Source organism: Pseudovibrio sp. WM33 (genome assembly GCF_001623165.1).
Taxonomy (GTDB): Bacteria; Pseudomonadota; Alphaproteobacteria; order Rhizobiales; family Stappiaceae; genus Pseudovibrio.
Map to the genome: position 1 here is coordinate 1 of NZ_LMCK01000077.1, position 50978 is coordinate 50978.

A 50978-nucleotide genomic window follows, 5' to 3' on the forward strand; every position below is an offset into this window, starting at 1 on the left:
CTGGATAAGCCACTTTCTTTCCGGGAAACCGGCTATCGTGCCTTATAGGCAAAAGAGGCGACGTTGTTCATTAAAAGAAAGCCTGGGCAAGGCGTGTAGCTGATGCCGAAGAAACATTACTAATAAATAGCGCAGGTATTGCCTGCCGCCTTGCTCATCCCGAATATCGGGTTTCACATGAAAACACCGCCGGAAATCTCCAGCGGTGTTAAAACTGTTTGCGCTTTCAGTACTCAACTCAGTTTGAGCTGAGCTCTTTGTGCTTTTGCTTGAGAGCATAGAGCGCTTCCTGAGCCTGACGAGGTGTCATATCATCAGGATCAAAGGTCTCCAGAAGTTCAACAAGCTCATTGGAAACAAAGACTTCCTCTTGCTCTTCCGGCTCCGGAATGGTTTCCAGTGGTTGCGAGAAGGATGCAAAGAGCGGCAGATCATCCAAAAGCGTCTCAGTAGGCTTTTTGGTGTCTTGCTCTTCCAGCTGAGTCAGGATCTTTTGCGCGCGGCTGACAACAGTCTTCGGCAGACCAGCAAGTTTTGCAACCTGAATACCATAGGAACGATCAGCAGCGCCTTCGACGATTTCGTGAAGGAATACAACATCGCCTTTCCACTCTTTCACACGCACAGTCGCGTTGTTGAGACGCTCCAAGCGCTGCGAAAGTGCTGTGATTTCATGGTAATGCGTCGCAAACAGCGAGCGAGAGCGGTTGGTTTCGTGCAGATGCTCAATGGCAGCCCATGCGATGGAAAGACCGTCAAAAGTCGCCGTTCCGCGTCCGATTTCATCAAGAATAACCAGAGAGCGGGCCGTTGCCTGATTGAGAATAGCAGCCGTTTCCACCATCTCAACCATGAAGGTTGAACGGCCTCTGGCGAGGTCATCAGCCGCACCAACACGGGAGAACAAGCGATCCACGATGCCAATGTGGGCAGTCGTTGCAGGAACGAAACTACCCATTTGAGCGAGCACAGCGATCAATGCATTTTGGCGCAGGAAGGTTGATTTACCGGCCATGTTAGGACCAGTGATCAGCCAGATCTGGCCGTTTTCATAGCTTTCCTGCGGGCCGAGGTTGGCGTTGTTTGCCACAAATGGTTCGCCAGATTTGCGAAGAGCTTGCTCCACCACCGGGTGACGGCCACCTTCAATTGTGAAGGCGAGCGAACCATCAACGATTGGACGGATGTAGTTTTCCGCTTCCGCCAAAACCGCGAGAGAGGTTGAAACATCCAAAATTGCGAGAGCTTCAGCTGCTGCTTTGATCTGGCCACCGGCTTCAACAACAGCTTTGGTCAGCTCGCTGAAAATTTCCAGCTCAATCGCAAGGGCACGTTCACCTGCACTTGCGATTTTGCTTTCCAGATCAGCTAGTTCAGTGGTCGTGAAGCGCATGGCGCCAGCCATGGACTGACGATGGATAAAGCGGGCAGGATCATCCTTCATCGGATCACACTGCGCGGTCGGCGCTTCCATGAACCAGCCAAGCACATTGTTGTGCTTGATCTTCAGTGAGCGAATGCCAAGCTCTTCAGCCAGATCCGCCTGCATCTGTGCGATGACTTTTCGGCTTTGGTCACGAAGAGCTTTGAGCTCATCAAGGTCTGGATGATAGTTATGCGCAATGAAACCACCGTCTCGCTTGAGAAGCGGCGGCTCTTCCGCAATTGCGACGCTAAGCTTTTCACCCAGCGCATGCGGTGCTTGTTCCAGCTTTTGAACGGCAAAGCCAACTTCCTGAGGGAAGGCACCGCCAGAGGCCAGCAGACCTGCGATTTCTCGCGCAGACTTCATTGCAGACGCGATGGACTGCAAGTCACGCGGACCGCCGCGATCCACAGCAAGACGCGACAGTGCACGAGACATATCCGGCGCGGACTTCAGCAGCGAGCGAATATCCTCGCGTTGCATGGTGTCGGACGCAAAGAATGCAATGGTATCCTGACGATGGCGGATTTGTTCCGGATCCGTAAGGGGGCCTGAAAGACGACTAGCAAGCAGACGAGAACCAGCTCCGGTCACGGTTTTATCGATGGCAGACAGCAGGCTGCCACGACGCTCGCCGGAAAGGGTTCGGGTCAGCTCAAGGTTGGCGCGGGTTGCCGGATCAATCAGCAGTTGGCCAGCAGCGGCTTCTTTAACCGGCGGATCCAGAGGAGGGCGCTCGCCGAGCTGGGTTTTGTCGATGTAGGCCAGAATGCCGCTGGCTGCGATCAACTCAGCACGGGTGTAGTTGGCGAAACCGTCCAGTGTGCCCACGGAGAAGTAGGTGGATAGACGATCCTGAGCATTTGCGCCATCAAAGAACGTGCGGGGTACAGGAGAAAGGGCAGCGCCAAGTCCTTCGACTGTCGCTCGCAATTCGGTTTCCTGAAGAAGTGCGTCAGCAAGCACCAGTTCTGATGGATCAATGCGCGCCAAATCAGCAGCAAGGCGCACGTCATCACTTTCAGCCACACGGAACATACCCGTGGACATATCAATCCAGGCGAGGCCGTAGAGGTTTCCGTCAGCCGCACTTCCGCCTTTGACCCGCGCTAACGAGGCAAGGAAGTTGTTTCGTCTGGCATCCAGAAGGCGGTCTTCCGTGATGGTGCCGGGTGTCACCAAACGCACAACATTGCGGCGAACTACAGATTTGGAGCCACGTTTTTTGGCTTCTGCCGGGTTCTCAGTCTGCTCACAGACGGAAACACGATGACCAAGGCCGATCAGTTTTTGCAGATAATCATCAGCTGCATGCACGGGAACGCCGCACATGGGAATATCATCACCATTATGCTTGCCGCGTTTGGTGAGCGTAATTCCGAGAGATTGGGATGCAACTTCTGCATCTTCAAAAAACAGCTCGTAGAAATCACCCATTCGGTAGAACAGGAGACTGTCCGGATTTGCCGTCTTAATCTCAATATATTGCGCCATCATGGGTGTGACGCGGCCTTTTGCTGGGGAAGGCTTTTCAATATCTGCTGTAGTCATGGCGCAGACACTAGCAAATGGTTCTATGTGTTTCACCCGTGTCAGTTTAGTTCACAGCTTGAGAACGAGATTTTACGGGGATAATGTCGTCCAGTGATATTTGAAAAGAACACTGCGCTTGAGGGTGAGGAATTTTTCGCATGCCAACCACTGATAAAACAGCAAGCTCGCAGGTCAGCTTTACTGACCAAGACGCGTTAGCCTTCCATAACGAAGGCAAACCGGGCAAGCTTGAAATCTCGCCAACCAAGCCAATGGCCACTCAGCGCGACCTGAGCCTGGCCTATTCTCCTGGCGTTGCTGTTCCTGTGCTAGCAATTGCAGAAGACGCAAGCAAGGCTTACGACTACACCACCAAAGGCAACATGGTTGCGGTTATCTCCAACGGTACTGCAATTCTTGGCCTCGGAAACCTTGGCGCATTAGCTTCCAAGCCAGTGATGGAAGGCAAATCAGTTCTCTTCAAGCGCTTTGCTGATGTGGATTCCATTGACCTTGAAGTGGACACTTCCGACGTTGAGGAGTTCATCGACTCTGTAAAGCACCTCGGCCCTTCTTTCGGCGGTATCAACCTGGAAGATATCAAAGCACCGGATTGCTTTATCATCGAGCAGCGCCTTCGTGAGATCATGGATATTCCGGTGTTCCATGATGATCAGCACGGTACAGCTATTATCGCAGCAGCGGGCTTGATCAACGCGGTTCATATGACAGATCGCGACATCAAAGATGTGAAAGTGGTTTGTAATGGCGCGGGCGCGGCTGGCATTGCTTGTATCGAGCTTGTTAAAGCGATGGGTGTTCCGCATGAGAACGTCCTTCTCTGCGATACAAAAGGTGTGATTTATCAGGGGCGTGAAGCTGGGATGAACCAGTGGAAGAGTGCGCATGCTGTAAAGACTGACAAGCGCACTCTTGAGGACGCGCTGGATGGTGCTGATGTGTTCTTTGGTGTTTCCGTGAAGGGTGCTTTGACGCCTGACATGGTGAAGACCATGGCGCCGGACCCAATTATCTTTGCGATGGCGAATCCGGATCCTGAGATTACACCAGAAGAAGCCAAGGAAGTTCGTCCGGATGCGATTGTTGCAACAGGTCGTTCTGATTACCCAAACCAGGTGAACAACGTTCTCGGGTTCCCGTATATCTTCCGCGGTGCGCTGGACGTTCATGCAACAACCATCAATGACGAGATGAAAGTTGCGTGCGCTCGAGCGCTTGCAGAGCTGGCTCGTGAAGATGTTCCTGATGAAGTGGCAGCAGCTTATCGTGGCAGCCGTCCTCGTTTCGGTCCCGAATACATCATTCCGGTTCCGTTTGATCCTCGTCTGATTTCCCGTATTCCTCAAGCAGTTGCACAGGCTGCGATGGACAGCGGTGTGGCACGTCGCCCAATCGTGGACATGGATGCGTATGTTGCGCAGCTGCAGGGTCGCCGTGATCCGATTGCCGGCACTTTGCAGCGGATCATCTCCAAAGTGCGTCAAAACCCGAAGCGCATTGTGTTTGCGGAAGGGGAAGAGCCAGCGGTTATTCGCGCAGCTTCCGCCTTTGTTGCGCAAGGATTGGGCGAAGCGATCCTTGTTGGCCGTGAAGATGAGATCCGCGCCAATGCGACATCTGCCGGTATTGATGTAAACCGCCCGGGCATTCGCCTTGAAAGTGCGCGTTCATCCACCCGCAATGCGGATTACGCGGAATATCTGTACTCTCGCTTGCAACGTAAGGGCTATCTGCAACGTGATTGTCAGCGTCTCGTCAACAATGACCGTAACTACTGGGCGTCCATTATGGTTGCGCGCGGTGATGCTGATGGCGTTGTAACGGGAACAACACGAAACTATTCCGTTGCACTGGAAACCGTCAGCCGCTGCATCGATACCAAACCGGGGCACCGTGTGATTGGCGTTTCGCTTGTGGTGACACCCGGCAAAACAGTTCTTGTGGCCGATACGGCAGTTCATGACATGCCGACCTCAGAGGAACTGGCGGATATTGCGGAAGAAGCAGCGCATGTTGCCCGCCGTCTTGGTTCTGAACCACGCGTTGCTATGCTGGCGTACTCCACGTTTGGTCACCCGAAAGGTGAGCGAACTGAACGGCTTCAGGAAGCCGTCAAGATCCTTGATCGTCGCCGTGTGGACTTTGAGTATGATGGTGAGATGGGTGCAGATATTGCACTTAACATGGAGAAGATGGCGGCTTATCCGTTCTGCCGTCTGAATGGACCTGCAAACGTGCTTATTATGCCTGCGTTCCACTCCGCTTCCATCGCGACAAAATTGTTGGAAGAGCTTGGCGGATCAACGCTTATTGGCCCACTACTGGTTGGCATGGACAAGCCGGTTCAGATTGTACCGATGGGTGCTAAGGATAGTGAGATCTTCAATATGGCAGCCATTGCGGCTTACAACATCACCTAGGCCTGACGGAATTGTGAGACCAAGAAAAGCGTCGCTTCTGCGGCGCTTTTTTATTCCCTAAGCGTCTGATGGAACTACATTTCTATTTGGCAGAAATTATATTAATTACAGATCTCTCAAAAATAGCAGCATAGCCTCAAACCTCTCTTCACCTTGCCACCTAAATGCATGCGAATTGGGTACGTGTTTGTAGATATTGTTGGACCCGACATTGATAGCCTTAAGGGCTTGGGAAAGTTGGGAGTCGATCTATGGTTAAGGGTACGCTCGAAGTTACTGAGTACCAATGGGCGCAGAAGGTTTATAAGCAAAACTCATGGCCGTTTGATGCATATGACGGCGACCCAACACCTGCCTCGATTGCAGCTCATTGCAAAAATCGTGCTGCCCAATACAAAGCAAAACTCAAGAGCTACAAGGCGCTAAAATCCACTCTCCAAACAGATGCTCAGACGCTAACGTTTGATAGTCTTTGCGAGCAAACTCAAAGCCGCATGAAGAATGCAGACTATCTATTGCAAACTGGCGATTTTCTTGATGCGGATAGCACACTGGATGACATCGCAGCACTCGTTGATGGTGTCGGAATTTTAGTAGGGAAGAGTCGGGCTTCCGAGCCGCAGAAAAATGGCATCGATGGCAAGCAAACCGCTGAAAGCACAGCACCGCACGTTGATCCACTTAAAGCTCTGCAACAACGTGCAACAGAATTTTCAGCAAAGTTGAAAGGATACAAGGCGGAGCGGAAAATACTCGTTTCAAAAGATCAAAAAACCTTGTTCGATCAACTCTTCAAGCAAGCAGCTTCAACAATGACATACATCACCAACCTAGTAAAAAGCGGAGATACGGCGGGCGCTGATCAGAGGCTTTTTGATGCGGAAGCGCAATTACAAGGCGTCCAGCAAGTACTTGAAATGCAGAAGCAGATTGTTCGCGAAACTGAAAATATTAAAACGGCTATTAAAGACGCTAATACCCGTCTTTCGGAAGCCAAGGGGCTGCGCAAAACCATTAAATCCCCACAGGAGCAAAAAGCGTTCTCGGATTCTTCAAAGCAAGCAAAAGAGCAGATTAAGCAGATTGAGGGCTTGCTTAAACGACATGAACTTCATTCCTGTCAGGCAGAATTGAAAGTCCTTAGTAATCTGGTTGAGAAAGCAGAGAGCTACATCAAGTTTGTGCCAGCTGATCCAAGCTTTAGCATTCAACTGAAGTCGATACGTTTTGAAATTCAAGCCTACTACCAGCAGGCAAATGAAGTTCCTGACAAAGCTCTTAAACGGGATTTTGAAAAGAACTATCAAGTTGCTATCAGCTTGCTAGCCGAGACAGAGGATCTCATTGAAGGTCATGGTCGTTCCTCTGAAGAAGCTATTGCAGCCAATTTAGCGACGCTTAAGAACTTAACTGAAGCATTGATAGATTGCGTGGTCTTCGCAAAGGAAGCTGCAACACAACAAGCAACTAATCAACCGACAGGAAGACGGTCGCGGCCAAACTCCGCTTCGAAGAATGCAGCTCAAAATGTGCTGAATAAAGCTCTTTCTGACTGCATGAGATCTTTGGATGAGGCTCAAGCAAACCTCAATGAAATTTTGAAGGCAGGGGCTGAGATTAAAGATGTTGCTCTTGCCAACAGCTTTGCTCAGTACAGCAGTGCAGCTCAAGCTTACATCACCGAAGGGCTACAGTATGTAGCGGATAGAAAACTACAGGAGGCACGGGGCAAACTCACTACTTGTGAGGATGCAATCAATTCAATGATTGCATTTCTGGAGTCTGCGCATTCAGCACCTGAAAACCAAGATGGGGTTTCTTCGGATCATCAGGAAGAACTAAAGATCGTTGAACCAGGGCCTGAAACTTTGCAATCCACTGAAGATGAGCAGAGAGCCGCCTTGGCAGATTGCAAGAGGCAGCTGGATCAACTTGCCGCCCGCCGAGCGAGTGCAGCGGCACAGAACCCTCAATTTCAGCAGGAGTTTCAGCATGATGAATTCCTGACATTCAAAGTTATTTCTGATGAGTTTGAGAGTCAGATTGATGCACTAATTGCCAGCGGCAATGCAGCGGACGCAAAAACACGACTGCAGGATTTTGAGAATGTCGTCCAAAATTTAGAAGATTGCGTTCAAAATGCTCTCTCATCCACTCCTCAGCCTGAAGAGGAGCAAGGAGGGCAATCAGAACCTGATCCAGTTCTAGAAGCTTCGTTAAACACTTGTCAGAGCCAGCTACAAAAACTTGTTGGGCGTTACGACAAGGCCATGGCAGGAAACCCTCAGCTTCCTGATCAATCTCTTCAAAATACGTTCCTGACCTACCAAATGGTATGGGAACAGCTCAGTAGCCAAACAGAACATTTAATACAAGAAAACCGTCTCAAGGACGCTGAAAGCAGGCTATCTGAGCTGGAAAGCTTAATCGCCAACATTGAGGATTATGCAAAGCAGAGAGCACAACCAGACAAACAGACCCGTGCTCCTGAGGTTATGCAAGTTAGCAAATCGCACGAAGACTATCTGAAGCAATATAAATCTTTGGACGCCAGCAAGAGTGTTTTCTTGCGACAAGAACTACTGATCACAGACCCTATTCTGCAGACTGAGTTTCAAACTATTAAGATTCTGTTTGAACTCGCAATGCCTGAAGCAAAAAGATGCATTAATGCCAATCAGTTGGATGGGCTATCAGTTGTAATGGCGTCTCTTGAGGAACACCGAGATCAGTTAAATAACATTCTCAATCGTGCAAGAGCGCAAAACGCCGAAGAACTTGCTAAACGCAAACAAGGGCAAGAAGCAGCCAAACAGGCCCGACTTGATGCCGCCCCCACAGTTTCTTTGAAAGACGCAGAGAAGTTCGTCTCCAACCTTTCGGCAATGCGCAAGTATGTGAAAGATCCAGCAAAGTTGAAGATCTTCGATGAGCAAGCAAGCTTTGTAAGGCTCGCGATTGCGCAGCTGAAAGAAATGGCACAAATGGGCCAGACCGGCCAGATTGACGAGATCCTGAAAACACTGGGCCGTGCAAAGGCAGAATTGCAAATGCTTGCAGATGAAAAACGCCAGATTCAGGTCAAATACACCAACCGTGCACCGGGCGTCCGCAATAATGTAGATGCTCGTAAGAAACCGAGTGGCGAAGATCCACAGTTCTTCTGCGAGGTTCAGGAAGGGCAGTTCTGTTTGAAGCATGCCATTAATGCCTGCCTCGGGTTCCAAGCAACGGACAAAAATGACTTGTTGGATGCGAGCCTCGTCAACCATTTGAAAGCGTATGAAAGCAAGACCGATGAAGAGTTCATTCGGTACGCTTCAGGTGTTCTTAAACGTGACGTAAAAACTTTGCAGAGAGAACACAGGAAGAATCCGAAAAAGCTCGCTCGTGAGGTAGCGACAGAAGAATATAAGAAACTTTACAAGACTGATCCGCTTCAGGATATCAGCAACAAAGGCAGCATTGCAGATGTGGGGCTTGAGTTGTTGAAAGCGCAGCAGCAAAAGCTCGGCCTGCCGGATCCGCAAATTACCTATATTGAGCACACGAAGACACCTGCGGAAGAGGATATTGCCCGCGAGTTGCTTAGCCATGTGGTCAACTCAGGTGAAGATCGGTTCGTGATTAATATCGGCGGACATTATGTAGCGTTCCGTCAAGTGGAAGAAGGGGATTGGTATTTGGTGAATAGCACCAGCTCCGCAGCAACGAAGATGGATCCGGTTGAGTACTGCCTAAACCATATCAAGTCTTCTAGAACACGCTTGCCAGTAATTCATTTTGAAAAACAGGTAGCGCTGTAATTCTGGTAGCTTAAGGAGTGAACAGTCCAATGCATTGCATTCTACGGTTCACTCCATCACTTAGACGCGTTGCATGTAGCCTTTGTGGACCCAGCCGATTTGTTCGGAGGTTTGGGCGTCGCGGATGCCGAGCCAGTTGCCTTTGCAGTCGGCGATGTTGATTGCTTGATTGGGAATGACGCGGCCAATGACGTTGTAATTGGTTCCGGGGCCGGTACGAAGGTTAAGCACACCTGACTTCAATGGCTTAACTGCATAAGTGCCTGCACATGCCTGATCAAACCCGATGGGCACTTTTGGTTGGTGCTGGTAGACTGTCTGTGCTGGGGAGCTGCTTGCAAAAGCAACGAGTGCTCCACATATACCAAGGGTCATCAGATGACCGCGATAAACTCCAGATTTTCTCATTGGTCCCGTCCAGTTCAGGTTCCATAAATGACCAGAACAGGGTGACAAACCCCGATAATTTTGGTCTAACGGTCATTCTGGTATTGCTTGAACACGGTGCAAATATGGTCTCTTCCGCTATGATAAAAATCTGCGGCATCTCTACGAAGGAAACTGCGGACGCGGTTACGAAAGAACAAGTCGATATGATCGGATTTGTCTTTTTTCCGAAAAGTCCGCGCTATGTTTCCATGGCTAAAGCCAAAGAGCTGGCAGACCACGTGCGCGGTAAGACGCAAATTGTTGCACTTACTGTGAACATGGATGATGCAGGCCTGAAGGAAATTGTCGACACCATCTCACCAGATGTTTTGCAGCTGCACGGGAGTGAAACCCCTGAGCGCTGCTCTGAAATTCGTGAGAGTTTTGGCGTTCCTGTGATGAAAGCCTGCGGGATTTCCTCTGCAGAAGACGTGGAGGCACTTACGCCCTATATTCCGCACGTAGACAGATTTCTTCTAGATGCAAAACCACCAAAAAATTCCGACATTCCGGGAGGAAATGGTGTCAGCTTTGACTGGAAACTGCTACAAGGCCTAGAACTTGGAAAGCCTATCATGCTTTCTGGCGGCTTAAGCCCTGATAACGTCCGCGAAGCTTTGGCAATCTCCGGAGTGAGTGATGTCGATGTTTCATCCGGCGTCGAACGCGAGAAGGGCGTTAAAGACATCGAGTTGATTGAGGCTTTTGTGCGTGAAGCGCGCAGCGTTGCCGAGTGAATTTGGGAAGAATTAATGAACCAGCAAGCCAACACATTGCGTTCCGGTCCGGATGATCGCGGCCACTTTGGTGATTTTGGGGGTCGTTTCGTAGCTGAAACGCTCATGCCTTTGATCCTGGATCTGGAAAAGGCTTACAGTGACGCAAAGGCTGACCCAGCATATGCGGCAGAGCTGGAAAACCTGAACACCCACTATACTGGTCGCCCATCTGCGCTTTATTTCGCTGAACGCCTGACAGAAGAGCTGGGCGGCGCGAAGATTTACTTTAAGCGCGATGAGCTGAACCACACAGGGTCCCACAAGATCAACAACTGTATTGGTCAGATCCTGCTGGCTAAACGTATGGGTAAAACCCGTATCATTGCGGAAACCGGTGCTGGTCAACATGGTGTTGCGACCGCAACAGTTTGTGCGCGCTTTGGTTTGCCATGCGTTGTTTACATGGGTGCAACTGACGTTGAGCGTCAGAAACCAAACGTGTTCCGCATGAAGCTTCTGGGGGCTGAAATTGTTCCCGTTACTGCGGGTGCTGGTACGCTCAAGGACGCGATGAATGAAGCGCTGCGTGACTGGGTAACCAACGTGGATGACACGTATTACCTGATCGGTACAGCTGCTGGCCCGCATCCTTATCCAGAGATGGTTCGTGATTTCCAGTCTGTGATTGGGGAAGAGACCAAAGAACAGCTGATGAAAGCAGAAGGCAAATTGCCAGATGCTCTCGTTGCTGCAGTTGGTGGTGGCTCTAATGCGATTGGTCTATTCCACCCGTTCCTTGATGATCCATCCGTTGAGATTTACGGCGTTGAAGCTGGTGGTAAAGGCCTTCAGGGTGAAGAGCACTGTGCCTCGCTGAACGCAGGTAAGCCGGGTGTACTGCATGGTAACCGCACCTATCTGCTGCAGGATGATGACGGACAGATCCTTGAAGGACATTCCGTGTCAGCAGGTCTGGATTATCCTGGTATCGGCCCTGAGCACTCCTGGCTGAAGGATACAGGCCGTGTGAACTACGTGCCTGCGACCGATGAGGAAGCTCTGGATGCATTCCAGATGCTGACCCGCGTTGAAGGTATCATTCCAGCTCTGGAGCCAAGCCATGCGCTTGCTCAGGTGATCAAGATGGCGCCTAAGATGGACAAAGACAAAGTGATCGTCATGAACCTTTGTGGTCGTGGTGACAAGGACGTCTTTACAGTTGGCAAGATCCTTGGATTTGACCTGTAAGTCATTTGATTTTCAAATGAAAAAGGCGAGCCTTGTGCTCGCCTTTTTTGTTGCCTGAGATTGAATCGGACGTGAAACGATTAGCCCGTGGCAGCAATACCATCCAGAACGCCGGAAACGCCAGCTTCCCAGCCCAAAATGGCGCGCTTACGAGTGATGCCCCAATGGTAACCACACATATTGCCCTTTGCCCCGAGGACGCGGTGACACGGAACGACGAAGGACAGCGGGTTCTTTCCAACGGCTGTTCCAACAGCACGAGAGGCTTTGGGATTGCCGAGGTTATTCGCGATCTCCGAATATGTGGTAGCCTTGCCTAAAGGAATTTTCAGAAGTGTTTGCCAAACGCGGATCTCAAAGTCCGTACCAATGAAGACAACACGAAGCGGCTGATCTTCCTTCCATTTATTTGGTTCGAAGATGCGGGAGACGTAAGGAGCGGTGAGTTGCTGGTTCTCTTCAAACTCAGCAGCTGGCCAGCGTTCGCTCATGTCAGTAAGTGCTTTTACCTCTTCGCCGGCATCGGCAAAAGCAAGACCTGCCAGACCACGCTCTGTTACCATCAACAGGACGATCCCAAACGGGCAGGGATGGAAGCCCCAACTGATTTTTACGCCTGCACCACGCCGTTTGTAGTCGCCGGGCGTCATCGCCTCATGGGTTACAAACAAGTCGTGCAAACGGGCAGGGCCTGAGAGGCCAACTTCGAGCGAGGCTTCCAGAATACTAGCGGAATCTTGTAAAAGAGCGCGTGCGTGATCGATGGTGATGGCTTGCAAGAATTGCTTGGGTGTAATGCCTGCCCATCTTGAAAACACCCGTTGAAGCTGAATTGGCTGAAGGCCAACGCTGTAGGCAAGCTCTTCAAGGGAGGGTTGTTCCCTCCAATTCTCGGAGATGCCTTGAAGGGTTTTCTGGACGACACGATAGTCCTCAAGAGCAGAACTGTCTTCTACAAACGTGCCATTTGCGAGATTGGCTGCATTAAACATCTTGATTCACGGCTCTTAGATTTCGTTTCTCATTAGGTGAAATCTAGATGATCCTCAGCCTGAGAGCCACCCGAAACGCGAGTACATGGGAACAGAGTATTTCAGGCTCAGGCGTGATCAAACCCACGATTGCGCGCGGAGTGGATTGCCTGAGAAAACGCAGAGGCGAAGCTTGTCCGGTCATCCGGGTTCAAAAACGCTCCAACAATGAGGAAAAGTTGATCAGAACGCACCAAAATGCGCGTAACTCCAACATCATCATCCCGTTCGATATGGAGTTTCATGTGAAACGGATTGAGCACATACTCCTGCACGTCGCCTTTGTACGTGACGTGTTTCAATCTGACCTCAAGCGGGGAAACGCTGATTTCCTCATAGGTTTCAGCCGTCGCAAAGTTGTGCCTGAACGCGAGCCAGAGAAAGAGGACAGGTAATGATAGGAGGATCGGTGCGGGCCATAATCCCATCAGAACAAGCACGAGCGAATAAAAGCCAGCAATCAAGCCAGCGCACCAAAGAACGATGTTCACGCCCCGGCGGGACAGTGAGCGGTGCGGGGTTAGAACAGCCTGAAAGAAAGGGGGATAAGGCTCCCGCTTTTGAAGATCATGGGGCATTGGTGCTATTTCGCACTCTGTTTCATTGCTACTCTTTATCGTTTAAGAGTATAGAGCTTTCATAGCCTACGCAAAGTCACTTATTTCCTTCGAGAGTCCTATGGTTGACGCTACCAAAACAAAGAAGGTTGCATCTTCTTCCAGTACACGCAAAAAGCCAGTTTCCAGATCAAGGTATTCTAAAGCCGAGATCTACGAAATCTTTGCGGCATTTGAAAAAGACAATCCTGAACCGGAAGGGGAACTTAATCATTCCAACGAGTTCACACTGCTGGTTGCTGTTGTGCTTTCCGCTCAAGCAACAGATGCCGGAGTGAACAAAGCGACAAAACATCTCTTCCAGATTGCAGATATGCCAGAGAAAATGGTTGCTCTTGGAGAAGATAAGATCCGTGAAGAGATCCGCACAATCGGGCTCTATAAAAACAAAGCAAAGAACACGTTTTTGCTCTCTCAAATGCTGATTGAGCATCATGGTGGGCAGGTTCCGCAAACCCGTGAGGAGCTGGAAGCTTTGCCGGGTGTTGGCCGTAAAACAGCTAATGTGGTGCTGAATATTGCTTTTGGGCAGCCTACGATTGCGGTAGACACGCATCTCTTCAGGATTGCAAACAGGTTAGGGCTTGCCCCCGGCAAAACACCGCTGGATGTAGAGTTGAAACTGGAAAAGATAATTCCGCAAGACTTTATGCAGCACGCACACCACTGGCTGATCCTACATGGCCGTTACATCTGTAAGGCGCGCAAGCCGGCGTGCGATCGCTGCATCATCTATGATCTTTGCAAAAGCAAAGAGAAAATCTTGAAGGAAGTTGCCTAAGTAAAAGCAGAGGCTCTTAATGCATCTGCTTTTTACGGAGACGAACAACCACTTCCACGCGGGAAATTTCCATTCCTTCAGGTGGGACTGGCAAGTTGTCTAGTGTCAGGCCACTGTCTGGAATATCGATTACACGGTTCTCATCTTCCAGGAAGAAATGGTGATGCTCAGAAGTGTTGGTGTCGAAGTAAGTCTTTGTTCCTTCAACAGCAACTTCACGCAGCAAACCAACCTCAGTGAACTGATGAAGTGTGTTGTAAACTGTCGCCAGAGAGACGGGCACATTCGCTAGGATAGCTTCTTCGTGAAGGACTTCCGCCGAGATGTGGCGATTACCCTGAGAATAAAGAAGCTCAGCCAGTGCCACGCGCTGACGTGTAGGGCGCAGACCTGCGTCTCTTAGCATCCCTGTTACATCTTGATGTTCGTTAGCAATCTGCGAGCTCATTTTTTCCTACTTTAGTTCTTTAGGGTGCTGATGTTTTAACACCTACGCACCAATTCTACCAGCATTAGATTAAAAGCAACCTATTGACCTGCACCCAAGCACTCTCAATATAAGGGAGCATAACCCTTGATACATCAAGCTAAAACCAAGCAGGATTAATCGGACTGCTTATAACAATAATAAGAATAGTATAAGTTTAACACAACTGCGTACATTGAGCACACGCAAACTCACATACATCGCTCTTTCGATATTCGGGCTCGTGTGCTAGGAAGGCCCGAACAGTTAATACTTAGAACCATCGTTACGTTTAGGTAAGGTGAACCCTACGTTTTTCTGGCCTCAAACAAACGACAAATTATGCGGGAATAGAATGCACGAGAAGCGTTCAAGCTACGATAAAGAAGCTCTGCTGGCCTGTGGTCGCGGTGAGCTGTTTGGCCAAGGCAATGCACAGCTGCCACTTCCTCCTATGCTGATGTTTGATCGCGTCACCGAAATTTCTGAGGAAGGCGGCGAGTACGGCAAAGGCGTAATTCGTTCTGAATTCGACATTAATCCAGATCTCTGGTTCTTCGAATGTCACTTCCAGGGCGATCCTGTTATGCCTGGCTGTCTTGGTTTGGACGCTCTGTGGCAGATGACTGGCTTCTATCTTGGCTGGCTCGGCGAGCCAGGTCGTGGTCGTGCACTTTCTACCGGTGAAGTTAAATTCACAGGTCAGGTTACTCCTGACGTAAAAATGCTGGAATTCGGTGTTGATATGAAGCGCGTTATGCGCTCCCGCCTGAAACTGGCAATTGCTGATGGCTGGGTAAAAGCTGACGGCGAGACTATTTTTGTTGCGAAAGACCTACGTGTTGGTCTGTTTCAAGACGAAGCAAAATAAGTAATCAAATTATGCGAGGGTTTGTCATGTGGAATGACGAACCCTTTTTTGGAATTGGGTCCGATTGGACCGCTTAACCCACGGGAGACCTTAGATGAGGCGTGTGGTTGTTACTGGTATGGGTATTGTTTCTCCTCTTGGCAACAATGCTGAAGAAGTGAAAGCAAGCCTTTACGAAGGTAAGTCCGGTATTGTTGCAGCTGAAGACTACGAGAAGCTCGGCTTCCGTTGTCAGGTTCATGGCGCACCTACCTTGGATCCATTGGAAAAACTTGGCCGTCGTACCTCTCGCTTTATGGGTGAAGGCGCTGCATGGAACTACATTGCCATGGAGCAGGCCATCGAAGATGCTGGTCTTTCCGAAGATCTGGTTACCAATGACCGCACTGGCCTGATCATGGGTTCTGGTGGCCCGTCCACCAAAGCGATCGTTGAAGCTGCGGATATCACCCGTGAAAAAGGCCCACGCCGTATCGGGCCGACCGCTGTTCCGAAGGCAATGAGCTCTACGAACTCTGCTACGCTTGCAACGCCATTTAAAATTCACGGCGTCAACTACTCCATTTCCGCAGCTTGTGCGACAACCAATATCTGTATTGGTAATGCCTATGAGCTGATCCAATGGGGTAAACAAGACGTGGTATTTGCTGGCGGTGGCGAAGAACTGGACTGGACACTCTCCAACCTGTTTGATGCTATGGGCGCAATGTCATCCAAGTACAACGACACTCCGTCTACGGCTTCCCGTCCATATGACAAGAACCGTGATGGCTTTGTTATTGCTGGTGGTGGCGGTGTGCTGGTTCTTGAAGAACTTGAGCATGCAAAAGCACGCGGTGCAAAAATCTATGCGGAAATCGTGGGTTACGGTCAGACTTCTGATGGTCACGACATGGTTGCACCAAGTGGTGAAGGCGCTGCTCGCTGCATGAAGATTGCGCTTAAAGACGTTGATTGTGACATTGACTACATCAATCCACATGCAACCTCTACACCTGTTGGTGACATCAAAGAGATTGAAGCGATCCGCGCCGTGTTCGGTGACAAGGTTCCGCCAATTTCTGCGACTAAAGCGCTTTCTGGTCACTCTTTGGGTGCTGCCGGCGTTCATGAAGCGATCTACTCTTTGCTTATGATGGAAGGCAACTTCATTGCGGCTTCTGCTCATATTGAAGAATTGGATCCGGATTTTGAGGATATGCCAATCGTAAGAGAACGCGTAGATAATGCAGAATTGAATTGCGTTCTTTCAAACGGCTTTGGATTTGGCGGCACCAACGCGACCGTCGTGTTTAAGCGATACAAAGACTGAGTTTGAGGTTCTGAGCTTGCTCAGCTCCTTTAACTTTTGATTAAAGGAGTTTTCTATGAGCAAGCTTATGCAAGGCAAGCGTGGTCTGATTATGGGCGTTGCCAATGACCACAGCATTGCCTGGAGCATAGCCAAAACTCTTGCAGAACAGGGTGCAGAAATGGCGTTTACCTATCAAGGTGACGCCTTCGCCCGACGCGTAAAACCACTGGCAGACAGTGTTAGATGCGATATGCTTCTTCCATGTGATGTGGAAGACATTGATAGCGTGGACAAGGTTTTCGCTCAGCTCCAAGAAAAATGGGGGAGCATTGATTTCCTCGTGCACGCGATCGCGTTTTCAGACAAGTCTGAACTGCGTGGCCGTTATGCAGACACTTCCCGTGATAATTTTGCCCGCACTATGCAGATCTCCTGTTTCTCCTTCACAGAGATTGCAAAGCGAGCGGCTGACTTGATGCCGAACGGTGGTTCCATTCTGACGTTGACGTATGGTGGCGCGACCAGCGTGATGCCAAACTATAACGTCATGGGCGTTGCCAAGGCCGCATTGGAGGCATCTGTGCGCTATCTTGCTATGGACTTTGGCGAGCAGGGCATCCGCGTGAATGCTATATCTGCAGGGCCTGTTCGCACGCTGGCTGGGGCAGGTATTTCTGATGCGCGTTTGATGTTCAACTTCCAGCAGGCAAACTCTCCGCTGAAGCAGACTGTTACAACCGAACAGCTTGGTGGTTCTGGTCTCTACCTTCTCTCAGAGTTGTCTGGTGGAGTGACAGGTGAGGTTCACTTTGTGGATTCTGGTTACAACATCGTTTCTATGCCACGCATGAAAGAGTTGAAGACTGCCGACAAGCTGATGCGAGAAAAGGAAACTGTCTAGATTTCTTTGATTGTTCAGGTGAATAGCAAAAAGCCTCCAAGTTTCCTCAGAGGCTTTTCGTTAAACTGTTGTTGGAACTGAGATCAATTATTGATTGTCTCGTTTTTATAAACGCCAAACAATCTGCTCTGATCAATCCAACCTTCAAAATCTTTGCCGGAAACGCGGCAGTAACCATCCGTGCACTCAACAACACCAGCAAGAACCAAAGGCTCAAGAAACGCGATGATCTCTTCATTCGGGCCAGGCCGCTTGCGGAGAGGGGTGGTTTCAACGGTATTTCCCAGCCAAGGCGTTACCAGTGCAGAGCGGTAGCCAGTCAGCAAGGTTTTGAAAACCCAGCCGTCTTTGCCTTCCCAATCGCGAATGCGGCGCCAGTCGTCATATTCCTGAATGACTTCAACCGGCAGCCTGCTGCGAACGAAAGTCCAACCAATGTCGTGGTTTCTGCTTGGACCTTTGCGAACGTTCACTCTATCAGATTTAAGGCTGACAAAACGTGGAACTGGGAGACCTGATACACCAGAACCCGCAGATTGGGCCTGAGCGGTGATTACGAATGGGGAAACAAAAAGGAATAATAGAAAAGCAGCTGCAAGGGCACTAAGAGTACGAAAGCTTTTATTTTTCATAGTGATACCAAAACTTCCCGTAGGCTAATCCGTAATTTTCACTAAAATCGAGACACAAGTATCATACCTTAGATCTCGCGATTTCCGATAGTGGCTGCTATTAGATGTAGACGTGTTTGACAAGTCTTGTTTTCACCGGAACATTTGGTAATGAAACTTTGACAGCCTGTAAGACCTTTGAGTCATTGACTCATATGGTGATTAGGGCAGGGTTAAAAAACTTCGAATTTTTGACAGAAGGCGGGGACGATGCCAAAAAAGAAGCCTATTGTGGTTGTGACGCGGAAACTGCCGGATGTTGTTGAAACACGCATGCGCGAGCTTTTCGACACACGCTTGAATGAGCAAGATAAGCCGTTCACACAGGCAGAGCTTGTGGAAGCCGTCAAAATTGCTGATGTTCTTGTCCCCACTGTTACAGACCGCATTGACGCTTCGGTTTTGGCTCAGGCTGGCCCTAATCTGAAAATGATTGCCAACTTTGGTAACGGCGTCGACAATATCGACGTTATCTCTGCCAACAATCGCGGTATTGCAGTTACCAATACTGCTGGTGTGATGACTGAAGACACCGCAGACATGACCATGGCGCTCATTCTCGCTGTTCCACGTCGCCTTTCTGAAGGCATGAAGAAGATTGAGAACAAGGAATGGGACGGCTGGTCTCCAACCTGGATGCTTGGTCGCCGTATCTGGGGCAAACGTCTCGGTATCATTGGCATGGGCAGGATCGGTCAGGCGGTCGCCAGACGCGCAAAAGCGTTTGGTATGTCTATCCATTACCACAATCGAATTCGCGAGCCTCTGGAGCTTGAAGAGCAGCTGGAAGCTACTTTCTGGGAGAGCCTGGATCAGATGCTTGCGCGCATGGATGTCGTCTCCATCCATTGTCCGCATACGCCGGGTACCTACCACTTGCTTTCCGCACGCCGTTTGAAGCTGATGAAGCCTGATGCGTACATCGTGAACACCGCTCGTGGTGAGATTGTGGATGAAAATGCGCTGATCCGTCAGATTGAATCAGGTGAGCTTGCAGGTGCAGCGCTGGACGTGTTTGAGCATGAGCCTGCGATCAACCCGAAACTTGTGGCATCCGACAAGGTGGTTGTGTTGCCTCACATGGGTTCGGCAACAATCGAAGGGCGTATTGATATGGGTGAGAAGGTCATCATCAATATCAAAGCCTTTATGGACGGGCATCGTCCACCAGATCGCGTTTTGCCATCTATGCTCTGATAACAGTTTGAAGCGCTTCAGAAATCTGGAGCGCTTTTTGTTTGGAACCTACTTCAGATACTTGTTCCAGGCAGGGTCAGATTTCATTCCAGCAAGGAATTTGGCGTGTGCCTCAATTTCTTCCTCTGACAGGGAAGGGGAGAGAGGGTTTGGACGTTGCTTGGCTGCGACGCGCTTTTTCGGCTCATCATTGAGTTTATCCAGATCGATCGCTTCATCGTCTGGCATCAGGCCGAGATTTTTTTGCTTACCGCCGTTCATCTCCAGATAAACTTCAGCCAGCAGTTCCGCATCGAGCAACGCGCCGTGGTATACGCGCTTTGTGTTATCCACGCTGTAGCGCGAACACAAAGCATCCAGCGATACTGATCCGGTCGGGAACTTTCTGCGTGCGAGCTTTAGAGTATCCAGCACCTGCGTATTTGGGATTTTTGGTTTATTACAACGCCCAAGCTCCATGTTGATGAAGCCCATATCGAATGGAGCGTTGTGAATAACCAGACGTGAATCTCCAACAAAATCAAGAAATTCGTCAGCTACATCGACAAACAGCGGTTTGTCGGAGAGGAACTCAGCAGAGAGGCCGTGAATACGGAACGCTTCTTCTGGCATATCTCGTTGCGGGTTGACGTAAAGATGGCAGGTCCGGCCTGTCGGAATGAAATTTATGAGTTCCACTCCGCCGATTTCAACCAGCCTATCCCCATCAAGCGGATTCAAGCCTGTGGTTTCAGTATCGAAGGAGATTTCGCGCATAATTACACCGTTCTAGAAGCGATAGAAGACACAGCGCGCATAATGGCACCCACTGCACGACGGGCCGGCTCAACGCCTCGGCCAGTGTCGACAATAAAATGCGCTTTTTTGCGTTTTTCTGCGTCGTTTAACTGTTTTGCGTAGATAGCCTCAAATTTCTCTTCTGTCATGTCTGGTCTTTCAAGAACACGCTGACGCTGCACATCATATGGTGCAGAAACCACGACGACTGCATCAACAGCCTTGTGTTTGCCGACCTCGAAGAGGAGAGGGACGTCGAGAACAACGACCTTACGACGATCTAGTTTTGCTTGATGCAGAAACTCAGTTTCAACTTCCTGAACGAGCGGGTGGATGAGGCTTTCCAGAAGCATCATCTTTGCTTTGTCGTGAAGGACGATTTTACCGAGGGCTTCGCGGTCAATCCGTCCATCTTTAGCAGTACCGGGAAAGGCGCTGCCAACAGGTTCAACAGCTTTGCCAGTGTAAAGCGCATGGACGGCAGCATCTGCGTCATAAACAGCAGCTCCAGCCTCTGCAAAGAGCTTTGAGGTGGTTGATTTCCCCATTCCAATCGAGCCAGTCAGACCGAGAATAACCATTCAGGTAAGTCCCATTTCTCTCAGGATCATCTCACGAAGCTCGTCGGTGACTTCCGGACGAACTCCAAACCATTTTTCAAAACCCGGTACAGCTTGGTGAAGTAGCATTCCCAGACCATCAACCGTCGAATTGCCACGCTGAGCAGCATTGCGAAGCAGTTTGGTTTGTAACGGAGAGTAAACTATATCCGTCACAACTGCTGATTTCGACAGGTTATCAAGATCAATGTTTAATTCTGGTTGTCCAGACATACCAAGAGAGGTCGTGTTGACCAGAAAATCCGCTTCTCCAAGCTTTTCCCCCAGACTATCCCATTCAATTGCGATGGTATTTGGGCCAAAATGATCTGCAAGTTTCTGCGCTTTTTCTAGTGTTCTGTTGGCGATACACACTTCTGTGTATCCTCTGGACAGCAACGCCCAAATAATCGCCCGAGAGGCGCCACCAGCCCCCAGAACAACGGCCTTATTCCCGTTGTTATCCCAGTTGGGCAGCATTTGGTCGAGATTTCCTAGAAAGCCAAGACCGTCGGTGTTTGAGCCATTCAAAACACCTGCGTCATCCAACCAAAGCGTGTTTACAGCCCCAATCATTTTGGCTGCATCATCCAACTTCTCAGCAGATTTATACGCATGCTCTTTGTTTGGAATTGTCACGTTACAGCCAACAAGCCCATGCTCAGCCAATGCGCTGTAAAAGCTTTCGGCAGTCTCAGGAGGTACATCCTGTGCAATGTAGCTGCCTTCTATGCCATGCTGTTTGAGCCAATAACCATGTATCAGAGGGGATTTTGAGTGACCAATAGGATGTCCTGTGACAGCTGCGTTCCTCATTTCTTCAAAACCTCAATCTCGCGCAAGAAAGAGAGGAGGCTCAGGAGAGGTAGGCCCAACACTGTGAAGTAATCGCCCTCAATCTTATCAAAGAGCTGCACGCCTTCAGCTTCCAATTGATACGCACCGACGCTGGAGAGAATTTCGGATCCGGTTCGCTCAATGTACCAATCCAGAAAATCTTCTGATAACTCACGCACATTGAGAATTGCCGTCGAAATACCTTCCCAGACAACTTCACCGTCTTTAACAACACATGCCGCAGAATGAAGCGCGTGACTTTTGCCAGAAAAGCTCATGATTTGCTTGCGGGCTGCGTTCAGATCTTCTGGCTTAACGAGACGCTTTCCTTCGAATGCCAGGATCTGATCAGCGCCAACGACGTAAGCACCATGATTTCGGGCGGAAACTTCTTTCGCTTTCGCAACGGATAATTTAGCTGCAATCACTTCTGGATCCACACCAGTGGAAAGCAATGGCTCTTCTATCTGTCGTTCATCAACATTTGCTGGAATACGATCAAAAATTAAGCCTGCATTTTCTAAGAGAGTCGCGCGAATTTTACTTCCGCTCGCTAAAATCAGTCGAGTCATACTCTGCTTTCTCAATCTGAGGATTTCTTGTGCCGTTTATTGGGATAAAGCGCGATGCTTCTCAATATTCTTCTGTCTCTTTTTGCTCATTTTTATGTTTTCGGAGCAAATCCATGATCTCGGCTGCTGTTTCTTCGATAGAGCGACGCGTTACATCGATGAGCGGCCAACCATTTTCAGCGCACAACCGTTTCGACATCGCAATCTCCTGAGCTATTGATTTGCGATCAACGTAGGTGTCGTTGTCTGTTTTGGCATCCAGCGACAAAATGCGGTTCTGGCGGATATCCCGAATACGTTCGGCCGTGGCCATCAGACCGACCACGAGAGGTCTTTTGGCTTTCAGGAGCTGACGGGGAGGGCGCATATTGGGAATGAGCGGGATGTTAGCCGCCTTAATTCCTCTATTTGCCAGATAGATAGAGGTTGGCGTCTTAGAGGTTCGGCTAATGCCGACGAGAATAACGTCTGCTTCGTCCAAAGCCCCTGCGATTTGGCCGTCATCATGCAACATGGTGTAGTTCATCGCTTCCATGCGCTGGAAGTATTCCTCATCCATCACGTGCTGTCCGCCCACACGCCACGTTTCTGTGACGTTCAGATAGCTATGGAAGACCTGATAGACAGGCTTGAGAACATTAACGCATGGCAGCCCCAAATCCTGGCATTTACGCTCTAGACGGCGGGCATAGGATTGTTCCACAAGGGTGTAGAGAACAATTCCTGGTGCAGATTCAATCTCTTCCAGGACTCTACTCAACTGTTTGTCATGCCGGATCAGCGGGTAAACATGCTCGATGGGCTGAATATTCTCATATTGCGCAGTCGCAGCACGCACAATTGTCATCAAAGTTTCGCCTGTTGAGTCCGAAACCATGTGTAAATGGAAGTAGTTAGAGTGGTTACCCAAGGTATCATCCTCAACATTCCTAAGAGACTTGGAAAAACTAGCCAAATCTCACTGTGCTTTCAAATTAATGCCCGCTGACCCTAATCCGTCAACAATTCCATATTTTGAGAATACTGATTTCGAAACGACTTGGATAAACGGGATTGCACATTGCCCACGCAAAAGATTCACAGCACAGCATACGGGATAAACTGTGATCTGTGGTTATTTTCCAGATTGTAACCTATTGAATCTTTAGAAAAAACAATTTGTTTTCGACTCCTGTTGAGAGTCTTGCTTGTTTTTGATCTGTGACTTTTCCTATTAGGGTTTTCTCAGTTAGGAATTGTGGAATTAAATTGATCCCTGCTATTCACTCACTAATAGAAATAGAAACTTCCAAATAAGAAGATTCTTTTTAAGCAGGCTTGGGAAAAAGAGGCGATTTATGGAATCTCATGAAAGAGCGGTAATGCGCGTTTTGGCAGGCGAGAAACTAGAGCGCCCACCAATCTGGATGATGCGCCAGGCAGGACGGTATTTGCCTGAGTACAGAGCTGTACGAGCTCAAGCACCGAATTTTCTCGACTTCTGCTACAATACCGATCTTGCGACAGAAGTTACTCTCCAACCCATTCGCCGGTATGGCTTTGATGCTGCCATCCTATTTTCTGACATCTTCGTTGTTCCAGATGCGCTTGGCTACCCTGTAAATTTTGAGGAGGGTCGAGGACCAGTTCTCGAACCACTTTCGACAGAACTCGTTGATAAGCTTGATCAAGCTAGGACGATGGAGCATTTGGCTCCTGTTATTGCCACAGTCGAGCGTTTGAGAGCGGAGTTACCGACTGAAACCACCCTTCTGGGCTTCTGCGGAGCCCCGTGGACGATCGCTTGCTATTCTGTGGCTGGTCATACCACCCAGGACCAGTTTGCCGCTCGTATCGGCTCCTATCAGGATCCTGAGCTTCTGACTGCTTTCATTGATCAGCTGGTTGAAGCTTCGATCACGTACCTGGTGGCTCAGTTTGATGGTGGTGCAGATGCACTACAGATCTTTGACACCTGGGCAGGTGTTCTGGATGATATCGGTTTTGAGCAGTGGTCCGTTGGTCCAACCCGCAAGATCGTTGATGGTGTGAAAGCTCAGCGTCCAAACGCAAAGATCATTGGTTTCCCGAAAGCATCAGCTGCTCGCTTGAAGCGCTATGTTGAAGCCACTGGTGTTGATGCAGTTGGTCTGGACTGGACTGTTCCGGCAGAAGTGGCGCAGGAAATTCAGAAAATTGTTCCTGTACAGGGCAATATGGATCCAATGCGCCTTGTTGCCGGTGGACGTGCGCTGGAAACTGGAATAGATCACGCTCTCGAAGTTTTGGGTAATGGTCCGCACATCTTTAACCTTGGTCATGGCGTTGTTCCGCAAACTCCGCCAGAACATGTTGCTGAGATGGTGAAGCGGGTTAAAGGCCTGTAAGCAGACACTGCGAATTAGATAAGGCGCGGATCATGGATGATGCATATTCCTGGGCGAAGTCCCTCCACATAATCTCTGTGATTGCCTGGATGGCGGGATTGTTCTACTTGCCGCGCCTTTTCGTTTATCACACGAACGCTGAAATCGGTTCTGACAAAAGCGAAACCTTCAAGATCATGGAGCGCCGATTGCTTAAAGCGATTATGGCTCCATCCATGATGGCCACCTGGATTTTTGGCTTGTGGCTGGTTTATCTGCTTGATGCTTATTTTGATCTTTGGTTTATGCTGAAGTTTTCACTGGTTATACTGATGACGATATATCACGTGATGCTTTCACGTCATGTCACCAAGTTTGCGCAGGATCAAAATAAGAATAGTGAGCGCTACTTTAGAATTATTAATGAACTACCGACACTATTAATGGTTGCAATTGTGTTCCTAGTGATCTTTAAACCCTAGGTGATCCGAACATTCGAATTTTAATATTGGAAAATTAGGAGAATTAGTGGGCAATAAGCACTTGCCGAATTCAATTCGATTAGTTATTGTCCCCGCAACTTCACGATGTAGCTTATGTGATCGCTGATCTCCTAGCGATTTTCGAAGGTCGATAAATATCGTATCTAGATGAGCTGCTATTCCCCCCTAACGTTTTGTGTTCGAAAGTTCTTGATCCTTCTAAAGCTAAATCAAGTCCAGAACCCATAGTAAAGACGATCCCTATTGATGCGGGAAATGAAACTCAGAGACCTGAAAACTAAGAGCGCAACTGAACTCCTCGCTTTTGCTGAGGAACATGACGTTGAAAATGCAAGCACCATGCGCAAACAGGAACTTATGTTTGCGATTTTGAAGAGACTTGCAGAGCAAGATATTGAGATCATCGGCGAAGGTGTCGTAGAGGTCCTCCAAGATGGATTTGGATTCCTCCGCTCTCCTGATGCGAACTACTTGCCAGGCCCAGACGATATTTACGTTTCACCTTCACAGATCCGTCGCTTTTCTCTGCGCACCGGTGATACTGTTGAAGGCCAGATCCGTAGTCCTAAAGAAGGTGAGCGTTATTTCGCCCTTCTAAAAGTCAACAAAATCAACTTTGAAGACCCTGAAAAAGCGAGACATAAGGTTCACTTTGATAACCTGACACCGCTTTATCCAGATGAGCGCTTCAATCTTGAAATCGAGAATTCAACCTCCAAGGATATTTCTTCTCGCATTATTGATCTTGTAGCTCCGCTCGGCAAAGGCCAGCGTGCTTTGATCACTGCGCCTCCTCGGACAGGTAAAACAGTATTCCTTCAGAATATTGCGAAATCTATTACCACCAATCATCCTGAATGTTACCTCATCGTTCTGTTGATCGATGAACGTCCGGAAGAAGTAACGGACATGCAACGTACAGTTGATGGTGAAGTTGTATCTTCAACCTTTGATGAGCCAGCTACTCGTCACGTTCAGGTTGCTGAGATGGTTATTGAGAAGGCAAAGCGTTTGACCGAACATGGTCGTGACGTTGTTATCCTTCTGGATTCCATTACTCGCCTTGGCCGTGCTTACAACACCGTTGTTCCTTCCTCCGGTAAGGTTCTGACCGGTGGTGTTGATGCGAACGCCCTGCAGCGCCCTAAGCGCTTCTTCGGTGCTGCGCGTAACATTGAAGAGGGTGGTTCTTTGACCATCATCGCAACAGCGCTGATTGATACTGGCAGCCGTATGGATGAAGTTATCTTCGAAGAATTCAAGGGTACTGGTAACTCCGAAATCATCCTTGATCGTAAGATCTCTGATAAGCGCGTCTTCCCAGCAGTTGATATTCAACGCTCTGGTACTCGTAAGGAAGAACTTCTTGTTCCTGCTGATAAGCTCAAGAAGACTTTCGTTCTGCGCCGTATTCTCAGCCAGATGGGTACTGTTGATGCTGTTGAGTTCCTGCTCGACAAGCTGCGTCAGACCAAGTCCAATGATGACTTCTTCGACTCTATGAATACCTAGGTTTACTGCCTACCGAATTTTTCGGCCCCGCTCGCCAATTCGGTGAGCGGGGCTTTTTTATTTTTTAAGCCAATTTTTGACGCTTTTGATAGTTGGATTCGATTACGAAATAAGGGGAGGGGAATATGGAAGAGGTGCTGCTGGATAAATGCCCGCGTGTTGAAACCGAAAGGCTTGTTCTTCGTAGATGGGAAGAGCGAGATCTGGATGGTGTCGTCCGCATGAATGGTGACCCGAGAGTGATGGAGTTTTTTCGCTCTCTGAATACGCCAGATGAATCAAGGCAGTTTCTTGAGATCATGATGAGATAGGAGGAAAAGCACGGCTTTTGTTTTCATGTGGTGGAAGACAAAGAGACTGATGCTTTTCTTGGATTTTGTGGTCTCAACGTTCCTAGTTACAGCGGGCCGTTGCCATGTGAGCCGTGCGTTGAAATCGGTTGGCGGCTTACCCCAGAGACATGGGGAAAGGGGATTGCTGTTGAAGCGGCTAGGTTCTGGCTTGGATTCGGTTTCGAAACACTTCAGCTAGATGAAATCGTCGCCATTGTTGTCGTGCAAAACTATAAGTCGCGGCGAGTGATGGAGAAGCTTGGCATGGCGCATGATCCTGTTAAGGACTTCGACTTTCCCAATGTGCCCTCTGATGATCCCTTGTGCCGGCATGCGCTTTATCGAATTTCTGCAGAACAGTTTCTGGCGCAAGCCAATGGTTGAGAGCAAGATTGACTGTTGTCCGCGCCTTACAACAGAGCGACTTGTTTTGCGGAAGTGGGAAGAGCGCGATCTGGATGGTTTGGCAGAGTTGAATGCTGACCTGAGGGTGATGGAGTTTTACCCGTCGGTGCTGTCTTATGCTGAGAGTGAGAGCATGCTGGCGCGTTACATGGATGCGCAGCAACGGGATGGGTTTTGCTTTTCGGTTATCTCTGAAAAGGGGAGTGAGCGCTTTCTGGGGTATTGCGGATTGAAGGTTCCCGGATATCAGGATCATCTCTCATTTGGTCCTTGCGTTGAAATCGGTTGGCGGCTCTTGCACAGTGCGTGGGGAAAAGGGATCGCGACAGAAGCCGCACAAATATGGCTTGGATTCGGACTCGAAACTCTTCAACTCAACGAGATTGTCAGCTTTACACCTATACAGAACCATCGTTCTGAGAAGGTGATGCAGCGTCTTGGGATGGAGCGCATTGGAGAGTTTGAACATCCTATGCTTGAGGATGGGGACAGGCTCAAAAGGCAAGCGCTCTACAAAATGACAAGGCAACGGTACTTGGGGCAGGGCCATGATTGAAGATGTCATCGACAAATCTCCACGCATTGAGACTGAGCGGCTTGTATTGCGGAGGTGGGAGCCTCGGGATCTGGAGGGGCTTGTTCAGATGAATGCAGACCCACAGGTGATGGAATTCTTTCCGGCGGTGATGTCCCGGCAGGACAGTGAGCGGATGTTTGAGCGGCTCATGGCGAAGCAGGTGAAGTATGGGTTTGGTACTCCAGTTGTTGAGGAACGGGCGTCAGGGAGGTTCTTAGGGCTTTGTGGGCTCGGTGTACCGACCTACCCAGAACCGCTGCCCTTCGACCCGTGTGTGGAGATCGGATGGCGTTTTATACCCGGTGCATGGGGGAGGGGGATTGCTCAGGAAGCCTCGCGGATCTGGCTTAGATTCGGATTCGAAACTCTTCGTTTGGACGAGATTGTAAGTTTCACTTCTGCTATCAATCAGCGTTCTGAGAAAGTTATGCAGAGGCTGGGAATGGTGAGGGATGCTTCGGCAGACTTTGATCACCCTTTGATCGATGAGGGGCATCCATTGAGGCGGCATGTTTTGTATCGTCTCTCAAGGGAAAGCTTTCGGGAGCAAGTGCATGGTTGAGACATTGATTGATAGATGCCCACGTGTTGAGACTGAGCGCCTTGTTCTTCGTAAGTGGGAGATGCGGGATCTGGATGGGCTGATCAAGTTAAACACTGATCCCAGAGTTTTGGAATTTTTCCGTAAAAGGCCTAATGCTGAGGAAAGTGAAGAGGCTTTAAAGCGAGCAATCCAACGGCAGGACGAAAATGGATTTTGCTTACCTGTCGTCGAAGATAAAGAGACTGGGGACTTCCTTGGGTTCTGTGGTCTTAATGTTCCTTCATATGGTGAACTGTTGCCATGTGAGCCTTGTGTCGAGATAGGCTGGCAGTTAATTCCCGAGGCGTGGGGAAGGGGCATTGCGGTAGAAGCAGCAAAATTCTGGCTTGGATTCGGATTCGATACTCTTGGACTTGATGAAGTTGTTGCGTTTACCGTTATTCAAAATCACAACTCAAGGCGGGTGATGGAGAAGCTTGGTATGAGCTTTGACCCAGCTGGGAATTTTGATTTTCCTGGGGTGCCTGTTGAGCATCCTTTATGCCGACACGTTTTGTATAAGCTTTCAAAAAAGATGTATTTGGAACGAGAGAATGGTTGAGACATTAATTAATAAGTGCCCACGTATTGAGACCGAGCGTCTCGTGTTGCGGAAGTGGGAAGAGCGGGATCTGGACGGTATGGATGAGATGAACTCAGATCCGCGCGTCATGGAGTTTTTCCCAGATGTGATGTCTCGCGATGAGAGTGCCCATATGCTTGAGCGTATGATGGCTAAACAGGCTGATCTGGGTTTTGCATGTCCTGTTGTTGAGGATCGGGCTTCTGGTAGGTTTCTTGGTTTTTGTGGTTTGAACATTCCGACCTATCCAAAACCACTTCCGTTTGATCCGTGTGTGGAGATTGGTTGGCGGCTTATCCCTGATGCCTGGGGGAAGGGGATAGCGCAGGAAGCAGCTCGTATCTGGCTTGGATTCGGTTTCGAAACTCTTGAGGTTGATGAGATCGTTAGCTTCACGACGGAGACAAACTTGCGTTCGCAAAAGCTGATGCAACGGCTGCGTATGACGAGGAACCCAGCTGATGATTTTAATCATCAAATGTTGGAGGATGACCACCCGTTGGTGCGTCATGTGCTTTACCGATTGACGAAGGATCGTTTTGAAAGCGTATCTAAGAGCTGAACGTAATTGAATGCTCGTGTATGGGTGATCTGTGAATTTTGTGATGTTTCACGTGAATCACCCATGTTTTCAAAAGTATATTTATGAGCGCTGACTCACGTGAAACTGTGAGTCAGCGTTTAACTTATTTGCGGATCAAATCTGCTCTTTCACCTGTTCAGGTGTTGTTGTTGGTAGGGAGCATCCTTTTTCGGAGCAGATGAAGACAGTGGTTTCATCCGTGTTCCAGGATGAGTTTTCCAACTCCACCGGCTTAGCCACACCAGCAGGAATAACATCTACATAGAGGGCAGGATCAGCTTGAGAATGTATAGCCTGCATTATTGGATTCGCGTCCGAACCAGTTCCCAGAACCACAAGCGCTTTCTTGAATCGGGTACGTGCATCAAGTGCTGTAAGCAGTGATGCTGTGCCGAAGATGTTGTTTGGAACATCCGCTGCAAATGCATTCAGGGTTCCATCGGCGACATCACGAGAAGATGCGTCACCTGTCAGGATCCAATGTTCTGAGAAGGCAAAAGCTGCTACGGCGTTGTAGTTTGGTGTTGCTTCATCATAGGCGTGGTAGGGGCGGAGGATGAGATCGTCGGCGTCCTTATCTGTCATGTAGAACGCACCGTTGGAATGGGAGAAGCGCTCTTTCAGAATATTCAGGAACTCTTCTGCCTGTTGCAGGTAGCTCTGCTTCTCGGATGGATTCGGTTCCGATCTGTACAAGGCGAGAGCTGCTCTTGCAGCCCATGCATAGTCAGCGGCAAAACCGACTTCCAGTCGCTGGCCCTGACGCCAGGAATGACTGAGCTTTCCATCAATAAACATATGCTCTGTGATGAAGGCGAAAGCAGCCTTAGCGGAAGTGCGCATAGTTTCACGTGAGGTAAGAGCACTTGCTTTCACCAGCGCACAGATGAGCATACTGTTCCAGTCGGCCAGTACCTTGTCGTCTTTGTGAGGCGGAATGCGTTTGCTTCTGTGATCCAGCAGGATTGTTCTGCAGGTTGCCAGAGCTTCTTCTTCAGCAGCTTCCAGAAGAGTAGGGGAGTGACGTCGGTTGAGGATGATGTTGCCTTCCCAGTTTCCATCCGGGGTGACGTCGTAGACATTAGAGAACAGCTCGAAGTGTTCTGCCGGAACGAGGTTCTTCAACTCATCATAGGTCCAGACATAAAACTTGCCTTCGACACCTTCACTGTCTGCATCCATGGAAGATGCAAAGCCACCTTCAGGAAGCTTCATGTCGCGCTCAAGCCAATCGACGACTTCCTGGATTCGGAAGTGAAACAGTTCATCACCCGTTTCCTGATAAGCCCAGCACAGATGTTCGATAAACTGCGCGTTGTCGTAGAGCATCTTTTCGAAATGAGGAACCAGCCAAATAGAGTCGACTGCGTAACGAGCCAGGCCACCTTCCACGTGATCGTAGATACCACCTTGTGAAATTGCTCGCGTGGTTTTCAAAAACTGCTCACGCATGAAGGTATTTTTTTGCGCCTTGGCAGTTCTGAAAATGAGCTCCTGAACGGAGGCCTGAGGGAACTTTGGTGCACCCTTCATGCCGCCTTCTTCTTCATCCTGCATGTTGAAGAGTTGCTTGCCGGCAGCGGTGATCAGGAAGCCAGAAAGAGGGGAGGCCTCTGATGGTGGCTTGTTGAGAGCCTGGCTGATGGCTTGCCGGTTCTCTTCAATGGTGTCGCGATCAGCAATGAAGCTTTGTGAAATTGCGGTCAGAATATCCTTGAAGGCAGGAGAGCCGTGCCGTGCTTCATTAGGGAAATAGGTACCACCCCAGAATGGATCACCCTCTGGCGTGAGGAACATGGTCAGTGGCCAGCCACCCTGTTGACCAAGCATATGGAGTGCCTGCATATAGATCTGGTCAATGTCAGGACGCTCTTCGCGGTCTACCTTGATGTTGACGAAATGCTCATTCATGAGAGCGGCTGTTGCTTCATCCTCAAAACTTTCATGGGCCATGACGTGGCACCAATGGCAAGCGGAGTAGCCAACAGACAGCAGAATTGGCTTGTTTGTTTTTTGCGCTTCTTCCAGTGCTTCCTTGCTCCATTCCCACCAGTGGACAGGGTTATTTTGATGTTGAAGAAGGTAAGGGCTTGAAGCGTTCGTTAAGCGATTTCTGCTCATAAAGAGGTGATCCTGAGTTCAAGGTATTGCTTGGCGTAAAGGCTAGGTTTAACGCAGTTCATACGAGATCATACAGTTAAAGAACCGGGGGTGGAATGAATACACAACAGGAAACCATCTACGCAGTTTCTAGCGGCGCACTTCCTTCAGGCGTTGCTGTTATCCGTTTATCAGGTCCACAGTCCGGGCCAATCCTGAGAAAGCTGATTAAGGGTAAATTCCCCGTTTCACGTGAATCATGCCTTAAGAAATTATGGGACCCTGTAGATGGTTCTGTTTTGGATCATGCGCTGATTTTGTGGTTCGAAGGCCCTGGAAGTTTCACTGGCGAAGACACTGTCGAGCTACATTGCCATGGCGGGCGAGCTGTTGTTGCTGCGGTGCTGCGTGCGCTTTCCACCTTTGAAAAGACACGACCGGCTGAGCAGGGTGAGTTCACACGCCGGGCATTTCATAACAACAAACTCGACCTGACTGAGGTTGAGGGGCTTGCGGATCTGATCGATGCGGAGACCGATGCGCAGCGTCGGCAGGCTCAGCGTCAGATGGATGGTGCACTCGGAGACCTCTATTCGCAGTGGCGCGAAACGTTGATCCGCAGCCGTGCGATGATTGAGGCTGAGCTCGATTTTTCTGATGAAGACGATATTCCAGATTCTGTGGCTGACGAAATCTGGGTGGAGTTGGCGAAGCTTCGTGACCAGATTGTTGCCCACCTATCTGATGCGCGGAGAGGGGAGCGTCTGCGCTCTGGTCTGCAGGTTGTTCTGCTTGGTCCACCTAATGCGGGTAAGTCCAGCTTGATGAACAAGTTGGCTCAGCGCGATGTGGCGATCGTGACGCCTGAAGCTGGAACAACCCGTGATGTGCTTGAGGTACATCTGGACCTTGGTGGTTATCCGGTCACGTTGATCGACACTGCAGGTATCCGTGAGAGTGCTGGCATGATTGAGAAAGAGGGCATTCGTCGTGCTCTCGTTCATGCAGAAAAAGCTGATCTCATTCTCTGGACACATGCGCCTAATGTGGCTGCTGAGGAGTTGCCGGAGAGTTTGCTGAAGAATGGTGCAGAGATCTGGCGTCTCAATACCAAGAGTGATCTGGGCTCTGATGCTGATCATGACTCCTTCGAAACAACACAAAAGATCAATGTTTCTGTTCGTGAAGAAGGTGGCATGAATGCGCTGCTATCAAGCCTCGAGTCGTTTGCGGAACGAAATATAGGGTTGATTGAAAACCCGCTTATCACTCGTGAGCGTCACCGTTCTCATCTGACCCAATGTGTCGAAGATCTGAACCACGGTATTCAAGCGGAGGGCTTTCCGATTGAATTGAGAGGTGAGGATTTGAGACGAGCAGCTGATCAACTGGGGCGTATCACAGGTCGAATCGACGTTGAAGACTTGCTCGATGTCATCTTCCGTGACTTCTGCGTTGGTAAATAAAAGATGTAGAAGTGCCATGTTTCACGTGAAACATTTATTGGGAATCGTGAGTCAGTGGGGAAAAGCTAGTGAGTCTCGTGGATAACTAATGCTGCGGCATTGGCGACTCACTGCGCTGTTTTCTTTGACCCAGCGCGTGACCTGTTGTATCAAGTCTTCAAGAAAATAGGTAGTTGCCCTTCTAGTTCCCCCAAGTTTTATCTGCGGCCTTCATATGGTCCAGAGGCTCGCAGAGAGTGTGGCTTGTCCTTTCTCTGTTTTTAGATGGGCGAAATGCAGGACCGAAATGTCTGATAATTTTGATCTTGAGTTTGACGTTGTCGTGATTGGCGGCGGCCATGCAGGCTGTGAAGCCGCGGCTGCGGCTGCGCGCATGGGTGCCCATACAGCGCTTATAACTCATCGCTTTGACACCGTTGGTGTGATGTCATGTAACCCAGCTATTGGCGGTTTGGGGAAGGGGCATCTGGTTCGAGAAATCGACGCACTGGATGGATTGATGGGCCGGGTGGCTGATGCTTCCGGTATTCAATTCCGTATGCTCAATCGTCGCAAAGGGCCAGCTGTGCAAGGGCCGCGCTCTCAGGCTGACCGCAAGCTCTATCGCGAAGCGATGCAGGCTGAGATTAAAGCGATTGATAATCTCGATGTGGTGGAAGGTGAAGCTGACACGCTGATCCGTGAGGGTGATATCCTCAAAGGCGTCGTGCTTGGTGATGGTCGTCGGGTTTCGGCCAAGGCGGTTGTGATCACGACCGGCACGTTCCTGCGCGGTCTGATCCATATCGGCGATAAGCAAATTCCTGCGGGTCGTGACGGTGAAGCGCCAGCGCTTGGTTTGTCTGTATCTTTGGAAGAGATTGGTCTGCGACTTGGTCGTTTGAAGACAGGCACTCCGGCACGTCTGGATGGGCGCACGATCAATTGGGATATCCTTCAGCAGCAGCCAGGTGATGAAAAGCCTATTCCATTTTCAACACTGACCGACAAAATCCAGATCCGTCAGGTGCCGTGTTACATCACACGTACGACCCCAGAGACGCATCAGATCATTCGCGACAACATCAAGCGGTCAGCGATGTATTCGGGCGAGATCCAGGGCAGGGGTCCTCGGTATTGTCCGTCTATCGAAGATAAGATTGTTCGCTTCGGTGATCGTGATGGTCATCAGATCTTCCTTGAGCCTGAAGGGCTGGATGATCCAACAGTCTATCCCAATGGTATTTCGACCTCGCTTCCTGAGGATGTTCAGATCCAGTTTCTGCGCACCATTCCGGGTTTGGAGAAGGTTGAGTACTTCAAACCGGCTTATGCGATTGAGTATGATCACATCGACCCGACTGAACTGACAAACACGCTTGAGGTGAAGAAGCAGAAGGGCCTTTATCTCGCGGGTCAGATCAACGGTACTACCGGTTATGAAGAGGCTGGAGCCCAAGGTCTGTTGGCTGGTTTGAATGCTGCCAGAACATCTCAGGATGGCGCTGCAGTGACTGTTGGACGTGCTGACGGGTACATTGGTGTGATGGTTGATGATCTCATCACACGGGGCGTTTCTGAGCCGTATCGCATGTTCACATCCCGCGCTGAGTATCGTCTCACACTACGTGCAGACAATGCGGACCAGCGCCTCACACCACTTGGTCTTGAGTGGGGATGTATTGGTGATACGCGTCGAGTCGCTTTCGAAACGAAGATGGAAAAACTGCGGAAAACCAAGGATTTGATGCAGTCCGTCAAAATTACACCCAACGAGGGGCGTAAGCATGGCTTGCCGATCAATCAGGATGGTGTGAAGCGCTCTGTCTTTGATTTGTTGGCCTATCCAAATATCACTCTTGAAGACCTCATTGAGATCTTTGATGAGATGAAAGATGTCGATATCAAATGTGCCGAACAAGTTTCTATAGATGCGATGTATGCCGTCTATCTGGAACGTCAGGCAGCTGATATCGCCGCTTTGAAACGGGATGAGGACTTGGTTATTCCTGAGCGGATTGACTATACCTCACTGACCGGACTTTCCAACGAGGTGCGTCAGAAGCTTGAAGCTTTGCGCCCTTCAACCATCGGGCAGGCATCGCGCATGGATGGGATTACCCCAGCAGCGCTGACTTTGCTGCTTGCGTATATTCGCCGCTCAGGCAAAAACATTGCTGGTGCTGTTTAGTATGTCATTCGAAAAAAGGGCTGATTACAGCCATATTACACCTGTCATGCGTATGTATGAGGATGTTTCACGTGAAACGTTTGAACGTCTAAGTATCTACGTGGACCTCGTTCTCAAGTGGCAACCTGCACAGAATCTGATCGCACCATCTACGATGAACGATATCTGGATGCGGCATGTGGCCGATTCTATTCAGATTCAGCGTAGTTTGCCGGATGCACATTCCTGGATTGATTTCGGAAGCGGTGCAGGTTTCCCTGGATTGGTGACTGCGATGTTGCTGAGGCAGGAAGGGGAAGAGGGCATTGTACATATGGTTGAGAGCAACCAGCGCAAAGCAGCTTTCCTTCGGACTGTGGCACGTGAGACTGGCTGTAACGTCAAAGTTCATGCGGGTAGAATCGAAGCCGTTACGAAAGACTGGCAGGCTCCGATTGAGGGTGTTTCGGCGCGTGCACTAGCTTCTTTACAGGTTCTCTGCGGGTTTTCTTCGCAATTTGTACAGCGTGGCGCGACTGCTGTTTTCCACAAAGGTCAAGATTTTCGCCGCGAAATTGAAGAAGCATCTGCCGATTGGTCAATTGATCTGGTAGAAAAAGTAAGTCTAGTAGATCCGCTAAGTCGCGTTTTGGTTCTATCTAAAATTGACCCGAAAACCGCTAACTAGGGTGCTGTCGGATGAGCTTACTGCCGCAATCTCCACGTGTATTGACTATCGCCAACCAGAAGGGTGGCGTAGGCAAGACGACAACAGCCATTAATCTTGGCACAGCGCTTGCCGCAATTGGCGAACGCGTCCTGATTATTGACCTGGATCCGCAAGGCAATGCGTCGACAGGGTTAGGGATTGATCGCGTCGATCGTGAATATTCTACCTATGATGTTTTGAGCGGAGATTCGACGCTAGAGCAAACTGTTCTGGAAACTGCTGTTCCGCGTTTATGGATTGCTCCATCAACGATGGATTTGCTGGGTGTTGAGTTGGAGATTTCTTCTGCACCTGACCGGACGTTCCGATTACGGAATGCAATTTCAGGTATGGCGCAGGCAGCTGAGATGGGTAGGGCACAAGGGTATTCATATATTCTAGTGGACTGTCCGCCGTCGTTAAACCTCTTGACTATCAATGCCTTATCGGCATCTCACAGCATTCTTGTACCGTTGCAGTGCGAGTTTTTTGCTCTGGAAGGTCTAAGCCAGCTGCTTAGCACCGTTGAACAGGTGAAGCAGTCTCTCAATTCAGAGCTGAGCATCCATGGCATTGTGTTGACCATGTATGACAGCCGTAACAATCTCTCCAGTCAGGTTGTACAGGATGTGCGTGAGACGATGGGTGATGCAGTCTATGAGACTGTGATTCCACGGAACGTACGTGTTTCCGAGGCTCCATCTTATGGCAAGCCTGCTTTGCTTTATGATTTGAAGTGTTCCGGTTCGCAGGCTTATTTACGACTCGCTTCCGAAATTATTCAGCGAGAGCGTGACATGCGGATGGCGGCTGCCTGATCTGGCTGCCGCTTCTACTTTAAAGAGATTTGTTATTTGACCCGCAGAGCGTGCGGGAAGGGGCTGCTGACTCCCGAGCTCCTAGAATGTAGATAGGTGGAATTGAAATGGCGAAAACTGAGGAAGCAGGGCGTACCAATAAGCGACTAGGGCGCGGCCTTGCAACGCTGTTGGGTGACGTAAACTCAGAGCCAGCTGTCTCCACTCCAGAACGTAACCGTGATGTGCGGAAGGTGCCGATTGAGTACCTTCAGCCGAACCCACGTAACCCACGCAAATCATTTGTAGAAGATGATCTGAATAACCTGACCGAATCCGTTCGTCAGAAGGGGATTGTGCAGCCAATTCTGGTGCGTCCTCGTCCGAATAAGCCGGGTCATTTCGAGATCATTGCTGGTGAGCGTCGTTGGCGTGCAGCTCAAAAGGCTGGTTTGCATGATGCACCTGTTGTCATCCGTGAGGTGACTGATCAGGAAGCGCTGGAACTTGCGATCATCGAGAATGTTCAGCGTGCAGACCTGAATCCTATCGAAGAAGCGTTGGGTTATGATCAGCTGATCGAAGAGTTTTCTTACAGCCAGGTTGAACTCTCCAAGGTTATCGGTAAGAGCCGGAGCCATGTGGCCAACACACTGCGTTTGCTGAAACTGCCAAACTCTGTGAAGGACTATCTTGCAGAAGGGCTTCTCACTGCTGGTCATGCACGTGCATTGATCACTGCAGAAGATCCTGCGGCTTTGGCTGAGCTGATCGTGGAGAAGGGGCTCACAGTTCGTGATGCAGAGCGTCTGGCTCAGAACCCTGACTTGTTCGAGAAGAAAGAAGCTGCTCCGAAGCCTGAGAAGGATGCGGATACACGCGCGTTAGAAAAGCGTCTGGCTGATGGTTTGGGCCTTAAGGTGGCTATTGCTCACAAGACTGATAAGGGCACTGGTGAGCTTAAGATCAAGTACAAGAATGTAGAGCAACTGGACGAAGTCTGTCGCTTGCTGGGCATTCAGAACTGATTGTTTCTGCTATCGGAATTTTAGAAAAGGCCGCGTCTCTTAACTGAGGTGCGGCCTTTTTAGATTCGGAAAAGAAATGATTTTCTTAGTTGGAATTTAGCCTACGACTGGAAGCAGTTTTTCAATGCGTGCACTGACTTCTGCTCTCTTCTTCTCAGCCATATTGCGACGGCCGAACATCAAACCCAGGCAAATGAAGTACCAACGGAAAACCCAATAAGCCAAGAGGATCAGCGCGGGGAGGCCTATGATCAGATTTATGATTGATCCCAGTGCCGCGTAGTTCTGCATGAGGTAGCCGATTAAGACACCAAAGCTGAGCAATGGCGGGAAAATCCAGGCCCACAATGATGCTGCTCCAAAAAGCGACAATTGAGGGCGCAGGAGCGCGAAGTTGATTGCCCAAAGTTCGTGTTGAGCGAACTTCAGCCTGATCCAGTGGATGAGTGAGTGAGACATAGGAGTGCCTGTGACTTCGCTTTGCGCGAATATTGTTGTTGTTTGTGAGGAAGGTGGCGACCCACCTTCCGCGTGTTTATCGTCGTCTGTTTGAGGCTTTAGCTACCTGAGCAATTGCCAGAAGGGTATGAGACACAATCGCAGTTGAGAGATTGGCGTTGAAGCGCGCCTCTTTTACAGCGTCGTTGAGACGGGTCAGAGCGCGTTCCAGAAAGTCTTCATTCCAGATCTCAACTTGTCTGACAATCTTCGAGCGACGCTTCCAGAAGATTGGAGGACGCACGCCGCCAATAACATCTTCTACAGCAATGCGTTGATTGGCTTTTAAGCGGCACAGGTGAAGCATTTGGAAATGTCTGAGGGCTTGAGAGGCTATCACGCCAACGTCCGTCCCTGAGGCTGAGAGGCGCTCCAGGCCGTGGTCCAACGTGATCGTGTCACCCAAAGCTGCAGCATCGATTAGCTCATCCATGGCGAAGGCAGAAGCATCGCCAATGATCTCTTCGACATGATGCACCTCAATGCGATTGTCATTCATCGCGTAGAGGCACAATTTCTTGAGTTCTCCGCGGCTTGCAATGCGGTCAGCGCCAAGCAGAGTGTGAAGCGCCATGCGGGCTTCTTTGCTGATTTGCAGGTTTGCTGACTGGGTTTCTTCATCAATCAGACGATCTACATCGCGTGCTGTGTCTGCAAAGCAAGGGATGGCGACAGCGGTTTTGCTGGCTTCGATCTTTTTGCGCAGGCCTGCAGTCTTTTTCAGGTCTCCAGCTTCAATCACGATGAAGGCAGAAAAGTCGTTGTTTTTGAGAAGCGGTTCGACGGCTGGCAGCACGCTCTTGGTGCCGTTTTCGCGGACCCAGATTGTGCGACGGCCACCAAAGAGGGGAATGGTCAGGGCCTCATCGATCAATCTGCTTGGGTCTGCAGCGATGTCAGCAGCGTCCAGTTTGACTTGGGAGAACGGATCATCATTCTCGGAGGCTGCTTTGGAGATGAGTGCTTGCGCTCGCTCATTCACCAACCCGGTGTCTGGTCCATAAACAAGAATGAGGTTTACGGAGTCTGGCGGGTTGGCGATGTACCGGTCAATTTCAGCAGCTTTGAGGGCTACCATAGTGGTCCTATTCTACAGGCTCTACAGGATGAGTTGCAAAGAAGCTTGCTATGCGGGTGTTGATGTCAGCAGCGACAACCTTGGTAGCACGGTCTTCTGCATCTCGTTCTGCTCTCAGGTTTGCAAAGCGCTGACTGGAAAAGTCAAAGGATGCAGAGGCAAAGGAGCGGCCAGTGTAGAGCGTACGATCTGTCTGGATATCTGCCAGAACGAAGCTGGTGTTGACGGTGATGTTGTAAGCGGTTGGCACGTCGGCCAGCTGCTCAACGCCCACTTCAGCACGGCGCTTGTCTGTCAGGATTTCCAAACGATACTTTGGCGGCAGAGCATCACCACCACGTGTGAACGCGAAAATCAGCTGATTGCGCAGAACCTGATTGATACGCTTGATAGACCCTGAATCCCCATAGCTTGGGAACTTCATGGAAATTGCCGCCATTTGAGCCTGGACGGTCTGGGTCTGCTCCGAGCCATCGCCTAACAGCGTTGGGCTAACGCCATAGAGCGGACGGAACTGGCAGCCAGAAAGAAGAAGGGCACCCGCAACAATTGTTGCCCCGCCGAGTAGAACCCGGCGGGAAGGGCGACCTGATTTAGCAGGGCGATCAAACAACGACATTTACAATCCTCTGAGGTACCACGATGATTTTACGTGGGGCCTTGCCATCCAGAGCTTTCTGAACAGCCTCATGTGCCAGAGTAGCTTCTTCTACCTGCTCTTTGGAAGAGTCTCTTGCTACAGAAAGCTCACCTTTTTTCTTCCCATTGATTTGAATCGGAAGCGTAATGGTGTTTTCTACCAGCAGATCCTCTTGGACAACCGGCCAGTTTGATGTGGATACCAGTCCTTCATTGCCAAGTATGGACCAGCATTCCTCAGAAAGGTGAGGTGTGATTGGTTCCATGAGCTGCAGGAGGAAGCCAGTTGCTTCGCGCAGAGCATATGCCATGTCCGGTTTGGACAGGTCTGATTGAAGCGCCTTGCTGATCGCGTTGGTGAACTCATAAAGACGGGCAACAGCACGGTTGAAGCCAAGGCCATCAAAGTCTTTTGTGATGGCAGCCAGAGTTTTATGAGAAGCACGGCGCAGGGCTGTTGCTTCATCACTGAACTCAGCAGGTCTTGCGATGTTGGCTTCAGTCTTTTCAGAGACTTCACCAATGATACGCCATACGCGCTGTACGTGACGCCATGCACCGATTACGCCATCTTCTGTCCAGATGATGTCGCGCTCTGGCGGGCTGTCAGACAGAACGAAGAGACGTGCTGTATCAGCGCCGTAGGTGTCGATGATGTCGGTTGGGTCAACAACGTTCTTCTTCGACTTGGACATCTTCTCGATGGAACCAATGGTAACTGGAGCGCCGGTTTCTGCGTGAACCGCTTTTCTGTCGCCTTCGGTGCTGATGATGTTGATCTCAGCTGGTGTTACCCATTTTCCATCAGGGTCTTTGTAGGTCTCATGGTTCACCATGCCCTGTGTGAAGAGGCCTTTGAATGGCTCTTTCACATCCAGATGTTTGGTGATCTGCATGGCGCGTGCAAAGAAGCGGGAGTAGAGCAGGTGCAGGATCGCGTGCTCGATGCCACCGATGTACTGATCAACAGGCAGCCATTCAGAAGCCACCTTTGGATCGGTCGGATTGCTGTTCTTCGGATCAGTGAAGCGTGCGAAGTACCAGGAGGAATCCACGAAGGTGTCCATGGTATCGGTTTCACGCTGAGCATCCTTGCCACAGCATGGGCATTTCACATTGCGCCATGTTGGATGACGATCCAACGGGTTGCCCGGACGGTCGAAAGTGACATCTTCCGGCAGAACAATTGGCAGGCTTTCTTTTGGCGCTGGCTGAACACCACAGTCATCACAGTGGATGACAGGGATCGGACAACCCCAGTAGCGCTGCCGGGAGATACCCCAGTCGCGCAGACGGTAGTTTGTTTCGCGGTGCGCCTGTTGTTTGCCTTTGGCTTCTTGCGCTTCCAGCTTGTCAGAAACAGCATTCTTCGCATCCTCGATGGACATACCGTCCATGAACTCGGAATTAAAGATGGAGCCTTCGCCGGTGTAAGCTTCGGTGCCAACATCGAATGTGGCCGGATCTTCACCTTCTGGCAGCACAACTGCTTTGACTGGCAGCTTGTACTTGTAGGCGAAGTCCAGATCGCGCTGATCGTGTGCAGGACATGCGAAGATCGCGCCTGTGCCGTAATCCATCAGGATGAAGTTTGCCACATAGACTGGCAGCTCCCAAGATGGATTCAGCGGATGTTTGACGCGCAGGCCGGTGTCGAAGCCAAGCTTTTCTGCGGTTTCAATTGCTTCAGCTGTCGTGCCAATACGGCGACATTCAGCAATGAACGCCTGCAGTTCTGCGTTGTCTTCAGACAGTTTCTGCGTAATTGGATGATCTGGTGACAGGCCCATGAAGGACGCGCCGTACAGCGTGTCCGGACGGGTCGTAAATATCTCCAGATTCTCATCACCGGTTGGAGCGGTTTCGGTGAACTCGAAATTGACTTTCAGACCAACAGATTTGCCGATCCAGTTCTTCTGCATGAGACGAACTTTTTCAGGCCATTCAGTCAGAGTGTCGATTGCTTCCAACAGCTCTTCGGAATGATCAGAGATCTTGAAGAACCACTGGGTCAAGTCTTTCTGTTCAACTTCTGCGCCAGAGCGCCAGCCTTTGCCGTCGATCACCTGTTCGTTTGCCAGAACGGTCATGTCGACTGGATCCCAGTTTACCTTTGCGTTTTTGCGGTAAACCAAGCCAGCTTCCAGAAAGTCCAGGAACAGGGCCTGCTGCTGTGCGTAGTAGTCTTCATCGCAGGTTGCGAATTCGCGGCTCCAGTCAAACGACAGACCGATTGTTTTCAGCTGACCGCGCATTGCTGCAATGTTGTCGTAGGTCCAGCCCTTTGGGTGAACCTTCTTTTCAGCCGCTGCGTTTTCCGCAGGCATGCCGAATGCATCCCAACCCATAGGGTGCAAAACGTTGTAGCCGCGTGCGCGTTTGAAGCGTGCAACCACATCACCCATGGAGTAGTTGCGCACGTGCCCCATGTGTAGTCGACCGGATGGGTAAGGGAACATCTCTAGTACGTAGTATTTTTCGCGCGGATCATCGTTGTCCGTCTCGAAGACGTTCTTTTCGTCCCATACTTTTTGCCAGCGCGCTTCCGTTGCGCGTGCATTATACCTATCCGTAGCCATTTATTCCGCCGTGTGTTTGATTTTTGCCCTGATCAAGCAAATTAGGTTTGCTCGGACTGTCACCAGAAATTGCCAGCTTGGTCAAGCGGTAGACAGAGGAAAAACCAAGAAGATTTGTCAGAAATTTCTCAATGATGTGCAACTACTCTTGCTTTTAGACCTTAGGGAGCGCATTTCATGTCTCCAATATGGATTTTTCGCTGGAGTTAGGAATGAGTGACGCTGCTGCACTTCGCCTTAAAGAGGTTAAGGAAAACATCGGAAAAGCTGAGGCGGATGTTGAACGTCCGAACGGCTCTGTAACGTTGATTGCAGTCTCAAAAACATTCGAAGCTTCAGATATTAAGCCGGTTTTAGAAGCTGGACAGCGTGTGTTTGGTGAAAACCGGGTTCAGGAAGCAATGGGCAAATGGCCTGGGCTTCGTGAGGAGTTTGAAGGTGTTGAGTTGCATCTGATCGGCCCGCTTCAGTCCAACAAGGCGAAAGAAGCTATCCAGACCTTTGACGTGATCCACACTGTGGACCGGGATAAGATTGCTAAAGCGCTGAAAGTTGAGATGGATAAGCAAGGCAAGACGCCAAAGCTGTTCATTCAGGTTAATACCGGGGAAGAAGACCAGAAGGCTGGTATCCCTCCAAAGGACGCGGATGCGTTTATCGCGAAGTGTCGTGATGAATATGGGCTGGAGATTGAAGGCCTGATGTGCATTCCGCCAGTTGACGAAGCACCGGGCATGCATTTCGCGTTGCTAGAGAAAATCGCAAAGCGGAACGGTCTGGAAAAGCTCTCCATGGGAATGTCTTCTGATTACCCAATTGCCGTTCAACATGGTGCAACACATGTGCGTGTCGGTTCTGCGGTATTTGGTGCGCGCGATTATTCGCAGTAAGCATTACTGAAAATGTTGAGTTTTGAACGGGCGAGGGATTTCTCGCCCGTTTTTCGTTTGTATTAAAGTAGTTGATCGCTCAGCCATTGGACTGTGGTGGAGACCACGAGGTCGTTGTTTTGTGGGCTGATGATGTCGCCTGCGATGACGTGGTTGTTGTCGTCACCGGAGCTTTCGATAAGCAGACGCTGTTTTGGTGCGCCCCATTTGTCATAGGCGATATTGGTGAGTGCTGCGTCGATGGTTTCATCCTTTTCACTGTAGATGAACAGGGCAGGTACGCTTGCGTTTGCCGGGTCTTGTTCCTGCAAAACTGAGATTGTGGTTGCCATTGGGAGGAGGGCTACACTTGGGTAGCTGATGGTCCAGCCCATTTGCTCTTCTTTAGATGGTGCTTTAGAAGACGAGCGGGTTTTGCCAATGATCAGAGGGACATAGTGTCTTGCGAACGGCATATCGAGCAAGAATCCGCCTGCTGCTTTGACACCAAAGTTTGGTGAGACAAACACCATTGCGGCCACATCATCTTTCAGCGGGTGGTCCTGCATCGCGAGCCAAGCTGCAAGTGAGCCACCGGTTGAAGTGGACATGATGATTGTCTTCTCACCAATGCGCCGGCCAATTTCGACCGCTTCAGCGAGGTCGTTGACCCAGTCGTTCAATGAGGCTTCTGCCATCGCTTCACCCGAGCGGCCATGGCCAGTCAGGCGGGTGAAGAAAAGATTGGCGCCCATCTCATTTGCAACGCGGTCCGGTACAGGGCGGATCTCGTGTTTACTGGCGGAAAAGCCGTGGACGTAAATTATTGAAAGAGGTGTTTTGCTGTTCTTCTTACCATTGAACCAGATGATCTCTTTGGCCGTGTCAGAACGAATATCCTGAAACTTGGCCTCACTCTCTGAAAGATACACTTCGAGATCATCACCCATAATTTCGGGTTTGAAGGTGATCTCTGTATCGCGTGGTTCTCTTGGGCCTGCCATGAAGGCAATTGTGCCTCCTACGAGTAAAATCAGTACTACAAAAATGAAATATCTAAATAGCATATGGGGTGCCTTTGTTCCTTAACGGCACCAGCTTATTCCAGCTTTGGTTGAAATATCAAATCAGCGCATCTGGACGCGTTATTGAGAGTAAACTGTGGGTACGTCTCTGGACCCGAGCCACTCGATGATTGCGTTGGAGACGAGCAGGTTATTTTCAGGATTGGTGATATTGCCTGCGATGACGTGATGATTGCCAGCGGACTCGGTTATGAGGAGCCGGTGCTTTGGTGCGCCCCAATTTTCAAAGAACTTAGCTGTGGTGTGCTCATCCGATGTTTGGTCGCGAATATCATAGATGAACATAGTCGGGATGGTCGCGTTTGCTGCATCCAGACTGCCCACCAATTTGACCGTTTCAGCAAGAGGAAGCAGGGCGGTTGAGGGATAAGCGTTGGTCCACGCGTAGATTTCTTCGAAGGTGGCGTTAGGGTCTGCAACACGATACCGACCCACTATGATTGGGGTATAGTACTCTGCTAGTGGATATGTGAGCAGGGAGGTTCCTGCTGCGGCCAGTTCAAAGACCGGAGAGATGAGGACGATTGCTTCCACGTCCTCTTTAAGGGCGTGATCAGTCAGATCCATCCATGCTGTCAAAGAGCCACCGAATGAAGTGCTGATGATGATGACTTTGTTGCCGATAGCTTTTCCTATTGTAAGAGCTTCGGCTAAGGCATTGAAATAGTCATCGACATTAGGCTCTCCCATGGCTGCAGGTGTGCGGGCATGACCGGGAAGGCGTGTGTAATAGAGATTGGCCTGAATGGAGCTGGCGACGAGGTCGGGAACGGGTCTGATCTCATCTTTGCTGGCAGAAAAGCCGTGCATGTAGACAACGGCATAATCCGTTTTGGCTTTGGTGTCTGGATTTTGCCAGATGATTTGCTTTTCGAGACCGGGCTTAATATCTGTAAAGCGGCTTTCGACCCGTGCAATGTATGCTTCGGGGTCTTCGCCAATATCGCTTGGGTTGAACGTGATAGAGGGGGACACATAGGTGTTGGCCCAATAGAGCAGGAAGCCGATGATCAGAACAATAAGAGACAGCAAAAACAGATAGTTCTTTCGGAACAGCATCGTTAAATCGCCTCTTTTTTGGCTGATTGTGAGCCAGCTTGGCAGGAAACCTGGTGCATCTGTGAGTTTTCCTTTTTATCCAAGCTTATACAATCTCCAACAAATGGCGGTTTTGCTTGACTCGGCACCTGTATTCTCGTAGATACCCGACCTAACTCCTTCTATGTGAATACTGGAGCCACTGACTGGGACCCGAAAAGGTATAAAGAGATCCCAGAAGTCAACACCCGACAGCGCGTTGCGCCCTCGGGTGATTTTTTGCTATGTGCATTTGATTTGCCGTGGCAATTTTGGCTTAGTGACACCAAATTCACTAGGAACGAGTGTACGACACCAGTTGGTTTTCTTCAGGTGTTTGTGCAGAAACGAGATTTTAAAGGAACGACATGTTCGATAATCTGTCAGATCGCCTAGGCGGCATTCTAGATAAGCTCACAAAACGCGGTGCGCTTTCTGAATCCGATGTTAATGAAGCGCTGCGCGAAGTTCGCCGCGCGCTCATTGAGGCTGATGTGGCGCTGCCGATCGTGCGTTCTTTTGTCGACAAGGTGAAACACCGCGCTGTTGGTGCAGAGGTTGTTAAGTCCATTAAGCCGGGTCAGATGGTCGTTAAGATCGTGCATGACCAGCTTATTGAGATGCTCGGTGAGGAATCTCATCCGATCGACCTGAATGCCCCGGCTCCGGTTTGCATCATGATGGTTGGTCTGCAGGGTGCGGGTAAAACCACTGCAACCGGCAAGATTGCACGTCGTCTGACACAGCGCGATAAGCGCAAAGTTCTGATGGCTTCTCTTGATACGCGCCGTCCGGCAGCGCAAGAGCAGTTGAAGGTTCTGGGTGAACAGAACCAAGTTGATACGCTTCCTATCATTGAAGGGCAGCAGCCAGTTGATATCGCAAAGCGGGCGCTGAATGCAGCGAAGCTTGGCGGTTATGATGTGGTTATGCTCGATACAGCGGGTCGTGGCCACATTGATGAGCCTCTTATGCTGGAGATGGAGCAGATTAAAGCTGCGTCCAACCCACATGAAATTCTGCTTGTTGCCGATGCTCTGACTGGTCAGGATGCCGTTAATCTGGCGAAGAGCTTTGATGAGCGCTGCTCTATCACGGGTATCATGCTCACCCGTATGGATGGTGACGGTCGCGGTGGTGCGGCGCTTTCCATGCGTGCTGTTACCGGCAAGCCGATCAAACTGATTGGTACCGGTGAAAAATCTGATGAGCTCGAAGATTTCCATCCAAAGCGTATTGCTGATCGCATTCTTGGAATGGGCGACATTGTTTCGCTCGTTGAAAAGGCTGCTGAAGCGATTGATGCGGAAAAAGCCGCAGAGATGGCTCGGAAGATGCAGAAGGGTCACTTTGACCTGAACGATCTTTCTGAACAGCTGAAGCAGATGGAAAAGATGGGCGGAATGTCCGGCATGATGGGCATGCTTCCAGGTGTTGGCAAAATGAAGAAGCAGCTTGCTTCCGCCAACCTTGATGAGAACATGTTCAAACGCCAGATGGCGATCATCTCCTCTATGACCAAGAAAGAGCGTGCCAAGCCTGAACTGCTTAAAGCAAGTCGCAAAAAGCGTATTGCTGCAGGTTCTGGTGTGCAGGTCGCTGAAGTTAATAAGCTTTTGAAAATGCACCGCCAGATGGCCGATATGATGAAGGCCATGGGTAAGGGCAAAGGCAAGGGCATGCTCGGCAAGATGATGGGCGCTATGGGTGGCGGTATGCCAGGCATGGGCGGCGGAATGCCGAACATCGACCCTAAAGCGCTTGAGCAGATGGCTAAATCCGGTCAACTGCCGGGCGGCATGGAAATGCCTAAAGGATTACCGGGTGGTGGGCTTCCCGGGGGATTGCCAGGAGCTGGCGGCCCTAAATTGCCCGGTCTTGGTGGAGCATCTGGTTTGCCAGGGCTCGGCAAGGGGAAAAAGTAATTGAGCGAGATCGACAAAACTGAAGAAGCCAAGGTGATCCTTGGTGGACTTCGCTCCAGCATCGACAACATTGACGCTGCTCTGGTGCATATGTTGGCTGAACGATTTCGTTGCACACAGGCTGTTGGGGAGCTGAAAGCTACCCATGGTCTTCCACCGGCTGACCCGGCCCGTGAAAAACTTCAGATTGAGCGTCTGCGCCGTCTCGCGGCCGAGGCCAATCTTGATCCTGACTTTGCTGAAAAGTTCCTGAACTTCATCGTGAAGGAAGTCATTCGGCATCATGAAGCTATTGCTGCTGAACACAGCACAGACTGAATACCTAGGAGTAAATAAACAATGGCTACTAAAATTCGCCTCGCACGCGGTGGCACTAAAAAGCGTCCTTTCTACCGTGTCGTAATTGCAGACGTTCGCTCCCCACGCGACGGTCGTTTCATCGAAATCGTTGGTCGTTACAACCCAATGCTTCCTAAAGATGCAGACAACCGCGTTGAGCTGAATGAAGAGCGCATCAAGCATTGGCTTGGTCATGGCGCACAGCCTACTGACCGCGTTCTGCGTTTCCTGGACGCTGCTGGCCTGATGAAGCGTGAGCCACGCAACAACCCAAATAAAGCTAAACTCGGCAAGAAAGCTCAAGAGCGTCTTGACGAGAAGCTGGCTGCAGAAGCTGAAGCAAAAGCTGCTGCTGAAGAAGCTGCTGCTGAAGCACCAGCAGCTTCCGAATAATATATGCATACCCGATCTGAGAAGGAGACGCCGGCAATGGCAAACAAGCCTGAAGACCGCATTCTAATGGCTCAGATCGGGGCTGCTCACGGCATACGTGGAGAAGTGCGGGTCAAACCATTTGGTGATGACCCGCTTTCTTTTGGCGATTACGGTAAGCTCGAAAGTGCTGACGGTAGCCGCAAATTTAAAGTTAAGAAGGCTCGCATTCAAAAAACTGTGGTGGTTACCAAGTTTGAGGGTGTGAATACCCGCAATGAAGCAGAAGTCCTCAATGGGATGAAGCTTTATATCGCTCGCGAAAAACTGCCTGAAACAGAAGACGAAGACGAGTTCTATCACACTGATCTCATTGGCCTAAAAGCCATTGATGAGAAGGGTGAGGCAATTGGAACTGTGTTGGCTCTTTTGAACTTTGGCGCAGGTGATTTGATTGAAGTTGCCCCGAAGAGCGGCAATTCTCTTATGTTTCCATTCACAAAAGCTGTTGTTCCTACCATTGACCTCAAAGAGGGATATGTGGAGGTCCATGCTCCCGAAGGCTTTTATGATGAAGGTGAAAAAGAACCCGAAGATGGCTCTAAGCCAGAAGCAGGCTGATTTTTCGCATTACCAGATGCAGACATTGCTGAGATCATCAGCGTGATTTTTGCAGTTTGTGCATCAAAATACATTCCAGAGACTGACCTTACTTGAGCAACGGGTATCCTATGACCTTTCGTGCATCCATCTTGACGCTGTATCCTGAGATGTTTCCGGGAAATCTGGCAATGAGCATGTCTGGACGTGCGTTGGAGCGCGGGGATTGGTCTCTTATAGCGAACAACATTCGCGATTACGCGACTGATAAGCATCGCTCGGTTGATGACACGCCTGCTGGCGGTGGCGCTGGCATGGTTCTGCGGCCTGATATTCTTGGCAAAGCAATTGATGATGTGACTGAGGATGAGGATACACGTCCACGGTTGCTCATGAGCCCACGCGGTAAGCCATTTACGCAGGCAAAAGCCCGGGAACTGGCTGATGGACCGGGTGTGATCATCGTCTGCGGTCGTTTTGAAGGTGTTGATGAGCGCGTCATAGAAGGGCGCCAACTCGAGGAAGTGTCTATTGGCGACTACATTCTCTCAGGAGGAGAAGTTGCTGCTCACGTGGTTTTGGACAGCATTGTCCGCCTTCTTCCCGGTGTTATGGGAAATAAAGAGAGCGGCGAATCTGAAAGCTTTGAGAATGGCTTACTTGAGCACCCACATTATACGCGGCCTGTCGAATTTGAAGGGCAGGAAGTCCCATCTATTCTTAAAAGTGGTAATCATAAACTGATTGATCAGTGGCGCCTTGAGATGTCTGAAAAGATTACTCAAGAAAGACGGCCAGATCTTTGGAAGGATTACCTTGAAAATAGCCGTGGATAGCGGATTTTCTACACTTTTTTCATGACAAACCTACAAAAATCGGCTAAACCCGCGCCGACTGGAGTGGATTCTGTCTGGCGTTTGCCGCTAGGGTCCTAGTTCCACTTCACTTCCCGGCATAATGCCAAGGTTTGGTGAACACGTCCCGGTGGCTCGACCATTGAGGGACGCTCTGACCAATATTTAAAATGGAAGAAACTGCCATGAATATCATTGAGCAGCTCGACGCCGAAGAAATGGCTCGCATCGAAGAGAAGCGTACGCTTCCTGAGTTCTCTCCAGGTGATACGCTACGTGTTCTCGTACGCGTTACCGAAGGTACTCGTACTCGTGTGCAGGCCTACGAAGGCGTATGCATCGCACGCTCCGGCGGCGGCATCAACGAAAGCTTCACCGTTCGTAAGATTTCTTACGGCGAAGGTGTAGAGCGTGTATTCCCAATCTTCAGCCCAATGCTTGAAGGCGTGGAAATCATTCGCCGCGGTAAAGTCCGTCGTGCGAAGCTTTACTACCTGCGTGAGCGTCGCGGTAAGTCCGCACGTATCGTTGAAGCTACCAACGTACGCGCAAAGCGTCTTAACGAAGAAGCTCGTGCGGCTGCTAATGCTGCAAAAGCTGCAAAAGCTGCTGAAAAAGCTGCTGAAGCTAAAGGTTCTGCAGAGTAAGATTTACTCTTCGGCCTCTATGGTTTCTAAAACCCCGCTGAGAAATCAGCGGGGTTTTTTGTGTTCATGGTCGGGTTTTTTGCAGGTTCTGCGGTTTGGTTGGCTTCAGGCATAGCAGCGCCCTCGGTGTCATCCTAAGCGAAGATCCCGAATTTATAGCTGCTTGCTTGTCTTTTTGCTTTTGCCATTCAACTGGATCCCTGTGTGTTTGTTTTGTGCTTGAATGGTAGCGAGGCGGAGGTCGTTGGGTCCCAGATCAGAGCCCAGCACGGCTTTAGATCGTGACGCGGTCAGATCCCGCCTCGCATGTCTTACCAAACCTGAACAGTTGATGGTGGCCGCATCGCGCTACGCTTGTGCTGGATGACGGTGGTGGGGTCTCACCAGCGTATCCCTGCGGCAACACCTTCTTATCATCCTGCAACTTTTCGTTGACAGGTGGTGCGTTCCATTCCACATTCATATGTGAGGCTTCACAACCTCTGAAAAGCGGTAACCGCTCCCGTCAACTAGCGGATTTTTTGTGCC

Annotated in this window: 46 protein-coding genes and 1 pseudogene; 29 read left to right on the plus strand and 18 right to left on the minus strand. The window is 50.0% G+C overall.

Annotation, left to right across the window (positions count from 1 at the left end):
* Positions 1-238 precede the first annotated feature (238 nt).
* On the minus strand, positions 239-2977 hold the full coding sequence (gene mutS, locus PsWM33_RS13120; RefSeq protein WP_063300543.1) for a DNA mismatch repair protein MutS: 2739 nt from the start codon (positions 2975-2977) through the stop codon (positions 239-241).
* 140 nt (positions 2978-3117) lie between these two features.
* Between mutS and PsWM33_RS13125 the strand changes: the two genes are divergently transcribed.
* Both PsWM33_RS13125 and PsWM33_RS13130 read left to right on the plus strand, forming a co-directional pair.
* Positions 3118-5400, plus strand: coding sequence for an NADP-dependent malic enzyme (locus PsWM33_RS13125; protein ID WP_063300544.1), 2283 nt, complete (start codon positions 3118-3120; stop codon positions 5398-5400).
* A gap of 251 nt (positions 5401-5651) precedes the next feature.
* Positions 5652-9206 carry a hypothetical protein gene (locus PsWM33_RS13130; protein WP_063300545.1) on the plus strand — a complete coding sequence of 1185 codons (3555 nt, stop codon included), beginning with the start codon at positions 5652-5654 and terminating at the stop codon, positions 9204-9206.
* A 60-nt stretch (positions 9207-9266) separates the two neighbouring features.
* Here the strand turns inward: PsWM33_RS13130 and PsWM33_RS13135 are convergent, their stop codons facing one another.
* Complete coding sequence (locus PsWM33_RS13135) at positions 9267-9614, minus strand: SH3 domain-containing protein (RefSeq protein ID WP_208994551.1); 348 nt, start codon at positions 9612-9614, stop codon at positions 9267-9269.
* A 41-nt stretch (positions 9615-9655) separates the two neighbouring features.
* Here PsWM33_RS13135 and PsWM33_RS13140 point away from each other — a divergent pair, with 41 nt between their 5' ends.
* Together PsWM33_RS13140 and trpB are read left to right on the plus strand one after the other, a co-directional pair.
* Positions 9656-10372 (plus strand): phosphoribosylanthranilate isomerase, encoded by a 717-nt coding sequence (locus PsWM33_RS13140; protein ID WP_063300546.1) that lies wholly within the window; start codon positions 9656-9658, stop codon positions 10370-10372.
* A gap of 15 nt (positions 10373-10387) precedes the next feature.
* Positions 10388-11602, plus strand: a complete 1215-nt coding sequence (gene trpB / locus PsWM33_RS13145) for a tryptophan synthase subunit beta (protein ID WP_057463198.1) — start codon at positions 10388-10390, stop codon at positions 11600-11602.
* An 80-nt stretch (positions 11603-11682) separates the two neighbouring features.
* Here the strand turns inward: trpB and PsWM33_RS13150 are convergent, their stop codons facing one another.
* Positions 11683-12594 carry a methylated-DNA--[protein]-cysteine S-methyltransferase gene (locus tag PsWM33_RS13150; protein WP_063300547.1) on the minus strand — a complete coding sequence of 304 codons (912 nt, stop codon included), beginning with the start codon at positions 12592-12594 and terminating at the stop codon, positions 11683-11685.
* Between the two features lie 107 nt (positions 12595-12701).
* Positions 12702-13211 carry a DUF2244 domain-containing protein gene (locus PsWM33_RS13155; RefSeq protein ID WP_208980764.1) on the minus strand — a complete coding sequence of 170 codons (510 nt, stop codon included), beginning with the start codon at positions 13209-13211 and terminating at the stop codon, positions 12702-12704.
* A 100-nt stretch (positions 13212-13311) separates the two neighbouring features.
* Here PsWM33_RS13155 and nth point away from each other — a divergent pair, with 100 nt between their 5' ends.
* Positions 13312-14031, plus strand: coding sequence for an endonuclease III (nth, locus tag PsWM33_RS13160; protein WP_063300548.1), 720 nt, complete (start codon positions 13312-13314; stop codon positions 14029-14031).
* Between the two features lie 16 nt (positions 14032-14047).
* Here nth and irrA read toward each other — a convergent pair whose 3' ends face one another.
* On the minus strand, positions 14048-14479 hold the full coding sequence (gene irrA / locus PsWM33_RS13165; RefSeq protein ID WP_057463201.1) for an iron response transcriptional regulator IrrA: 432 nt from the start codon (positions 14477-14479) through the stop codon (positions 14048-14050).
* 373 nt (positions 14480-14852) lie between these two features.
* Between irrA and fabA the strand changes: the two genes are divergently transcribed.
* The 3 genes from fabA (at position 14853) to fabI (ending at position 17563) form a co-directional block, all read left to right on the plus strand.
* On the plus strand, positions 14853-15368 hold the full coding sequence (fabA, locus tag PsWM33_RS13170; protein ID WP_057463202.1) for a 3-hydroxyacyl-[acyl-carrier-protein] dehydratase FabA: 516 nt from the start codon (positions 14853-14855) through the stop codon (positions 15366-15368).
* A 94-nt stretch (positions 15369-15462) separates the two neighbouring features.
* Positions 15463-16680, plus strand: a complete 1218-nt coding sequence (gene fabB, locus PsWM33_RS13175; RefSeq protein ID WP_063286233.1) for a beta-ketoacyl-ACP synthase I — start codon at positions 15463-15465, stop codon at positions 16678-16680.
* Positions 16681-16735: 55 nt separating this feature from the next.
* Positions 16736-17563, plus strand: coding sequence for an enoyl-ACP reductase FabI (fabI, locus tag PsWM33_RS13180; protein ID WP_063300549.1), 828 nt, complete (start codon positions 16736-16738; stop codon positions 17561-17563).
* Positions 17564-17646: 83 nt separating this feature from the next.
* Here fabI and PsWM33_RS13185 read toward each other — a convergent pair whose 3' ends face one another.
* Positions 17647-18195: an SH3 domain-containing protein gene (locus PsWM33_RS13185; protein WP_063294639.1), complete on the minus strand. Its 549-nt coding sequence runs from the start codon at positions 18193-18195 to the stop codon at positions 17647-17649.
* Positions 18196-18444: 249 nt separating this feature from the next.
* On the opposite strand from PsWM33_RS13185, the gene PsWM33_RS13190 reads away from it, so the two are divergent.
* Positions 18445-19431, plus strand: coding sequence for a 2-hydroxyacid dehydrogenase (locus PsWM33_RS13190; RefSeq protein ID WP_057463206.1), 987 nt, complete (start codon positions 18445-18447; stop codon positions 19429-19431).
* 48 nt (positions 19432-19479) lie between these two features.
* Here the strand turns inward: PsWM33_RS13190 and dnaQ are convergent, their stop codons facing one another.
* The 5 genes from dnaQ to PsWM33_RS13215 all read right to left on the minus strand — a co-directional run bounded on the left by dnaQ (position 19480) and on the right by PsWM33_RS13215 (position 23126).
* A complete protein-coding gene (gene dnaQ, locus PsWM33_RS13195) occupies positions 19480-20187 on the minus strand; it encodes a DNA polymerase III subunit epsilon (RefSeq protein WP_063300550.1) in 708 nt (235 codons plus the stop codon).
* A 2-nt stretch (positions 20188-20189) separates the two neighbouring features.
* Complete coding sequence (coaE, locus tag PsWM33_RS13200) at positions 20190-20789, minus strand: dephospho-CoA kinase (protein WP_063300551.1); 600 nt, start codon at positions 20787-20789, stop codon at positions 20190-20192.
* Positions 20790-21623 carry a shikimate dehydrogenase gene (locus PsWM33_RS13205; protein WP_063300552.1) on the minus strand — a complete coding sequence of 278 codons (834 nt, stop codon included), beginning with the start codon at positions 21621-21623 and terminating at the stop codon, positions 20790-20792.
* Complete coding sequence (locus PsWM33_RS13210; protein WP_063300553.1) at positions 21620-22216, minus strand: Maf family protein; 597 nt, start codon at positions 22214-22216, stop codon at positions 21620-21622. Before PsWM33_RS13210 ends, PsWM33_RS13205 begins: the two co-directional genes overlap by 4 nt.
* Before the next feature lie 61 nt (positions 22217-22277).
* Positions 22278-23126 (minus strand): pyruvate, water dikinase regulatory protein, encoded by an 849-nt coding sequence (locus tag PsWM33_RS13215; protein WP_082596851.1) that lies wholly within the window; start codon positions 23124-23126, stop codon positions 22278-22280.
* A gap of 427 nt (positions 23127-23553) precedes the next feature.
* Here PsWM33_RS13215 and hemE point away from each other — a divergent pair, with 427 nt between their 5' ends.
* The 8 genes and pseudogenes from hemE to PsWM33_RS13255 all read left to right on the plus strand — a co-directional run bounded on the left by hemE (position 23554) and on the right by PsWM33_RS13255 (position 29618).
* Complete coding sequence (gene hemE, locus PsWM33_RS13220; RefSeq protein WP_063300554.1) at positions 23554-24582, plus strand: uroporphyrinogen decarboxylase; 1029 nt, start codon at positions 23554-23556, stop codon at positions 24580-24582.
* Between the two features lie 32 nt (positions 24583-24614).
* Positions 24615-25043, plus strand: coding sequence for a protoporphyrinogen oxidase HemJ (gene hemJ, locus PsWM33_RS13225; protein WP_057463212.1), 429 nt, complete (start codon positions 24615-24617; stop codon positions 25041-25043).
* Between the two features lie 267 nt (positions 25044-25310).
* On the plus strand, positions 25311-26576 hold the full coding sequence (gene rho, locus PsWM33_RS13230) for a transcription termination factor Rho (RefSeq protein ID WP_057463213.1): 1266 nt from the start codon (positions 25311-25313) through the stop codon (positions 26574-26576).
* A gap of 125 nt (positions 26577-26701) precedes the next feature.
* Positions 26702-27292 (plus strand): annotated as a pseudogene (locus PsWM33_RS28445) (GNAT family N-acetyltransferase).
* Complete coding sequence (locus PsWM33_RS13240; RefSeq protein ID WP_208994554.1) at positions 27285-27869, plus strand: GNAT family N-acetyltransferase; 585 nt, start codon at positions 27285-27287, stop codon at positions 27867-27869. The pseudogene PsWM33_RS28445 and the gene PsWM33_RS13240 overlap by 8 nt, the downstream one beginning before the upstream one ends.
* Positions 27862-28452 (plus strand): GNAT family N-acetyltransferase, encoded by a 591-nt coding sequence (locus tag PsWM33_RS13245; protein ID WP_063300555.1) that lies wholly within the window; start codon positions 27862-27864, stop codon positions 28450-28452. Before PsWM33_RS13240 ends, PsWM33_RS13245 begins: the two co-directional genes overlap by 8 nt.
* Positions 28445-29035: a GNAT family N-acetyltransferase gene (locus PsWM33_RS13250; protein ID WP_082827000.1), complete on the plus strand. Its 591-nt coding sequence runs from the start codon at positions 28445-28447 to the stop codon at positions 29033-29035. Before PsWM33_RS13245 ends, PsWM33_RS13250 begins: the two co-directional genes overlap by 8 nt.
* Positions 29028-29618 carry a GNAT family N-acetyltransferase gene (locus PsWM33_RS13255; RefSeq protein ID WP_063300556.1) on the plus strand — a complete coding sequence of 197 codons (591 nt, stop codon included), beginning with the start codon at positions 29028-29030 and terminating at the stop codon, positions 29616-29618. Before PsWM33_RS13250 ends, PsWM33_RS13255 begins: the two co-directional genes overlap by 8 nt.
* A gap of 135 nt (positions 29619-29753) precedes the next feature.
* On the opposite strand, the gene PsWM33_RS13260 is transcribed toward PsWM33_RS13255, so the two are convergent.
* Positions 29754-31760 (minus strand): thioredoxin domain-containing protein, encoded by a 2007-nt coding sequence (locus tag PsWM33_RS13260; protein ID WP_063300557.1) that lies wholly within the window; start codon positions 31758-31760, stop codon positions 29754-29756.
* 95 nt (positions 31761-31855) lie between these two features.
* Here PsWM33_RS13260 and mnmE point away from each other — a divergent pair, with 95 nt between their 5' ends.
* The 5 genes from mnmE (at position 31856) to PsWM33_RS13285 (ending at position 37888) form a co-directional block, all read left to right on the plus strand.
* The gene (gene mnmE, locus PsWM33_RS13265) at positions 31856-33205 is read left to right on the plus strand and encodes a tRNA uridine-5-carboxymethylaminomethyl(34) synthesis GTPase MnmE (RefSeq protein WP_063300558.1); all 1350 of its coding nucleotides are present in this window, start codon (positions 31856-31858) and stop codon (positions 33203-33205) included.
* A gap of 286 nt (positions 33206-33491) precedes the next feature.
* Positions 33492-35375, plus strand: coding sequence for a tRNA uridine-5-carboxymethylaminomethyl(34) synthesis enzyme MnmG (gene mnmG, locus PsWM33_RS13270; RefSeq protein WP_063300559.1), 1884 nt, complete (start codon positions 33492-33494; stop codon positions 35373-35375).
* A gap of 46 nt (positions 35376-35421) precedes the next feature.
* The gene (rsmG, locus tag PsWM33_RS13275) at positions 35422-36042 is read left to right on the plus strand and encodes a 16S rRNA (guanine(527)-N(7))-methyltransferase RsmG (protein ID WP_063300573.1); all 621 of its coding nucleotides are present in this window, start codon (positions 35422-35424) and stop codon (positions 36040-36042) included.
* A gap of 11 nt (positions 36043-36053) precedes the next feature.
* The gene (locus PsWM33_RS13280) at positions 36054-36881 is read left to right on the plus strand and encodes a ParA family protein (protein WP_063286220.1); all 828 of its coding nucleotides are present in this window, start codon (positions 36054-36056) and stop codon (positions 36879-36881) included.
* 107 nt (positions 36882-36988) lie between these two features.
* A complete protein-coding gene (locus tag PsWM33_RS13285) occupies positions 36989-37888 on the plus strand; it encodes a ParB/RepB/Spo0J family partition protein (protein ID WP_063300560.1) in 900 nt (299 codons plus the stop codon).
* Between the two features lie 96 nt (positions 37889-37984).
* Here the strand turns inward: PsWM33_RS13285 and PsWM33_RS13290 are convergent, their stop codons facing one another.
* The 4 genes from PsWM33_RS13290 to leuS form a co-directional block, all read right to left on the minus strand.
* Positions 37985-38347 (minus strand): hypothetical protein, encoded by a 363-nt coding sequence (locus PsWM33_RS13290; protein ID WP_063300561.1) that lies wholly within the window; start codon positions 38345-38347, stop codon positions 37985-37987.
* A gap of 76 nt (positions 38348-38423) precedes the next feature.
* The gene (gene holA / locus PsWM33_RS13295) at positions 38424-39464 is read right to left on the minus strand and encodes a DNA polymerase III subunit delta (protein WP_063286218.1); all 1041 of its coding nucleotides are present in this window, start codon (positions 39462-39464) and stop codon (positions 38424-38426) included.
* Positions 39465-39471: 7 nt separating this feature from the next.
* Positions 39472-40083, minus strand: coding sequence for an LPS assembly lipoprotein LptE (gene lptE, locus PsWM33_RS13300; RefSeq protein ID WP_057463224.1), 612 nt, complete (start codon positions 40081-40083; stop codon positions 39472-39474).
* Positions 40070-42682: a leucine--tRNA ligase gene (gene leuS / locus PsWM33_RS13305; RefSeq protein WP_063300562.1), complete on the minus strand. Its 2613-nt coding sequence runs from the start codon at positions 42680-42682 to the stop codon at positions 40070-40072. The genes lptE and leuS overlap by 14 nt, the downstream gene beginning before the upstream one ends.
* Before the next feature lie 212 nt (positions 42683-42894).
* Between leuS and PsWM33_RS13310 the strand changes: the two genes are divergently transcribed.
* Complete coding sequence (locus tag PsWM33_RS13310) at positions 42895-43572, plus strand: YggS family pyridoxal phosphate-dependent enzyme (RefSeq protein WP_063300563.1); 678 nt, start codon at positions 42895-42897, stop codon at positions 43570-43572.
* 62 nt (positions 43573-43634) lie between these two features.
* Here the strand turns inward: PsWM33_RS13310 and PsWM33_RS13315 are convergent, their stop codons facing one another.
* Both PsWM33_RS13315 and PsWM33_RS13320 read right to left on the minus strand, forming a co-directional pair.
* Positions 43635-44555 carry an alpha/beta hydrolase gene (locus PsWM33_RS13315; protein ID WP_208994555.1) on the minus strand — a complete coding sequence of 307 codons (921 nt, stop codon included), beginning with the start codon at positions 44553-44555 and terminating at the stop codon, positions 43635-43637.
* 141 nt (positions 44556-44696) lie between these two features.
* Complete coding sequence (locus PsWM33_RS13320) at positions 44697-45695, minus strand: alpha/beta hydrolase (RefSeq protein ID WP_063300565.1); 999 nt, start codon at positions 45693-45695, stop codon at positions 44697-44699.
* 386 nt (positions 45696-46081) lie between these two features.
* Here PsWM33_RS13320 and ffh point away from each other — a divergent pair, with 386 nt between their 5' ends.
* From ffh to rplS, 6 genes are all read left to right on the plus strand, one after another.
* Positions 46082-47638 (plus strand): signal recognition particle protein, encoded by a 1557-nt coding sequence (gene ffh / locus PsWM33_RS13325; protein WP_063300566.1) that lies wholly within the window; start codon positions 46082-46084, stop codon positions 47636-47638.
* Positions 47639-47956 (plus strand): chorismate mutase, encoded by a 318-nt coding sequence (locus PsWM33_RS13330; protein WP_014283236.1) that lies wholly within the window; start codon positions 47639-47641, stop codon positions 47954-47956.
* A gap of 21 nt (positions 47957-47977) precedes the next feature.
* The gene (gene rpsP, locus PsWM33_RS13335) at positions 47978-48370 is read left to right on the plus strand and encodes a 30S ribosomal protein S16 (RefSeq protein WP_063300567.1); all 393 of its coding nucleotides are present in this window, start codon (positions 47978-47980) and stop codon (positions 48368-48370) included.
* Positions 48371-48406: 36 nt separating this feature from the next.
* A complete protein-coding gene (gene rimM, locus PsWM33_RS13340) occupies positions 48407-48970 on the plus strand; it encodes a ribosome maturation factor RimM (RefSeq protein ID WP_063294621.1) in 564 nt (187 codons plus the stop codon).
* Between the two features lie 110 nt (positions 48971-49080).
* Positions 49081-49785 (plus strand): tRNA (guanosine(37)-N1)-methyltransferase TrmD, encoded by a 705-nt coding sequence (trmD, locus tag PsWM33_RS13345; RefSeq protein WP_063300568.1) that lies wholly within the window; start codon positions 49081-49083, stop codon positions 49783-49785.
* 203 nt (positions 49786-49988) lie between these two features.
* Positions 49989-50450, plus strand: coding sequence for a 50S ribosomal protein L19 (gene rplS / locus PsWM33_RS13350; protein WP_063286463.1), 462 nt, complete (start codon positions 49989-49991; stop codon positions 50448-50450).
* Positions 50451-50978: the final 528 nt, after the last annotated feature.

What these genes read in the sequence shown, in the direction of transcription:
- mutS (WP_063300543.1), bottom strand. Translation starts at nt 2,977, where the DNA reads ATGACTACAGCAGATATTGAAAAGCCTTCCCCAGCAAAAGGCCGCGTC.
- PsWM33_RS13125 (WP_063300544.1), top strand. Translation starts at nt 3,118, where the DNA reads ATGCCAACCACTGATAAAACAGCAAGCTCGCAGGTCAGCTTTACTGAC.
- PsWM33_RS13130 (WP_063300545.1), top strand. Translation starts at nt 5,652, where the DNA reads ATGGTTAAGGGTACGCTCGAAGTTACTGAGTACCAATGGGCGCAGAAG.
- PsWM33_RS13135 (WP_208994551.1), bottom strand. Translation starts at nt 9,614, where the DNA reads ATGAGAAAATCTGGAGTTTATCGCGGTCATCTGATGACCCTTGGTATA.
- trpB (WP_057463198.1), top strand. Translation starts at nt 10,388, where the DNA reads ATGAACCAGCAAGCCAACACATTGCGTTCCGGTCCGGATGATCGCGGC.
- PsWM33_RS13150 (WP_063300547.1), bottom strand. Translation starts at nt 12,594, where the DNA reads ATGTTTAATGCAGCCAATCTCGCAAATGGCACGTTTGTAGAAGACAGT.
- PsWM33_RS13155 (WP_208980764.1), bottom strand. Translation starts at nt 13,211, where the DNA reads ATGCCCCATGATCTTCAAAAGCGGGAGCCTTATCCCCCTTTCTTTCAG.
- nth (WP_063300548.1), top strand. Translation starts at nt 13,312, where the DNA reads ATGGTTGACGCTACCAAAACAAAGAAGGTTGCATCTTCTTCCAGTACA.
- irrA (WP_057463201.1), bottom strand. Translation starts at nt 14,479, where the DNA reads ATGAGCTCGCAGATTGCTAACGAACATCAAGATGTAACAGGGATGCTA.
- fabA (WP_057463202.1), top strand. Translation starts at nt 14,853, where the DNA reads ATGCACGAGAAGCGTTCAAGCTACGATAAAGAAGCTCTGCTGGCCTGT.
- fabB (WP_063286233.1), top strand. Translation starts at nt 15,463, where the DNA reads ATGAGGCGTGTGGTTGTTACTGGTATGGGTATTGTTTCTCCTCTTGGC.
- fabI (WP_063300549.1), top strand. Translation starts at nt 16,736, where the DNA reads ATGAGCAAGCTTATGCAAGGCAAGCGTGGTCTGATTATGGGCGTTGCC.
- PsWM33_RS13185 (WP_063294639.1), bottom strand. Translation starts at nt 18,195, where the DNA reads ATGAAAAATAAAAGCTTTCGTACTCTTAGTGCCCTTGCAGCTGCTTTT.
- PsWM33_RS13190 (WP_057463206.1), top strand. Translation starts at nt 18,445, where the DNA reads ATGCCAAAAAAGAAGCCTATTGTGGTTGTGACGCGGAAACTGCCGGAT.
- dnaQ (WP_063300550.1), bottom strand. Translation starts at nt 20,187, where the DNA reads ATGCGCGAAATCTCCTTCGATACTGAAACCACAGGCTTGAATCCGCTT.
- coaE (WP_063300551.1), bottom strand. Translation starts at nt 20,789, where the DNA reads ATGGTTATTCTCGGTCTGACTGGCTCGATTGGAATGGGGAAATCAACC.
- PsWM33_RS13205 (WP_063300552.1), bottom strand. Translation starts at nt 21,623, where the DNA reads ATGAGGAACGCAGCTGTCACAGGACATCCTATTGGTCACTCAAAATCC.
- PsWM33_RS13210 (WP_063300553.1), bottom strand. Translation starts at nt 22,216, where the DNA reads ATGACTCGACTGATTTTAGCGAGCGGAAGTAAAATTCGCGCGACTCTC.
- hemE (WP_063300554.1), top strand. Translation starts at nt 23,554, where the DNA reads ATGGAATCTCATGAAAGAGCGGTAATGCGCGTTTTGGCAGGCGAGAAA.
- hemJ (WP_057463212.1), top strand. Translation starts at nt 24,615, where the DNA reads ATGGATGATGCATATTCCTGGGCGAAGTCCCTCCACATAATCTCTGTG.
- rho (WP_057463213.1), top strand. Translation starts at nt 25,311, where the DNA reads ATGCGGGAAATGAAACTCAGAGACCTGAAAACTAAGAGCGCAACTGAA.
- PsWM33_RS13240 (WP_208994554.1), top strand. Translation starts at nt 27,285, where the DNA reads ATGGTTGAGAGCAAGATTGACTGTTGTCCGCGCCTTACAACAGAGCGA.
- PsWM33_RS13245 (WP_063300555.1), top strand. Translation starts at nt 27,862, where the DNA reads ATGATTGAAGATGTCATCGACAAATCTCCACGCATTGAGACTGAGCGG.
- PsWM33_RS13250 (WP_082827000.1), top strand. Translation starts at nt 28,445, where the DNA reads ATGGTTGAGACATTGATTGATAGATGCCCACGTGTTGAGACTGAGCGC.
- PsWM33_RS13255 (WP_063300556.1), top strand. Translation starts at nt 29,028, where the DNA reads ATGGTTGAGACATTAATTAATAAGTGCCCACGTATTGAGACCGAGCGT.
- PsWM33_RS13260 (WP_063300557.1), bottom strand. Translation starts at nt 31,760, where the DNA reads ATGAGCAGAAATCGCTTAACGAACGCTTCAAGCCCTTACCTTCTTCAA.
- mnmE (WP_063300558.1), top strand. Translation starts at nt 31,856, where the DNA reads ATGAATACACAACAGGAAACCATCTACGCAGTTTCTAGCGGCGCACTT.
- mnmG (WP_063300559.1), top strand. Translation starts at nt 33,492, where the DNA reads ATGTCTGATAATTTTGATCTTGAGTTTGACGTTGTCGTGATTGGCGGC.
- rsmG (WP_063300573.1), top strand. Translation starts at nt 35,422, where the DNA reads ATGCGTATGTATGAGGATGTTTCACGTGAAACGTTTGAACGTCTAAGT.
- PsWM33_RS13280 (WP_063286220.1), top strand. Translation starts at nt 36,054, where the DNA reads ATGAGCTTACTGCCGCAATCTCCACGTGTATTGACTATCGCCAACCAG.
- PsWM33_RS13285 (WP_063300560.1), top strand. Translation starts at nt 36,989, where the DNA reads ATGGCGAAAACTGAGGAAGCAGGGCGTACCAATAAGCGACTAGGGCGC.
- PsWM33_RS13290 (WP_063300561.1), bottom strand. Translation starts at nt 38,347, where the DNA reads ATGTCTCACTCACTCATCCACTGGATCAGGCTGAAGTTCGCTCAACAC.
- holA (WP_063286218.1), bottom strand. Translation starts at nt 39,464, where the DNA reads ATGGTAGCCCTCAAAGCTGCTGAAATTGACCGGTACATCGCCAACCCG.
- lptE (WP_057463224.1), bottom strand. Translation starts at nt 40,083, where the DNA reads ATGTCGTTGTTTGATCGCCCTGCTAAATCAGGTCGCCCTTCCCGCCGG.
- leuS (WP_063300562.1), bottom strand. Translation starts at nt 42,682, where the DNA reads ATGGCTACGGATAGGTATAATGCACGCGCAACGGAAGCGCGCTGGCAA.
- PsWM33_RS13310 (WP_063300563.1), top strand. Translation starts at nt 42,895, where the DNA reads ATGAGTGACGCTGCTGCACTTCGCCTTAAAGAGGTTAAGGAAAACATC.
- PsWM33_RS13315 (WP_208994555.1), bottom strand. Translation starts at nt 44,555, where the DNA reads ATGGCAGGCCCAAGAGAACCACGCGATACAGAGATCACCTTCAAACCC.
- PsWM33_RS13320 (WP_063300565.1), bottom strand. Translation starts at nt 45,695, where the DNA reads ATGCTGTTCCGAAAGAACTATCTGTTTTTGCTGTCTCTTATTGTTCTG.
- ffh (WP_063300566.1), top strand. Translation starts at nt 46,082, where the DNA reads ATGTTCGATAATCTGTCAGATCGCCTAGGCGGCATTCTAGATAAGCTC.
- rpsP (WP_063300567.1), top strand. Translation starts at nt 47,978, where the DNA reads ATGGCTACTAAAATTCGCCTCGCACGCGGTGGCACTAAAAAGCGTCCT.
- rimM (WP_063294621.1), top strand. Translation starts at nt 48,407, where the DNA reads ATGGCAAACAAGCCTGAAGACCGCATTCTAATGGCTCAGATCGGGGCT.
- trmD (WP_063300568.1), top strand. Translation starts at nt 49,081, where the DNA reads ATGACCTTTCGTGCATCCATCTTGACGCTGTATCCTGAGATGTTTCCG.
- rplS (WP_063286463.1), top strand. Translation starts at nt 49,989, where the DNA reads ATGAATATCATTGAGCAGCTCGACGCCGAAGAAATGGCTCGCATCGAA.